This is a genomic window from Pelomonas sp. KK5 (genome assembly GCF_001984095.1).
Lineage (GTDB): Bacteria > Pseudomonadota > Gammaproteobacteria > Burkholderiales > Burkholderiaceae_C > KK5.
This window is the reverse complement of sequence record NZ_LYVQ01000014.1, coordinates 1-48,711: the sequence shown is the minus strand read 5'-3', so window position 1 is coordinate 48,711 and position 48,711 is coordinate 1. Positions and strand designations below refer to the sequence as shown.

General features: G+C 69.2%; 41 protein-coding genes and 1 tRNA gene. 24 read left to right on the top strand and 18 right to left on the bottom strand.

Annotation, left to right across the window (positions count from 1 at the left end):
- The first annotated feature begins 50 nt into the window (after window positions 1-50).
- From B0W88_RS03520 to B0W88_RS03500, 5 genes are read left to right on the top strand one after another with little or no spacing between them, the layout of a single operon-like run.
- A complete protein-coding gene (locus B0W88_RS03520) occupies window positions 51-1,184 on the top strand; it encodes a lactonase family protein (RefSeq protein WP_083748549.1) in 1,134 nt (377 codons plus the stop codon).
- Complete coding sequence (locus tag B0W88_RS03515) at window positions 1,181-3,094, top strand: PD40 domain-containing protein (RefSeq protein WP_077033264.1); 1,914 nt, start codon at window positions 1,181-1,183, stop codon at window positions 3,092-3,094. Before B0W88_RS03520 ends, B0W88_RS03515 begins: the two co-directional genes overlap by 4 nt.
- Window positions 3,095-3,103: 9 nt before the next feature.
- Window positions 3,104-4,642: a methyl-accepting chemotaxis protein gene (locus B0W88_RS35160; protein WP_077033263.1), complete on the top strand. Its 1,539-nt coding sequence runs from the start codon at window positions 3,104-3,106 to the stop codon at window positions 4,640-4,642.
- 31 nt (window positions 4,643-4,673) lie between these two features.
- The gene (locus B0W88_RS03505; protein WP_077033262.1) at window positions 4,674-5,093 is read left to right on the top strand and encodes a YeeE/YedE family protein; all 420 of its coding nucleotides are present in this window, start codon (window positions 4,674-4,676) and stop codon (window positions 5,091-5,093) included.
- A complete protein-coding gene (locus tag B0W88_RS03500) occupies window positions 5,090-5,521 on the top strand; it encodes a DUF6691 family protein (protein ID WP_077033261.1) in 432 nt (143 codons plus the stop codon). Before B0W88_RS03505 ends, B0W88_RS03500 begins: the two co-directional genes overlap by 4 nt.
- On the opposite strand, the gene B0W88_RS03495 is transcribed toward B0W88_RS03500, so the two are convergent.
- From B0W88_RS03495 to B0W88_RS32825, 3 genes are read right to left on the bottom strand one after another with little or no spacing between them, the layout of a single operon-like run.
- A complete protein-coding gene (locus B0W88_RS03495; RefSeq protein ID WP_077033260.1) occupies window positions 5,490-6,752 on the bottom strand; it encodes an MFS transporter in 1,263 nt (420 codons plus the stop codon). The two genes, B0W88_RS03500 and B0W88_RS03495, sit on opposite strands and share 32 nt — an antisense overlap.
- Entirely contained in the window at window positions 6,749-8,209 is a 1,461-nt protein-coding gene (locus B0W88_RS03490; protein ID WP_198937763.1) for a S10 family peptidase, read from the bottom strand. The genes B0W88_RS03495 and B0W88_RS03490 overlap by 4 nt, the downstream gene beginning before the upstream one ends.
- Window positions 8,206-8,712 (bottom strand): MarR family winged helix-turn-helix transcriptional regulator, encoded by a 507-nt coding sequence (locus B0W88_RS32825; protein ID WP_077033259.1) that lies wholly within the window; start codon window positions 8,710-8,712, stop codon window positions 8,206-8,208. The genes B0W88_RS03490 and B0W88_RS32825 overlap by 4 nt, the downstream gene beginning before the upstream one ends.
- Window positions 8,713-8,797: 85 nt before the next feature.
- Here B0W88_RS32825 and B0W88_RS03480 point away from each other — a divergent pair, with 85 nt between their 5' ends.
- The 11 genes from B0W88_RS03480 (at window position 8,798) to B0W88_RS03430 (ending at window position 24,217) form a co-directional block, all read left to right on the top strand.
- Window positions 8,798-9,994, top strand: coding sequence for a mandelate racemase/muconate lactonizing enzyme family protein (locus B0W88_RS03480; protein WP_077033272.1), 1,197 nt, complete (start codon window positions 8,798-8,800; stop codon window positions 9,992-9,994).
- A 55-nt stretch (window positions 9,995-10,049) separates the two neighbouring features.
- Complete coding sequence (locus B0W88_RS03475) at window positions 10,050-11,753, top strand: hypothetical protein (protein ID WP_077033258.1); 1,704 nt, start codon at window positions 10,050-10,052, stop codon at window positions 11,751-11,753.
- A 19-nt stretch (window positions 11,754-11,772) separates the two neighbouring features.
- Entirely contained in the window at window positions 11,773-13,011 is a 1,239-nt protein-coding gene (locus B0W88_RS03470; RefSeq protein WP_077033257.1) for an aminotransferase class V-fold PLP-dependent enzyme, read from the top strand.
- 91 nt (window positions 13,012-13,102) lie between these two features.
- A complete protein-coding gene (locus tag B0W88_RS03465) occupies window positions 13,103-15,373 on the top strand; it encodes a TonB-dependent receptor (protein ID WP_083748547.1) in 2,271 nt (756 codons plus the stop codon).
- A 49-nt stretch (window positions 15,374-15,422) separates the two neighbouring features.
- Window positions 15,423-16,229 carry a transcriptional regulator gene (locus tag B0W88_RS03460; protein ID WP_083748546.1) on the top strand — a complete coding sequence of 269 codons (807 nt, stop codon included), beginning with the start codon at window positions 15,423-15,425 and terminating at the stop codon, window positions 16,227-16,229.
- Window positions 16,230-16,316: 87 nt separating this feature from the next.
- Window positions 16,317-16,802, top strand: a complete 486-nt coding sequence (locus B0W88_RS03455) for a RidA family protein (protein ID WP_077033255.1) — start codon at window positions 16,317-16,319, stop codon at window positions 16,800-16,802.
- Window positions 16,795-18,243, top strand: a complete 1,449-nt coding sequence (locus B0W88_RS03450) for a S10 family peptidase (RefSeq protein WP_144006580.1) — start codon at window positions 16,795-16,797, stop codon at window positions 18,241-18,243. Before B0W88_RS03455 ends, B0W88_RS03450 begins: the two co-directional genes overlap by 8 nt.
- Complete coding sequence (locus B0W88_RS03445; RefSeq protein WP_077033254.1) at window positions 18,243-19,367, top strand: aminotransferase class V-fold PLP-dependent enzyme; 1,125 nt, start codon at window positions 18,243-18,245, stop codon at window positions 19,365-19,367. The genes B0W88_RS03450 and B0W88_RS03445 overlap by 1 nt, the downstream gene beginning before the upstream one ends.
- Window positions 19,368-19,376: 9 nt before the next feature.
- A complete protein-coding gene (locus tag B0W88_RS03440) occupies window positions 19,377-20,801 on the top strand; it encodes a hypothetical protein (protein WP_083748545.1) in 1,425 nt (474 codons plus the stop codon).
- A gap of 16 nt (window positions 20,802-20,817) precedes the next feature.
- Entirely contained in the window at window positions 20,818-22,923 is a 2,106-nt protein-coding gene (locus B0W88_RS03435) for an amidohydrolase family protein (RefSeq protein ID WP_198937762.1), read from the top strand.
- Window positions 22,904-24,217 carry an APC family permease gene (locus B0W88_RS03430; RefSeq protein WP_077033251.1) on the top strand — a complete coding sequence of 438 codons (1,314 nt, stop codon included), beginning with the start codon at window positions 22,904-22,906 and terminating at the stop codon, window positions 24,215-24,217. The genes B0W88_RS03435 and B0W88_RS03430 overlap by 20 nt, the downstream gene beginning before the upstream one ends.
- A 21-nt stretch (window positions 24,218-24,238) precedes the next feature.
- Here the strand turns inward: B0W88_RS03430 and B0W88_RS03425 are convergent, their stop codons facing one another.
- The gene (locus B0W88_RS03425; protein WP_077033250.1) at window positions 24,239-24,655 is read right to left on the bottom strand and encodes a hypothetical protein; all 417 of its coding nucleotides are present in this window, start codon (window positions 24,653-24,655) and stop codon (window positions 24,239-24,241) included.
- A 167-nt stretch (window positions 24,656-24,822) separates the two neighbouring features.
- A tRNA-Met gene (locus B0W88_RS03420) sits at window positions 24,823-24,899 on the bottom strand.
- A 124-nt stretch (window positions 24,900-25,023) separates the two neighbouring features.
- Here B0W88_RS03420 and ftsY point away from each other — a divergent pair.
- The gene (gene ftsY / locus B0W88_RS03415; protein WP_077033249.1) at window positions 25,024-26,103 is read left to right on the top strand and encodes a signal recognition particle-docking protein FtsY; all 1,080 of its coding nucleotides are present in this window, start codon (window positions 25,024-25,026) and stop codon (window positions 26,101-26,103) included.
- Between the two features lie 4 nt (window positions 26,104-26,107).
- Here the strand turns inward: ftsY and ffh are convergent, their stop codons facing one another.
- Window positions 26,108-27,499, bottom strand: coding sequence for a signal recognition particle protein (gene ffh, locus B0W88_RS03410; protein ID WP_077033248.1), 1,392 nt, complete (start codon window positions 27,497-27,499; stop codon window positions 26,108-26,110).
- 71 nt (window positions 27,500-27,570) lie between these two features.
- Between ffh and B0W88_RS03405 the strand changes: the two genes are divergently transcribed.
- The 7 genes from B0W88_RS03405 to B0W88_RS03375 all read left to right on the top strand — a co-directional run bounded on the left by B0W88_RS03405 (window position 27,571) and on the right by B0W88_RS03375 (window position 37,584).
- Window positions 27,571-28,368, top strand: a complete 798-nt coding sequence (locus tag B0W88_RS03405) for an inner membrane protein YpjD (protein ID WP_233151611.1) — start codon at window positions 27,571-27,573, stop codon at window positions 28,366-28,368.
- Window positions 28,368-28,640 carry a PP0621 family protein gene (locus B0W88_RS03400; protein ID WP_233151610.1) on the top strand — a complete coding sequence of 91 codons (273 nt, stop codon included), beginning with the start codon at window positions 28,368-28,370 and terminating at the stop codon, window positions 28,638-28,640. The genes B0W88_RS03405 and B0W88_RS03400 overlap by 1 nt, the downstream gene beginning before the upstream one ends.
- Complete coding sequence (locus tag B0W88_RS03395; protein WP_083748544.1) at window positions 28,637-30,445, top strand: PAS domain-containing sensor histidine kinase; 1,809 nt, start codon at window positions 28,637-28,639, stop codon at window positions 30,443-30,445. The genes B0W88_RS03400 and B0W88_RS03395 overlap by 4 nt, the downstream gene beginning before the upstream one ends.
- The gene (locus tag B0W88_RS03390) at window positions 30,442-31,902 is read left to right on the top strand and encodes a sigma-54 dependent transcriptional regulator (protein WP_077033246.1); all 1,461 of its coding nucleotides are present in this window, start codon (window positions 30,442-30,444) and stop codon (window positions 31,900-31,902) included. Before B0W88_RS03395 ends, B0W88_RS03390 begins: the two co-directional genes overlap by 4 nt.
- 540 nt (window positions 31,903-32,442) lie before the next feature.
- The gene (locus B0W88_RS03385; RefSeq protein ID WP_077033245.1) at window positions 32,443-35,352 is read left to right on the top strand and encodes a ribonucleoside-diphosphate reductase subunit alpha; all 2,910 of its coding nucleotides are present in this window, start codon (window positions 32,443-32,445) and stop codon (window positions 35,350-35,352) included.
- Between the two features lie 234 nt (window positions 35,353-35,586).
- Window positions 35,587-36,771 (top strand): ribonucleotide-diphosphate reductase subunit beta, encoded by a 1,185-nt coding sequence (locus tag B0W88_RS03380; protein ID WP_077033244.1) that lies wholly within the window; start codon window positions 35,587-35,589, stop codon window positions 36,769-36,771.
- 237 nt (window positions 36,772-37,008) lie between these two features.
- On the top strand, window positions 37,009-37,584 hold the full coding sequence (locus B0W88_RS03375) for a histone (RefSeq protein WP_077033243.1): 576 nt from the start codon (window positions 37,009-37,011) through the stop codon (window positions 37,582-37,584).
- A gap of 218 nt (window positions 37,585-37,802) precedes the next feature.
- On the opposite strand, the gene B0W88_RS03370 is transcribed toward B0W88_RS03375, so the two are convergent.
- The 12 genes from B0W88_RS03370 to B0W88_RS03315 form a co-directional block, all read right to left on the bottom strand.
- Window positions 37,803-38,951 (bottom strand): zinc-ribbon and DUF3426 domain-containing protein, encoded by a 1,149-nt coding sequence (locus B0W88_RS03370; protein ID WP_077033242.1) that lies wholly within the window; start codon window positions 38,949-38,951, stop codon window positions 37,803-37,805.
- A gap of 60 nt (window positions 38,952-39,011) precedes the next feature.
- The gene (gene prmA / locus B0W88_RS03365; protein ID WP_077033267.1) at window positions 39,012-39,917 is read right to left on the bottom strand and encodes a 50S ribosomal protein L11 methyltransferase; all 906 of its coding nucleotides are present in this window, start codon (window positions 39,915-39,917) and stop codon (window positions 39,012-39,014) included.
- Between the two features lie 10 nt (window positions 39,918-39,927).
- Window positions 39,928-41,277, bottom strand: a complete 1,350-nt coding sequence (gene accC, locus B0W88_RS03360; RefSeq protein ID WP_077033241.1) for an acetyl-CoA carboxylase biotin carboxylase subunit — start codon at window positions 41,275-41,277, stop codon at window positions 39,928-39,930.
- A 13-nt stretch (window positions 41,278-41,290) separates the two neighbouring features.
- Window positions 41,291-41,767, bottom strand: a complete 477-nt coding sequence (gene accB, locus B0W88_RS03355) for an acetyl-CoA carboxylase biotin carboxyl carrier protein (RefSeq protein ID WP_077033240.1) — start codon at window positions 41,765-41,767, stop codon at window positions 41,291-41,293.
- Window positions 41,768-41,841: 74 nt separating this feature from the next.
- On the bottom strand, window positions 41,842-42,291 hold the full coding sequence (aroQ, locus tag B0W88_RS03350; RefSeq protein ID WP_077033239.1) for a type II 3-dehydroquinate dehydratase: 450 nt from the start codon (window positions 42,289-42,291) through the stop codon (window positions 41,842-41,844).
- Window positions 42,292-42,447: 156 nt separating this feature from the next.
- Complete coding sequence (locus B0W88_RS03345) at window positions 42,448-42,975, bottom strand: TlpA disulfide reductase family protein (protein WP_077033238.1); 528 nt, start codon at window positions 42,973-42,975, stop codon at window positions 42,448-42,450.
- Window positions 42,972-43,583, bottom strand: coding sequence for a hypothetical protein (locus tag B0W88_RS03340; RefSeq protein WP_233151609.1), 612 nt, complete (start codon window positions 43,581-43,583; stop codon window positions 42,972-42,974). Before B0W88_RS03340 ends, B0W88_RS03345 begins: the two co-directional genes overlap by 4 nt.
- On the bottom strand, window positions 43,583-44,311 hold the full coding sequence (gene mtgA / locus B0W88_RS03335; RefSeq protein ID WP_077033237.1) for a monofunctional biosynthetic peptidoglycan transglycosylase: 729 nt from the start codon (window positions 44,309-44,311) through the stop codon (window positions 43,583-43,585). Before mtgA ends, B0W88_RS03340 begins: the two co-directional genes overlap by 1 nt.
- A complete protein-coding gene (aroE, locus tag B0W88_RS03330) occupies window positions 44,308-45,174 on the bottom strand; it encodes a shikimate dehydrogenase (protein WP_077033236.1) in 867 nt (288 codons plus the stop codon). The genes mtgA and aroE overlap by 4 nt, the downstream gene beginning before the upstream one ends.
- A complete protein-coding gene (locus B0W88_RS03325; protein ID WP_077033235.1) occupies window positions 45,171-46,034 on the bottom strand; it encodes a TonB family protein in 864 nt (287 codons plus the stop codon). Before B0W88_RS03325 ends, aroE begins: the two co-directional genes overlap by 4 nt.
- Before the next feature lies 1 nt (window position 46,035).
- On the bottom strand, window positions 46,036-48,075 hold the full coding sequence (locus tag B0W88_RS03320; protein WP_077033234.1) for a ribonuclease catalytic domain-containing protein: 2,040 nt from the start codon (window positions 48,073-48,075) through the stop codon (window positions 46,036-46,038).
- A 26-nt stretch (window positions 48,076-48,101) separates the two neighbouring features.
- Window positions 48,102-48,686 carry a YqiA/YcfP family alpha/beta fold hydrolase gene (locus B0W88_RS03315; RefSeq protein WP_077033233.1) on the bottom strand — a complete coding sequence of 195 codons (585 nt, stop codon included), beginning with the start codon at window positions 48,684-48,686 and terminating at the stop codon, window positions 48,102-48,104.
- Between the last annotated feature and the right edge of the window lie 25 nt (window positions 48,687-48,711).

The window sequence follows — 48,711 nt, the reverse complement described above, 5'->3', positions numbered from 1 at the left end:
CTATTCTTCGGTGCAAGAAAAGAAGAAGACATAACACCGGAGACAAGCGGATGAGGATGTTCTGGATGGCGGCCTTGCTGCTGTCGTTGGGTGCCTGCGCGACGCGCGAGGACGTGCCTGTGGCCTGCGGCAAGGCGTTCGCGTTCATCGGCAGCGACGGCCCGCAATTGCGCAAGCTCGATTTCGACGGCTGCAGCGGCCAACTGAGCGCTTCGCTGCCGGTGGCGGATGTGCCCAAGTCGCGCTGGCTGGTGGCGCATCCGACGCTGGCGCGGGTCTACGTGGCCGAGGATGGCAGCGGCAAGGACGGCAGCGTCGCGGCCTTCGCGCTCGATCGCAGGACCGGCGCGCTGAGCCCGATCAACACGGCGAACGCGGGCGGCGGCGGCACCACCTTCCTGGCGCTGGACAAGCCCTCGTCCACGCTGCTGGCCGCCAATTTCACCAGCGGCTCCGCGGCCTCGCTAACGATCAAACCCGACGGCAGCCTGGGCGCGACGCCAGCCTCGACGATCAAGGCCACCGGCTCCGGCCCGCACCGCCGCCAGGCCGGCCCGCACGCCCACGGCATCAGCATCGACCCGAGCGGCCGCTACGCGCTGGTGGCCGACATGGGCGCCGATCGCGTCTTCGTCTACGGCTTCGACCGAGCCACGCATGCGCTGAGCGCAAGCGGTGACACGGCCTTCGCCACGCCGCCCGGCAGCGGGCCGCGCCGCGCGGTGTTCGGCGCCTCGGGCCGCTTCGTCTACGTACTCAACGAGCTGAGCGCCGAGGTGATGGTGCTGCGCTGGGATGCGCCGACGCTGTCTCCCGTGCAGACGCTGGCGATCTCCAGCGAGGGCTTCAAGGGCGCCCGCAGCGCCGCCGAGATCGCCGTCAGCCGCGATGGGCGCTTCGTCTATATCGCCGATCGCGGCGAGGCCACGCTGCTGGTCTATGCGGTGAATCAAGGTACCGGCGAGCTGAGCCTGCTGCAGCGCCTGCCCGCCGGCGGCGACGGCCCCTGGGCCTTCGACATCTCGCCCGAGGGCCGCTGGCTGCTGCTGGCGAACTTCCGCAGCAACCGCGTGAACCTGTTCGCCATCGACCCGGCCTCGGGCCGCCTCGGCGACACCGGCCAGTCCGTCGAGACGCCCGGCCCGGTCAGCGTGACCTTTGTGACGATGAAGCAAGAGCAATGAAGATGACCCTCGATCGCAGATCCTTTCTCGGCGCCGCCGCGGCACTGGCCCTCGCGCCCACCGTCAAGGCAGCAAATGCCGCCGCCAAGCAGGGCCCGCTGCTGCTCAACCGCATCGGCCCCTCGGCCTCGCAGATCTACATCGCCAATGCAGACGGCACGAACGAGCGCAAGCTGATCGACAGCGGCACGCTGGACCTCAACGCCTCCTTCTCGGCCGACGGCCAGTGGATCGTCTTCACCTCCGAGCGCGACGGTCTGGGCAACGCCAACATCTACCGCGCCCGCGTGGACGGCACGCAGGCCGAACGCCTCGTCGATTCGCCGAACGTCGATGACGCCGGCGTCCTCTCGCCGGACGGCGGCAAGCTCGCCTTCGTCAGCACCCGCGACGGCCTGCGCACCAATATCTGGGTCAAGGACCTGAAGAGCGGCGCGCTGAAGAACCTCACCGGCGTGGCCGGGGTCCAGGGCGACCCGATGCTGCCCGACGGCTTCTTCCGCCCGTCCTGGTCGCCCGACGGCCAGTGGCTCGCCTTCTCCTCCGACCGCAACACGGAATGGAAAGGCCACCACAACGGCGCCGGCTGGGAACACACGCAGGAGCTGTCCATCTACGTCATCCGAGCGGACGGCACGGGCTTCCGCCGGGTGAGCACGCGCAAGGACTACTGCCAGGGCTCGCCCAAGTGGTCGCAGGACGGCAAGCGCATCGTGTTCTACGAGACGCTGTCCGAGTACACCTACTGGGTGCTTCGCCCGGACCTGTTGCCGCAGATCACCTCGCAGATCGTCTCGGTGGATGTCGCCACGGGCGAGCGCGTCGAGCACACCAGCGGCCCCGGCTTCAAGATCAGCCCGCAGTACGTCGGCGCCGAGGAGATCGCCTACCGCCGCAAGGGCGGCGCCGGCGAGGGCCTGTATTCGACAGCGGCAGGCAAGGCGGTAGTGAAGATCCCCGGCCTGCGCACGCCGAGCTGGTCGCCGGACGGCAAGCAGGTGATCTACGAGAAGTTCACCTGGCGCGGCTGGAAGCAGAACCAGCCGCTGTTCAGCTGGGACGCCGATCGCGAGTACCGCTACACCGACGTGTGGCCCGCCTTCGCCCGCACCGACGGCATGATGGTGCTGACCGCCAAGGGCGACGACTCCTCGGTGGACATCATGCGGCCCGACGGCTCCGAGCGCAGGCGCGTTTTCGACGTCACGAAGCAGGGCGGCCTGGACATGGGCCTGGTCAAGCGCGGCCTGGCCGGCGCCTTCTTCCCGGTCTGGTCGCCCGATGGCGAATGGATCGTCTTCGGCCTCGGCAGCTGGTTCACCGAGCGCGGCAAGGGCGGCGCGAAGCTGATGCGCGTGCGCCGCGACGGCACCGGCGCCGAGGCGCTGACCGACGACTCGGTCTTCAACGCCGGCTTCCCGAGCTTCTCGGCCGATGGGAAACAGGTCGTGTTCCGCTCCTGGTTCGGCGAAGGCACGGACTACAGCAAGATGGGCCTTCGCATCCTCGACCTGGAGACGCGCAAGATCCGCGAGCTGACCCACGGCTACGACAACCTGCCGATCTGGTCGCCCGACGGCAGCCGCATCATGTTCACCCGCGGGGAGAAGATCCCAAACAGCATCTGGTCCAACTTCGACATCTGGACGATCAAGCCGGATGGCACGGACCTCAAGCGCCTGACCACGCACCCGGCCAGCGACGGCCACGCGGTCTGGACGCCCGACGGCAGGCAGATCCTGTTCAACAGCGCGCGCAACGGCTACCGCGACGAGGCGCCGCACTACGACATGACCTTCCAGCCCTACGGCCAGCTCTGGGTGATGAACGCCGACGGCAGCGGCCAGCGGCAGATCACCGACAGCCTCTGGGAAGACTCGACTCCTCAGTACGTGCCGAGCGGTCGCTGAGTAACGACGATGGGCATCGCAAGAAGACTGCAGCTCGCCTGCGGGCTGCTCTCGCTCGCGCTCGCCGGCGTGGCGCTGTTCGCCTGGCACAGCCTGGGCCAGGTGGGCGCGCTGGCGCAGCGCACCGAGGCGCTGCGCGTGCCGCAGCTGCAGCGCATCTCCTCCACCGAGCTGGAAGTGACCAAGGTGCTGCTGCTGCTGAGGCATTCGATGCTGGCGCGCACGGCCAAGGAGCTGGACCGCTCGCTGGCCGGCATCGAGGAGAAGCGTGGCCAGGTGCGGCAGATGATGGCGGACTTCGGCGCGGGCCTGGCGTCTGACGCTGAACGTCAGCGTTATGCCTCGGTGCCGGCGCTGCTGGACACCTTCTTCGCGGTGGCCGAGGACGACATCCGGCTGATCCGAGAGGGCCGGCGCGACGAGGCTTTTACCTACCTGGTCGACAAGACGGTGCCGGCGCGGACCGAGCTGCTGAACGCGTTGCGCGACACGGTGGCGGCCCAGCAGGGCGGTCTGCGCGAGGACCTGACCGAGCTGGCCGCGCAGGCGCGCCGCACGCTGGTCGTGCTGGCCGTGCTGGTGTGCGCGTCGATCGCCGGGCTGGCCGCCTGCTCCTGGTGGGTGGCGCGGGCCTTGCGGCAGCGGGTGGCGCAATCGCGCCGCGTGGCCGAGCGGGTGCGCGATGGCGACCTGACGCAGGATGCGCGAGACGAAGATTCACGCCAGGACGAGTTCTCCCCGCTGCTGCTCGCGCTGGACGAGATGCGCGCCTCGCTCGCCGGCCTGGTCGCCCAGGTGCGAGGCAACTCCGCCAGCGTCGCCCACGCCAGTGCCGAGATCGCCCAGGGCAACCAGGATCTCAGCCAGCGCACCGAGATGCAGGCCGGCGCGCTGCAGCAGACCGCGGCGACGATGGACGAACTGGGCGCCACCGTCCGGCATAACGCCGAATCCGCACGGCAGGCGCGCGAGCTGGCGCAGCAGGCGTCGCAGGTGGCCGCCGCGGGCGGCGCGGTGGTCGGCGAGGTGGTGCAGACGATGCGCGGCATCGACGCCGGCTCGAAGAAGATCGCCGACATCATCGCGGTGGTCGACGGCATCGCCTTCCAGACCAACATCCTCGCGCTCAATGCGGCGGTGGAGGCCGCGCGGGCCGGCGAGCAGGGCCGCGGCTTCGCGGTCGTCGCCGGCGAGGTGAGGGCGCTCGCGCAGCGCAGCGCCGCCGCGGCCCGCGAGATCAGCGCGCTGATCACCGCCAGCGTGCAGCAGATCGAGCGCGGCAGCGGCCTGGTGGCGCGCGCCGGCGGCACGATGGACGAGATCGTCGATGCGATCGGCCGCGTCGAGCACATCGTCTCGGAGATCAGCAGCGCCAGCGCCGCGCAGAGCAGCGGCGTGGGCGAAGTGGCCGGCGCGGTCTCGCGCATCGACGACGCCACGCAGCAGAACGCGGCGCTGGTCGAGCAGAGCGCGGCGGCGGCCGAGAGCCTGAAGCAGCAGGCGGTGCAGCTGGTGCAGGCGGTGGCCGTCTTCAAGCTGGTGGGATGATCCGGCCATCGAGCACGGACGACCCACCACCATGACCCTGGACTGGACCCACTTCACCCCCTGGACCTCATTGGCCGGCGGCCTGCTGATCGGTCTCGCCGCCGCGGCCTTCGCGCTGCTGCTGGGCCGCATCGCCGGCATCAGCGGCATCGTCGGCGGCCTGCTGCGGCCGGCGCGCGGTGACATCGGCTGGCGCCTGGCCTTCGTGGCGGGGCTGATCGCGGCACCGCTGGCCTGGCGCCTGTTCGCCGCCGTGCCCCGGCCGCAGGTCGAGGCCTCGCCGCTGGCCCTGATCGCCGCCGGCCTGCTGGTCGGCTTCGGCACGCGCTACGGCTCCGGATGCACCAGCGGGCATGGCGTCTGCGGCCTGTCACGGCTGTCCCCGCGTTCCCTGCTCGCGACTCTGGCCTTCATGGGCGCGGGCTTCCTCACCGTCGGGGTGCTGCGGTGAGAGCGGCAGCCTCCTTCGCGATCGGCCTGCTGTTCGGCCTCGGCCTGCTGCTCAGTGGCATGAGCAACCCGGCCAAGGTGCTGGGCTTCCTGGACCTGGCCGGCGCCTGGGATCCCTCGCTGGCCCTCGTGATGGCGGGGGCGATCGCCGTGGGCCTGCCGTCGTTCGCGCTGGCGCGGCGCCGGCAGCGGGCGTGGCTGGGCGACAAGATGCAGTTGCCGGCCGGCAGGGCGATCGACCGCCCGCTGGTCGTCGGCAGCCTGCTGTTCGGCATCGGCTGGGGCATCGCCGGCTTCTGCCCGGGGCCCGCGCTGGTGGCGCTGGGCATCGGCGTGCCCCAGGGCCTGGTGTTCGTGCTGGCCATGCTGGCCGGCATGGGCCTGCACGAAGTGCTGTTCAGGCCGAGGCCTCCTGCCGCTCAGCATTGAGGCTGTCCTTGCGCAGGACCTGCGCTGCCGCGGCGAAGCAGGCCGCGGCGGCGGCCGCCGCGGGCACCAGTACCCACAGCGAAGCCTGCAGCGCCAGCGCGCCGCGCGCCGCGAAGACCGAGTCGTTCAGCGTGCCCACCAGCAGCGGGCCGGCGCCCAGGCCCAGGCTGGCGACCAGCACATGCAGCGCGCAGACCTGCGAGCGCAGCGCGGCCGGCGCGGTGCACTGGTAGATGGCGTAGATCGGCCCCAGCGTCGCGGACAACAGGCCCATCGCCAGGCCCAGCGCGGCGAAGGCCGGCGCCGGCTCGTGCGCCGTCAGGAACACCGCGAAGGCCGGGCACAGCAGCAGCGCCGCGGCGGCCGGCAGCCCTGCCTGCCAGCGCTCGTCGCGGCGCGCCAGCCGCGCGGCCAGCCAGCCTCCCGCCACCGCGCCGCCGACGCCGGCCACGCCCTTGACCAGGCCCAGTGTGTAGCCGATGGTGGAAAGGTCGAGCCGCTGGACCCGCGCAAAGTAGCTGGGCGACCAGGCGATCAGGGCCATCAGGATCATGCCGATGAAGGCGCTGCCGGCCAGCGTCAGCAGGATGGCCCGCTGCTTCAGCACGAAGGCCGCGGAGGCCAGCACCGAAGGCATCGCAGCCGCCGAAGCATCGGCACGGCGCTCGCGCAGCGTCGCCATGATCACCAGCCCGAGCAGCAGGCCCGGCGCGCCGGCCGCGAAGAAGGCCACGCGCCAGCCGTACAGGTGGGCGATGTAGCCGCCCAGCGCCAGGCCCAGCGAGGTGCCCAGCGAACTGCCTGCGTTGACGATGCCCAGGATGAAGGGCCGCCGGGCCTTCGGATAGCGGTCGCCCACCAGGGCCACCGCGGGCGCGGTGCCCGCGGCCTCGCCGATGCCCACGCCGACCCGCGCCAGCAACAGCGGCGCGAAGGCGGCGGCCAGGCCGCAGGCCACCGTGGCCGCACTCCACACGAGCATGCCGGCGCCGACGACGCGCGGCCGGCCGATGCGGTCCGCCAGCCGCGCCAGCGGGATGCCCAGCGCCGCATAGACCAGCGCGAAGCCGAAGCCCAGCAGCCAGCCGATGTCGGTGTCGCTGAGCTTCAGCTCCGCCTTCATCGGCACGATCAGCACCGAGAGGATCGAGCGGTCCAGGTAGTTCAGCGTCATCGCGCCGAAGATCAGCGCCGCGCACCAGGCGGGCGCTTCGGTCAGCCGCGGCTTCATGGCGCCGCGGCGTCCAGCATCGCGCGCACGTCCTGCATCAGCTGCCGGTGGCTGCGCTCGATCGAGTAGGACATGTGGCCGCCCTCGTAGTAGTGGACGCTGAGCCGGTCGGCCGGCCAGCCGGACTGGGCGATCGCCTGCTCGGCCGCGCCGACGGTGGTCAGCGTGTCCGCATAGCCGTTGCCGATCACCAGCCGCATTCGCGGGTTGCGCTGCATCGCCTCGCGCATCCAGGCCATGAAGGGCCAGTCGTCGAAGGGCGCGCTGCCGCCCCACTGCCAGTCGCTGAAGGACTTGACGGCGGAGTCGGTGACGTAGGGGGCGTCAAGCGTGAGGGCCAGGTCTTGCCTGGCGTAGCCGTCGAAGGCGCGGTGGGCGGCCTGGAACAGCAGTTCCGAGCCGTCCGGCAGCGGGCCCGGCGTCTTGCTTGCCGGGGCGGTGTAGCGGCCGTCGTACATGCCCAGCACCAGGCCCTGGTCGGCCAGCAGTTCGGCGCGGTAGCGCATCTTGGAGACGCGCAGGTCGGCGGCTTCGAAGCGGGCCGCGGGGAGGCCGGTCAGCGCTTCGAGCCGGCGCGCCAGCCGCGCCTGCTCGGCGGGCGGCAGCGCGGCGCCCAGGAACAGCGCCGGCAGGTACTCGTCGCGGGCGAAGCGGCGCACCTCGTCGAGGAAATTCTCGAAGCGCCGGCCTTCCTCGTGCTTCACCTTGCCGTGGTACCAGCCGAGCGCGGCCAGCGTCGGCAGCGAGACCACGTAGCTCATGATGTTGGCCGGCCGCTGCACGGTCTCCACGATATTGAGTCCCTGGCCCAGCAGGAACACGCCGTCGAAGCGGATCTGCGGGGCGGTCAGCGCCAGGCGCCGCGCGGTGGCGGCGGCGCGCACGGTGCCGTAGCTCTCGCCGAACAGGAACTTGGGCGAGGCGCTGCGCCCGTGGGCGGCGGACCAGCGGGCGATGAACTCGGTGAGTTCCTTCGCGTCGGCATCCACCGAGAAGAAGTCCTGCGCACGGGACGGCGCCGTGGCGCGGCTGTAGCCGGTGCCGATCGGGTCGAAGAAGACCAGGTCGGCGCGGTCCAGCACGGTGTCGGTGTTGTCCACCAGCGGGAAGTTCGCCGGGTCGGCGCGCAGGTCGTCGGGCACGGCGATGCGCTTCGGCCCGAAGGCCAGCATGTGCAGGTAGACCGAGGGCACGATGGGCCCGCCGTTGAACAGGAAGATCACCGGGCGGGAGGCGGGATCGGCGGCACCTTCGGCGATGTACGAGGTGGAGACGACCTGGCCGGAAGGCCCGCCGTCGGGCAGCGCCACGGGCGTGCGTTCGACCAGCGCCGCGTAGCGCACGTGCACGCCGCCGAAGCGGCCTTCATGCATCGTGCGGCTCAGCGTTGCGGGATCGGCCGCGGCAGCTGAGCCTGCGGCGAGGCACAGGACGAGGATGAAGCGTCGCAAGCTCATGGGGCACCCGCCGCTTCGGCCAGCGCCCGCAGCTTCGTCAGCGCGCCGAACAGGCCCTTGCGTTCGGACGCCGACAGCGCCAGCAGCAGTTCGGACTGCAGCTTGCGCGTGGCCTCGAAGGCCTGGGCGTGCAGGCGCCGGCCCTTGGCGGTCAGCGCCACCAGCTGGCGCTGGCGGTGCTGCGGATCGGCCTCGCGGCTCACCAGGCCGCGCTCGACCAGCGCCTCCAGCACGCGGCTGATCTGCGCCTTGTCCATCCAGGTGCGGCTGGCGATCTCGCCGGCGACGCTGCGGCCGTTCTCGTGCAGGAAGGCCAGCAGCCGCCATTCGGGCACGCTCAAGTGCAGCGTCTCCAGCACCGGCTTGGTCACGTGGCGCTGGATCAGCGTGCCGGTGCCGACCAGCAGCACGCTGGGGAAATCGCCCATGGCGAGCGTGGCGCCGTCGGGCGTCGGCTCGCGCCAGCTGTCGGGCAGCGAGGTGTCGGGGTTCGTGGTCTTCATGCGGTCCAGTAGATCACATGAACCGATGATCATGCAACGGTATTTACCGTTGACATTGCAACGGTTGTGGCGCAGCATGCGGCGCATGAAGATTGCAAGCGTCGAACAGTTCCATGTGGATGGCGGGCTCAAGCCGCTGGGCTTCCTGAAGATCACCGCCGCGTGCGGGCAGGCCGGCTGGTCGGAGTACAGCGAGATCCTCGGCGGCGCGGGCGTCGGCGCGGTCATCGCGCGGCTGGCGGAGGGCCTCGTGGGCAGCGATCCGCGCGACACCGCGCGCCTCGCCCAGCGTCTGGAGGCGCAGACGCGCAGCGCCGCCGGCGGGCTCAATGCCCAGGCCGCCGCCGCGATCGAGAACGCCTGCCTGGACCTGAAGGCACGCGCGTATGGCGTGCCGGTTGCCGAGTTGTTCGGCGGCGCCGTGCGCGATCGGCTGGCCTGCTACTGGTCGCACTTCGGCATGTACAGGGTGCAGGGTGCCGCGGCGCTGGGCGTGCCGCCGCTGCGCAGCCTCGACGACCTGGCCGCGCTGGCCGGCCAGGCGGCCTCGCGCGGCTTCCGGGCGCTGAAGACCAATGTGATGCTGTTCAATGACGGCGATGCGCCGCCGCGTCTCTACATGCCCGGCTTCGGCCGCGGCGCCGGCGGGCCGGGGCTGAACCTCGACGACGCGCTGCTCGAGGCGATCGAGCGGCAGATGGTGGCGTTGCGCGCCGCCGTGGGCCCGGGCTTCGGCTTGGCGCTGGACCTCAACTGCAATTTCAGGCCCGCCGGCGTGCGGCGCATCGCGCAGGCGCTGGAGCCGGAGCGGCTGATGTGGCTGGAGACGGACCTGCCCGATCCCGCGGCGCTGGCGATGGTCCGGCAGTCGAGCTGCACGCCGATCGCCTCGCTGGAGACGATGCTGCAGCGGCGCGGCGCGCTGCCCTATCTGGCCGCGCAGGCGGTCGACTTCGCCATCGTGGACGTGATGTGGGCGGGCATGGGCGAGTCGGTGCGGCTGGCGGCGCTGGCCGGCGCCTTCGACGTCAGCATCAACACCCATGTCTTCAGCAGCCCGCTGGCCACCGCGATGGCGGCGCAGCTCGCTGCCGTCACGCCGAACTTCCATCTGATGGAGCTGGACGTGGACGTGCCGGAGCCGGTGCGCCGCCTGTTCCGCCAGCAACTGGAAGTGGTCGATGGGCAACTGCTGGTGCCCGCCGGTCCGGGCTGGGGCATTGCCCCCGACGAAGCCGCGCTGCGGGTGAACCCCAGTACGGCCGAGGCCGCCTTGGCCTAACATATTCAACAGTTGGTTGAATCATCAACGTACCGTTGTGAAGGTTGAAAAGACGATGCAAGGCAAGAGTTGGCTTCTGGGCGCGGCGACGGCATGCGGCCTGTCGTGGGCGATCTCCGTATCGGCGGCGCAGCCTCCGGCGCTGGACGTGGTGCTGAAACCGCTGGCCGAGGACGGCAAGGTGGTACGGCTCGAGGTGGATCTGCGCATCGAGGCGCCGCAGGTGGAAGCCGGCAACACTTTGTTGAAGGCGCCGGTGGTGCTGGTCGGCACGCCGATGGCCGGCTACGGCGCGGCCAGCATCCGCGCCAGCGATGCGCAGGGCGAACTGCCGCTGAAGGTCGTCGACGAGGCACCGACGCCCACCGGCACCTACCGCCGCTGGACCGCCGCCCGCGCGACGCACGGCGACGTGCGCGTGCACTACGGCACCGCGCCGCGCGCCGTCGATGCGTCGACGCGCAACGGCCCGCTGTTCGACCTGCGCGCCGAGGCCGGCGGCATCGTCGGCTCGGGCAACTACTTCTATGCGCTGCCGGACACGAAGACGCCCTATGCCGTCTCGCTCAAGTGGGACCTCAGCGGCGCGCCGACCGGCTGGCGCGGCGTCTGGAGCCTGGGCGAGGGCGAGCAGCATGCGGTGGTGCCGGCCGAGGTGCTGAGCTTCAGTTTCTATGCCGCCGGCCCGGTGAACAGCTACCCGCCCGCGCGCGACACCAACTTCGCGCTGTACTGGCTGGCCAAGCCGCCCTTCGACACCGCGGCGCTGGCGCAGGACACGCAGAAGCTCTACGGCTTCATGTCACGCTTCTTCGATGACGCGAGCGCGCCGTACCGCGTGTTCGTACGCGGCAATCCGTATCCGGCCGGTGGCGGCACCGCGCTGGCCAAGTCCTTCATGTTCGGCTACGGCCCCGGCGGCGAGACCGCCAGCGGCGGCGACGTGCAGATGCTGCTGGCCCACGAGATGGCGCACAACTGGCCCAAGTTCAATGCCGACGAGGACCACGCGCTGACCGCCTGGTACAGCGAGGGCACGGCCGAGTATTACTCCGCGGTGCTGGCGCTGCGCTCCGGCGCGATCAGCCTGGAGAAGTTCCAGAAGGTGGTCGGCGAGATGGTCAAGGGCTACTACACCAACCCCTTCCTGACGCTGTCCAACCAGGAGGCCGGCAAGATCTTCTGGAAAGACCCGCGCGCCCAGCGCGTGCCCTACGGTCGCGGCCTGGTCTACTTCCTGCGGCTGGACGCGATGATCCGTGCGAAGACCGGCGGCGCCAAGCGGCTGGACGACCTGGTGCTGGAGGTGCAGCGCCGCCAGAAGGCTGGCGAGGTGGTGGGCCTGGTGCAGTGGCGCGAGATGGTCGGCGGTGTGCTGGGCGAGGCAGGCACGAAGGACTTCGACGCGATGATCGCCGGTCAACGCATGACGCTCAAATCCGACGTCATGGGCCCGTGCTTCAAGGTGTCCGAGGTGAAGGAGCAACCGTTCGAGCTGGGTTTCGATGAGATGAGTCTCGGCGTGGTGAGCAAGCTGCGCAAGGACTCCGCGGCGGCCAAGGCGGGCGTGGAGGACGGCGACAGGATCGTCGCCATGACCAAGCTGGCCGCGGCGCGCGACGAAGGCCTGGACATGAGCCTGACGCTGCAGCGCGGCGAGAAGCAGCTGAAGGTGGTCTACCCGCCGCGCGCCGCCGCGGTGGACAGCGCGCGCATCGAGCGCGTGCCCGCGGTGGCCGGGTCGGCCTGCCGCATCTGAAGAAGACGAAGGAGCCGACGTGAATCGCAGAGACGTTCTTCGCCTGGCCGGGGCCGCGGCCTCGGTGCCGGCGGCATCGGCAGCCGGCGCCGCGTCGGCGGGCTTCCCGGACCGCGAGGCCTTCTTCTTCCCGGCCGATCTCTGCTATCTCGACTCGGGCACGATGCATCCGGTCAGCCGCGGCGCCAGGGCCGCGCTGGACCAGTACATGTCCTACCGCACGGTGGCGAAGGGCCGCGCGCCGGAGTCCGGCTTCGACGACGACGAGGTGCGCGCCAAGTTCGCGCGACTCATCAACGCCGACCCCGCCGAGATCGCCTACGTGCAGAGCACCACGGCCGGCGAGAACCTGATCCTGCAGGCGCTGGGCCTGCCCGCGCGCGGCGCCCATGTGGTGACCGACACGCTGCACTTCTTCGGCTCGCTGCCCACCTATGGCGAACTGGCCCGCAACGGCGTCGAGGTGACGTGGATCAAGGCCACCAAGGACGGCCGCATCCTGCTCGACGACATCGAGCGCGCCGTGCGCAAGGGCACGCGGCTGGTGGCGCTGTCGCAGGTGTCCACGATCAACGGCTTCGAGCATGACCTCAAGCGCGTCTGCGAGATCGCCCATGCCAAAGGCGCGCTGGTCTACGCGGACATCGTCCACGCGGCCGGCTGCGTGCCGGTGGACGTGCGCGCCACCGGCGTCGACTTCGCCGCCTGCTCCGGCTACAAGTGGCTGCAGGGCGACTTCGGCCTGGGCTTCCTCTACGTGCGCCGCGACCGGCAGGCGCTGCTGCGGCCGCCGCAGCTCGGCTACTACGGCCTCTCGGCCTTCACGCCGCACTACCTGCCGTATGACCCACCGGCTGACCCGCCCGGTGAACAGGTGGTCGACTACGCCCGCCGCGACGACGCGCAGGGCCTGTTCGGCATCGGCACCTATTCGCACACCGGCCTGGCCCTGTTGAACCATTCGCTGGACTACATCCAGCGGCTCACCGTGCCTGCGATCCAGGCCCATGCGCAGGCGCTGACCACGCGCCTCAAGGACGAACTGCCGCGGCGGGGCCACGAGCTGCTGACGCCGCAGGACGCGCGCACGCCGATGGTGGCCTGCACGCTGAAGGACGCGCGCAAGCGCCTGGCCGGCCCGCTGAAGGAGGCGGGCGTGCGCATCACGCTGAGCGCCAACCGTTTCCGCGTGTCGGTGTCCGTCTTCAACGGCATGGACGATATCGAGCGCCTGCTGGCCGCCTTGCCGCGCGCCTGATCCGGGGCAACCCCAGTACCGCTTCAACAGCGCCACGCCTACAATTCAACAAATGGTTGAGTTATAAACAAAACGTTCTGAAAGGTCTCCGATGAAAACCTCTCTCCCGAACCTGAACTTGCCGCGACTGTCGCCGATCGGCCAGGCCGCCCGGCTGCTGGCCTGCGGCGCGCTGACCGGCCTGCTGCTGCCGCAAGCCGCCGTCGCGGCCGACGAGGCGGCCCAGCTCGACACGGTGGTGGTGACTGCGCAGAAGCGCTCCGAGAGCATCAAGGAAGTGCCCATGTCGGTCGAGGTGGTCGACCCCGAGAAGCTGAGCAGCCAGGGCATGGTCAAGCTGGCCGACTTCTACACGCAGGTGCCGGGCCTGACCTTCGTGCAGAGCGCGATGAGCGGCGGCATCATGATGCGCGGCATCGGCACCACCACCGGCATCACCACGCGCCCGACCGCCGGCTTCGTCGTCGACGACGTGGCCTACGGCTCGGCCACCAATTCCGGCGTCGTGCCCGACCTGGACCCGTCCGACCTGCGCCAGATCGAGGTGCTGCGCGGGCCGCAGGGCACGCTCTACGGCGCCAGCAGCATGGGCGGCCTGGTCAAGTATGTGCTGACCGATGCGGACACGAAGCGCGCCACGCGCCGCGTCGAGATCGGTGCCTCGGACACCGACCACGGCGGCCAGGGCTACACCGCGCGCTTCGCGCTGAACCAACCGCTGGGCGAGAACGTCGCGGTGCGCATCAGCGGCTTCAAGCGCCGGGACCCGGGCTATATCAAGAACGTCAACGATCCGTCCGAGGATGGCGACGCCATCGTCGAGGGCGGCCGCATCGCCGCGATCTGGAAGATCAGCGACCGCGTCACGCTGAAGCTGTCCTCGATCCTCCAGGACACCAAGGCGGTGTCCAGCAATTCCCAGGACGTCAACTACGCGTTGCAGCCGATCGGCACCGACTACACCCACACCCGCGCCGTCGGCAACGACGACTTCCACGGCCGCAGCGGCATCACGACGCTGAAGCTGGGCGTGGACCTCGGCTTCGCGCAGCTGGACTCGATCACCGGCTACAACGACCACGTGCAGCACGCCCACCAGGACGTGTCCTACACCGCCATCGGCTCGGCCGCCTTCGGCATCAACATGGCGCTGGGCCTGGGCCTGCAGAGCCCCGGCGCGGTGATCGACAACCGCTTCGACAGCACGACCACGACGCAGGAAGTGCGCCTCTCGTCCAAGGACGGCGACGGCTCCAACCTGCAGTGGCTGCTGGGTGGCTACTACAGCCAGGAGAAGTCGCACACGGTGCAGAACTTCTACCTGGCCGAGAAGAAGGTCTACAAGGTCGTCACCGAGCCGGGGCTGCTGGCCAACGACACGCGCGGCACCTACACCTCCAAGGCCGTCTTCGGCGACGCCAGCTACAAGTTCACGCCGCAGTTCGACGTGCAGGTCGGCCTGCGCCGCGCCGAAGGCCGCAACAGCTCGCACAGCGATGCCGGCGGCATCCTCGCCGACCCGATCACCTCCGACGACAGCAATACCGACAAGGTCACGACCTACCTGTTCTCGCCGCGCTACAAGGTGTCGAAGAACCTGATGACCTACTTCCGCGCGGCCTCCGGCTTCCGCCCCGGCGGCAGCAACGGCGCGATCCCGGGCGCCACCTGGCCGCTCACCTACAAGTCCGACAAGCTCAACAGCTACGAGCTGGGCGCCAAGACCACGCTGCAGGACTGGGGCCTCAGCATCGACGCGGCGCTGTTCCGCATCGACTGGTCCGACATCCAGCTGATCCAGAAAGACCTGACCTTCGGCTCCAGCTACACGATCAACGGCAGCAAGGCGCGCAGCGACGGCCTGGAACTCAGCGGCACCTGGCTGCCCAGCAGCGACTGGCGCGTGACGCTGGCCTATGCCTACAACGACGCCAAGCTGACCCAGGACATCCCCGGCTTCATCCAGGGCTCCACCGCCTACGGCCGCAGCGGCGACGCGCTGCCCTATTCCGCGAAGAACACGCTGGCGCTGTCGGGCACGCGCTACTTCTCCTTCGGCGGCAGCTACGAGGGCTTCGCCGGCCTGAACTTCAACTACGTGGGCGGGCGGCTGATGGAGTTCGAGCAGTCGAGCACGCTGCCGCGCATCAGCCTGCCCAGCTACGAGACCTACGGGCTCAACGCCGGCGTCACGGGCAGCAACTGGACGCTGACGCTGTACGCCCGCAACCTCACCGACGTGAAGGGCTACACCAACGCGAGCCGGCGCGCCGCCTCGGTCAGCAGCGGCACAGCGGCCACGCTGGGCGCCGCGCTGATCCAGCCGCGCACGGTCGGCTTCACGCTGGCCTGGAATCTGTAAGCGAGTTCGGTCATAGTTGAGCGCCGCCACAAACTGTTGAATCGAACCCATGGCCAAGAAGGAAAGCAGCGTCGACACCGTCAAGCCCAAGTGGCGCCCCCGCAAGGGCGCGCTGCCGGAGGCCGTGGCCAAGGAGCGGGCCACGCTGTTCGCGGCGCTGCGCCCGATCGTGGAGATGCTGGGCGTGATGGTCGGGCCCAACGTGGAAGTGCTGCTGCACGACATGACGAATCCCGAGCATTCGATCCTGGCCATCGCCAACGGCCACATCTCCAACCGCGACGTCGGCGGGTCGATCATCTCCGGCCCGCGCGATGACGTCGGTTTCTACGAGGCGCAGCGCCAGCTCTCGATCAAGGGCGAGGGCCTGCACTCGGTGATGCTGAACTACCCGACGGTGACCGACGGCGGCCTGCGGCTGCGCTCGTCCACGGTGCTGTTCCGCGACTCGCTGGGCGAGCCCTACGCGGCGCTGTGCCTGAACGCGGACATGACGATGTTCGAGGCGACGCACGCCTGGCTGGAAGGCTTCCTGATGCGCTCGCAGGCCAAGCCGGCACACCCGGCCCAGCCGCAGCCCGAGATGGACACGCTGATGCAGGAGATCATCAGCGACGCGGTGCGCCGCCTGGGCAAGCCGGTATCGATGATGAACAAGGACGAGAAGACGCAGGCGGTGCAGGCGATGCTGCGGCGCGGCCTGTTCATCGTGAAGGGCGGTGTCGAGCTGGCGGCCCAGGCGCTGGGCGTCACCCGCTTCACGATCTACAACTACATGGAAGTGCTGCGCCAGCGCGGTGACACCGACGAGGCCTCCTTCCCGAAGAACATGACGCGCGGCTCGAAGCGCGCCTGAACGCCGGGCTGTCCCTCAAGGGGCAGCCTCCATCTGATATTCAACAAACTGTTTACAAAGACTTCGTTTGTTCAAACCGGCAGGACCATGGCATTGATCGAACAGCGCCTCGCGCAACTCGGACTGAAGCTCCCGGCTCAGATCCAGCCCCCGGAAGGCGTGAGCCTGCCCTTCGCCTTCGTGCAGGTGCAGGGCAGCCGCGTGCTCTTCTCCGGCCACGGCCCGCTCGACGACGACGGCGCCGTGGCGCAGCCGCTGGGCAAGGTCGGCTCGGAGCTGACCATCGAGCAGGGCTACCGCGCGGCCGAGCTGACCGGCCTGGCCATCCTCGCCAGCCTGCAGCGCGCTTTAGGCGACCTGGACCGCATCAAGGCCTGGACGCGCATCTTCGGCATGGTCAATTCCGCGCCGGGTTTTCATCAGCAGCCGGCGGTGATCAACGGCTTCTCGCAGCTGATCCTGGAGCTGTACGGTCCCGAGCAGGGCCGCCACACCCGCAGCGCGGTGGGCATGGCGGAGCTGCCGTTCAACATCCCGGTGGAGATCGAAGGGGAGGTGATGCTCTATGCGTAAGCCGCTGATCGTCGTCGGCCTTGCCCTGGCGCTCGGCGCGCCGGCACGGGCCGAGCTGCTCAAGGAGAGCGCGCACGAGCTGACCATCCAGGGTCAGGTCGTGCCCTACCGCGCGCTGGTCGAGCGCACCCGCGTGGCGCTGGAGAACGGGCCCGCCGCCGACATCGTGTCGACCGCCTACCTCGCTGGCGGCAACAATGCCGCGGCCGAGCGGCCCCTCATCTTCATCTTCAACGGTGGCCCGATCACCGCCTCGGCCTACCTGCACCTGCTGGCCTTCGGCCCCAAGCGCCTGGCCATCCCCGACGACCTCGCCGCCGACCCGGCCCAGTTCAAGGTGGTGGACAACGGCGAGACGGTGCTCGACGCCGCCGACCTCGTCTTCTACGACCCGGCCGGCACCGGCCACAGCCGCGCGGCCGAGGGAAGCCGCGTCGAGGACTTCTTCACCGTCGAGCGCGATGCGCGCGAGCTCAGCGAGTTCGTCGCGCGCTGGTCCGAGGCCCATGGCCGCTCGGCCTCGCCCAAGTACCTGTTCGGCGAGAGCTACGGCACGATCCGCGCCGCCGTCGCCGCGCGCCAGTTGGTCGAGCACAAGCCGCAGCCGGTGCGGCTGGACGGCGTGCTGCTGATGGGCCAGGCGCTGAACATCATCGAGACGGTGAACCGGCCGGCCAATGTGATGTCCTACGTCGTCTCGCTGCCCACGCTGGCGGCGCTCGGCTGGTATCACGGCAAGGTGGCGCCGGCGGGCCGCACGTTCGAGGCCTTCCTCGACGAGGTGCGCGCCTTCTCGACCCACGAGTACCTGCCCGCGCTGCTGAAGGGCCAGCTGATCGACAAGGCCGAGCTGGCCCGCGTTTCCGCCCGCCTGGAGGCGCTGACCGGCCTGCCCGCGAAGCGCTACGAGGCGCTGAACCTGCGCGTCTCCAAGCCGCGCTTCCGCATGGAGCTGCTGGCCGACAAGGGCCTGGTGCTGGGCGCCAACGACGGGCGCTACACCGCCAAGGCCGGCAAGCCCGGTGAGGACGCCTCGGGCGTGATCCTGCCGCGGCTGTACGAGGCCTTTGCCGACTATCAGAAGCGCGAACTCGGCCTGCCCGCCACGCTGGGCGCCTATGAGACCGATTCGCCGGTGAAGAACGGCCTGGACGGCTGGAACTGGGGCAATGCCCAGCCCTTCGGCGACTGGCCCTATATGGAAGACCTGCGCGTGGCGATGCAGAAGGCGCCGGCGCTGCGCGTCTTCGTCGGCACCGGCTATCACGACACGCTGACGACCGTCGGCGCGGCCGAGCAGGCGCTGGCCCAGAGCGGCTGGCCGCGCGAGCGCGTGACGATGCGCACCTACCAGGGCGGCCACATGGCCTACACGATCGAAGCGAGCCTCGTGGCGCTGATGCGCGACGTGCGGGCGATGCTGGCGGCCGGAGCACGCTGATGGATGCGGCCCGCGACCAATTCGATCTGGCCGGCGCCTGCTTCCTGAATGCCGCCTTCATGCATCCGCTGCCCAGGGCGGCCGCCGCCGCGCTGGGCGCCTACGCGAGCGCGAGGCAGGGCCTGCCCGTCAACACGCAGGCGGCGCGCGACCGGGCGCTGAGCCTGTTCGCCACGATGGTCGGCGCCGACGCCGACGAACTCGCCTGGGTGCCCAGCACGACGGCCGGCGAGAACATGGTCGTCAGCGCCCTGGGCCTGCGCCAGGCCGGGCGTATCGTCACCGACGAGCTGCACTTCGAGGGCTCGCTCTACCTCTACCAGGCCCTGGCCGCGCAGGGCCGGCTGGTCAGCATCGTGCCGCAGCGCGAGGGCGCGGTGACGCTGGAGGACATGGGCGACGCCATCGCCCCGGGCACGACGCTGGTGGCCGTGTCGCTGGTGTCCGCCCAGAACGGTTTCCAGCACGACCTGAAGCGCCTCTGCGAGATCGCCCACGCCCAGGGCGCGCTGGTCTTCGCGGACATCATCCAGGCGGCCGGCGCCACGCCGATCGACCTGCACGACAGCGGCGTCGACTTCGCCTGCTGCGCCAGCTACAAGTGGCTGATGGGCGACTTCGGCGCCGGTTTTCTCTACGCGAGCCGCCGCGCCCAGAAGGCGCTGAAGCCGATGCAGCAGAGCTACCGGCAGCTGCAGGCTTTTGCCACCCATCACTTCCCCTTCGAGACGCCGGCCACCGACGCGCTGAGCTACCGCAAGCGGGAAGGGGCGGGCGCGCTGTTCGAGCTGGGCACGCTGAGCAATTCGGCGGCGATCGCGATGTGCGAGTCACTGCCGCTGCTGCTGGACCTCGGCATCGAGCGCATCGAGGCGCACCGCCAGCCGATGCTGGAGCTGCTGCAGCGCGAGCTGACGCCGGCGCGCGGCTTCACGCCGCTGACGCCGAGGGGGAACCGTTCGGCGCTGGTCGCCTTCGCGGCCGAGAACGCGCAGCAGCGTTTTGCCGGGCCGCTGGCCGAGGCGGGCGTCCACATCCAGCTCCATCCGCACCGGCTGCGCATTTCCCCCTCCATCTACAACGACATGGCGGACATCGAACGCCTGCTCGATGTCCTCCGCTAGGGCCTCCACATGAACCTTGTCATCCGACGAATGGCGCTCGCCTGCGCCGCCTCGCTGTGCTGCCTCGTTGCCGCTGCGGCCGACCCATCGTGGCTGCAAGCCCCGGTGATCGCGCAGCAGCAGGGCTATACCTCGACCTTCTTCGAGCTGCCGCTGCCCGACGCCACCGCCCCGGTCGCGACGATCTCGGCGACGATGTACACGAAGCCTCCAGCGGCCGGCAAGGCGGCACGCCCGCTGCTGTTCCTGTTCAACGGCGGGCCCGGCGCCTCGTCCACGCCGCTGCATCTGAACGGCCTCGGCCCCAAGCGCTATGTGGACAAGCAGCTCCAGCCGAACCCCTTCACCGTGCTGGACACGATGGACCTGGTCTTCATCGACCCGGTGGGCACCGGCTTCAGCCAGGTGCTGGAAGCGGGCAAGAGCCGCTACTGGGCGACCGAGGCCGATGCCCGCGCCGCCGCCGCGCTGATCCGCCACATCGTCAAGGCGACGCAGCGCGAGGGCGCGCCGGTCTACGTCGGCGGGCAGAGCTATGGCGGCTACCGGCTGGCCACGCTGATGAAGTTCACCGCCGAGCTGCCGCCGCTGAGCGGCATCGTCTTCATCTCGCCGATGCTGGACGCCACGCTGATGGCCGATGCACCGGGCAACGAGCTGGTGCACGGCGCGGAGCTGCCCTCGATGGCCGTGGCCGCCTGGCAGCACGGCAAGGGCGACCGCGCGGTTCAGGGCGAGACGGTGCAGCAGGTGTTCGAGCGGGCGACGGCCTTTGCGCGCGACGAGTACGTGCCGGCGCTGCTGGAGGGCGCGAAGCTGCCTGCTGATCGCCAGAAGACCATCGCCGCGCGCCTGTCCGCGCTGCTGGGCCTGCCGGTCGACGAGATCGTCAGGCAGCGCCTGCGGCCGGGCAGCGAGGACTTCCTGACCCATGTGCTGGGCCAGGACGGCAAGCGCCTCGGGCGGCTGGACACGCGGGTCATCGGCTCCTCGGCGCCGCCGCCGGCTGGCAAGCCGACCAACGATCCTTCGCTGGTCGTCACCGCACCGGTGGCCAATCAGCTGACTCCTACCGAGGCCTACTTCCGCAACGAGCTGAACGTGCCGATCACGCGCAAGTACGTGCCGCTGTCCTTCACCGTCAACGGCGGCTGGAACTTCTTCGATGCATCGCCGACGCAGGAGGCCTTCTACCTGAACGCCACCCGCCACGTGGCGACGGCGATGGCGGCGAACCCGCAGCTGCGTGTGCTCTACGTCGGTGGCTACTACGACATGGCCACGCCGGTGGGTGCGGCCACCTATGCGCTGGAGCATGCGGGCCTGCCGATGGAGCGGGTGCGCATGCAGGTGCTGCCCGGCGCTCACTCGCCCTATGACGACGATGCCAACCTCGCGCGCTTCACCGCGGCGCTGCGCGAGTTCGTGCGCTGAACGGAGTCCGATGAACATGTTCGTTATGAGATCCCTTGCCGCCGCGTTGCTGCTCGCCGGCGCCGCGGCCCATGCCGCCACGACCACCGAACGCCTTGTCGTCGTCGCCAACGGCGAGAAGGTCGGCAGCATCGTCGCCACGACCGAGGGCCGTTCGGTCGCCGTGGACTATGCAGTCAACGACAACGGCCGCGGCCCGAAGCAGCACGTCACGCTGACGCTGGGTGCCAACGAGGTGCCGCTCGCTTGGACCGTGCAGGGCACCTCGCTGATGGGCGGCGCCGTCAACGAGAGCTTCCAGTGGCAGGCCGGCAAGGCCGTCTGGAAGAGCCAGGCCGATGCCGGCGAGGTGGCCGCGCCCCAGGCGCCGCTGTACGTGCTGAACGACGACAGCCCCTGGGCGCTGGGCGTCTACGCGCGGGCGCTGCTGAAGCGCAAGGACCATTCGATCGCGCTGCTGCCCTCGGGCACGATGAAGCTCATCGAGGTGGGCAAGCGCCGCGTGGGGCAGGGCGCCCAGGCGGTGGACCTGAAGCTCTACCGGCTCGAAGGCATCCAGCTGAGCCCGTCCTATGTGTTCCTCGACGGCAAGGGCCGGCTGTTCGCCGCGCCCGGTGGCTTCGGCATCACCGTGCGCGAAGGTTATGAAGCGCAGGCGGCCGAGCTGAAGCGCGCCGTCGGCGAGGCCGACCAGCTGCGCGCCGGCGAACTGCAGGCCCGGCTCGCGCATCGCTACGACGCGCCGGTGCGCCTGCGGCACGTGAAGGTGTTCGACCCGCGCACGGGCCAGGTCGGGCCGCTGTCGACCGTGGTCGTCATGCGCGACCGCATCACCGGCATCCTGCCCGACGAGCAGGACGGCGCCGCCGCGGCAGACCAGGTCGTCATCGACGGCCAGGGCGGCGTGCTGGTGCCGGGCCTGCACGACATGCACTCGCACACCAGCCTGAACTCGGGCCTGTTCTATCTCGCCGCCGGCGTCACTGCCACGCGAGACATGGGCAACGACAACGCCTTCCTGCAGTGGCTGCTGCCGCGCATCGAGGCCGGTACCCTGGCCGGGCCGCGCATCACGCCCAACGGCCTGCTGGAAGGCCGCAGCCCCTTCTCGCTGCGCATCGGCGCGATCCCCGAATCGCTGGAGGACGCGCAGCGCTGGGTCGACTGGTATGCCGACCGCGGCTACTTCCAGATCAAGATCTACAACTCGATGAACCCCGACTGGGTGCGGCCGATCGTCGAGATGGCGAAGCGCCGCGGCATGGGCGTCACCGGCCACGTGCCGGCCTTCGACACGCCCGATCGCGTCATCGCCGACGGCTACGGCGAGCTGACCCACCTGAACCAGCTGGTGCTCGGCTGGCTGCTGAAGGACGGCGAGGACACCCGCACCGCGCTGCGCCTGACCGCGCTGGCCCGCGCCGCGACGCTGGACCTGAATTCCGCGCCGGTGCAGAAGACGGTGCAGGCGATGGTCGACGGCAAGATCCCGCTCGACCCGACCATCGTCGTCATCGAGCGGCTGATGCTGAGCCGCGCCGGCAAGCTGCCGCCCGGCGACGTGGACACGCTGGACCACCTCCCGATCGGCATCCAGCGCTACCGCAAGCGTACCTTCGTGCCGTTGAAGGGCGAGGCCGACGACAAGGCCTACTTTGCTGCCTTCGACAAGCTGCTGGACACGCTGCGCCTGCTGCACGCCCGCGGCATCCAGCTGCTGCCCGGCACCGACGACGAGACCGGCTTCACGGTCCACCGCGAGCTGGAGCTGTACACGAAGGCCGGCTACACGCCCGCCGAGGCGCTGCGCGCCGGCACGCTGGACGCGGCCGAGTACCTGAAGCAGGGCCAGCGCCGCGGCACGATCGAGCGCGGCAAGGATGCCGACTTCTTTCTCGTCGCCGACGACCCGACCCGGGACATCCGCGCGATCAAGAAGGCGCGGCTGGTGTTCAAGGGCGGCGCTGTCTACCAGCCGAGCGAGATCTACGAGGCGCTGAGCATCAAGCCGTTCGCATCGACGCCGCCGATCAGCGTGCCGGCCGCCACGACGAGCGCCGCTCACGGCCAGGGCGGCGGTGCCTTCTTCTCCGAACATGACGATGAACCCCATCTCGACTGAGGCGGCCGAGTCCGCGCGGCTGGAGCCGCGGGTGGGGTTGCTGGGCGTGGTGATGTTCGGCGCGGGCACGGCGATCGGCGTCTCGATCTTATCGGTGCTGGGGCCGGCGGCGAAGGTGGCGGGCTCCGGCCTGCTGGTCGCCATGGTGCTGGCGGCGCTGCCGATGCTGCCCTTCGCGCTGGTGTATGCCTACCTGAGTTCGGCGCTGCCCAAGTCGGGCGCGTCCTACGAGTGGCCGGCGAGGTTCGTGCACCCGCTGTTCGGCTTCATGATCGCGTGGCTGCGCATCCTCGGCAGCGTCGGCGTCATCGTGACGCTGGCGACGGTGCTGGTGAACTACCTGCGGATGGTCTGGCCGGTGCCGGAGCTGGCGACCAAGGCCGTCGTCATCACCGCGCTGTTCGGCATCAACCTGCTCGGCATCCGCGTGGCCGCCCAGGCCCAGACCGTCATGATGGTCTTCCTGCTGGCGGCGATGGGCCTGTTCTGCGTCACCGGCGTCGGCAAGGTGGATCTGGCGCAACTGGGCGATCCCTTGGCCGCCGGCTGGCCCGCCGTGCTGGCCGCGGTGCCGCTGATGATCACGCTGTTCCTCGGCATCGAGTCGGCGACCGAGATCGGCGAGGAGGTGCGCGATGCCAGGAAGACCATTCCGCGCGGCATCGCGCTGGCGGTGGCGCTGACCGCTTGCGTCTATGCCTGCGTGGCCACCGTGGCCCTGGGGCTGATCGGGCCCGCCGCGCTGGGTGCCAGCGCCGCGCCGCTGCTGGAGGCCGCGCGCGGGCCGCTGGGGCAACTCGCCGAGCCGCTGATCGTCGGCGCCGCCGTCTTCGCGGTGCTGAAGACGCTGAACGCGCTGGTGATGATCTTCTCGCGCTACCTGTTCGCGATGGGGCGTGGCGGCGTGCTGCCGGCGCCGCTGGGCCGGCTGCATCCGGTGAAGAACAGCCCGACGGTGGCGCTCGCGGTCGCCTGGCTGGCTTCGATGGCGGGCCTGCTGCTGCCGTCGAACCTGGTCTTCCTGCTGCTCGCGGTGAACATCCCGACGATGCTCAAGTACCTCGGCTCCTGCCTGGCGGCGATCCGGCTGGTCAAGCACCATCCCGAGCTGCATCGCAGCGCGCAGCTGGGCTTGTCCGCGACGAGCGTGCGCATCGCCGGCTGGATCGGCATCGTGGCCGCCGCGGCGATCATCGTCGCGGGGCTGAAGGCGGATGCGCGGCCGTATCTGCTGGTCGTCGGCTGGGGTGTGGTGGGGCTGGGGTACTGGTTCGCGCGAAGGCGCTCGCGTTGAGTTGAGGGCCCTGCCGCTCACTCAAGGGTTCGAGAACTTGCCCTTCAGCGTCAGCGTGAATTCCTTGCTGCCGAAGTCCACCTCGCCCCACAGCTTCATGTCCTTGCCGATGTCCAGGCCGGACTCCTTGTCGACGAGGTCGGCGTACCACTTGGAGAGCCCGCGCGCGTCCTTGGGCGCCACGGTGCAGTCCTTGAGCATCTTGTTGACCCGGGACTCGAAGCCGTCCGCCTCCTTGAGGTAGACGTCGTTCAGCTTTTTCAGGCTGAGGTCGATCGCCTTCATGCGCTTGTCGTCGGGCGCGTCGGCCTTCATCAGGTCGGCCATCTCGAGTCGCAAGGCCAGGGCCTCGACCAGGTGCGGCTTGGTCTTGGTCCGGAATTTCGACAGTTCCAGCTTGAAGTCCTTGCGGAATAGCGGTTCGTCGCTGTCAGGCATGGTGGCACCTCGCAGGTCTGCGGCATCGGGAAGTCCGATGGCGCTGGCCTTCCGTTATAGCGCGCGAGGGGCGTGGGAGCAGCCGTCCGTGTGAGGACGAAGGCGCGCTGCGCGGTGCGGAAATGAAAAAGCCTTGCAGGTCGTTGACCTGCAAGGCTTTCATGTTTTGGTGGCGCTTCAGGGATTCGAACCCCGGACCTGCGGATTATGATTCCGTCGCTCTAACCGGCTGAGCTAAAGCGCCTTCGTAAGCCCGCTATTCTAGCCAGCTTTTGGGAGACAATGCAAGCATTCTTCGAAATTCTTTTCGGAGCGGCTCGCAGCCTCGATTGTCGGGGCCTTCTCGACCCCACTCGGCGCCTCCATCGATGTTCAGTTTTTTCAAGAAGAAGTTCGGCGGCGGCTCCGCTGCTGCGCCCGCCCCGGCCCCCGAGGCCGCACCGCTCGTCGCTCCCGCGCAAGAACTGACCCCACCGGCGGCACCGCTTGAAGTCGCCGTTATGCCGGTGCCGGTGCCGGCGCCTGTGGCGGCCGAACCGGCACCCGCGCCTCGCAAGAGCTGGATGGACAAGCTCCGCGCCGGCCTGCGCAAGACCGGCTCCAGCATCGCCCAGGTGTTCACCGGCACGCAGATCGACGATGCGCTGTACGAGGAACTGGAAGCCGCGCTGCTGATGGCCGATGCCGGCGTGAAGGCGACCGAGTTCCTGCTGGAAGACCTGAAGCGCCGGGTCAAGGACAGCAAGGCCACCGATCCCGCACAGGTGCGCGGCCTGCTGGCCGATGCGCTGACCGAACTGCTGCAGCCGCTGGAGAAGTCGCTGGCGGTGGGCGAGGCCGCGCCGACGGTGATGATGGTGGTGGGCGTCAACGGCGCCGGCAAGACGACCAGCATCGGCAAGCTGACCCGCCACCTGGCCGAGGCCGACCAGTCCGTGCTGCTGGCCGCGGCCGACACCTTCCGCGCGGCAGCCCGCGAGCAGCTCAATGTCTGGGCCGATCGCAGCTCGGTGGAGATCATCAGCCAGGAGGGCGGCGACCCCTCGGCGGTCAGCTTCGATGCGGTCAGCGCCGGTCGCGCGCGCGGCAAGGACGTGGTGATCGCCGACACCGCCGGGCGCCTGCCGACGCAGCTCCACCTGATGGAAGAGCTGAAGAAGATCAAGCGCGTGATTGGCAAGGCCCAGGAGGGCGCGCCGCACGAGGTGCTGCTGGTGGTGGACGGCAACACCGGGCAGAACGCGCTGACCCAGGTCAAGGCCTTCGACGACGCGCTGGGCCTGACGGGGCTGATCGTCACCAAGCTCGACGGCACGGCCAAGGGCGGCGTGCTGGCGGCGATCGCGCGCGAGCGCGCGGTGCCGGTCTATTTCATCGGCGTGGGCGAGAAGCTGGAAGACCTGCAGACCTTCAGCGCCCGCGAGTTCGCGCAGGCGCTGCTGGAATAACGAGTTACTTCATGCCCGGCGGCATCATGCCGCCGAGGCCCTTCATCCCGCCCAGCTTCTTCATCATCTTCATCATCCCGCCGCCGGACATCTTCTTCATCATGCCGGCCATCTGGTCGTACTGGTTCAGCACGCGGTTGACGTCCTGCACCTGAACGCCGGCGCCCTGGGCGATGCGCTTCTTGCGGCTGGCCTTGCTCTTGCCGTCCAGCAGCAGCTTGGGGTTGGCGCGCTCCTTGGCGGTCATCGAGCTGAGGATGCCTTCCATGCGCTTCATGTCGCGCTCGGCCTTGTCCATGTCGGCCGCGCCGGCCTTGGCGCTCATCTGTGCGGGCAGCTTGTCCATCAGGCTGGAGAGGCCGCCCATCTTCTTCATCTGCGAGATCTGGGCGAGGAAGTCGTTCAGGTCGAAGCTGGTGCCGCTCTTGAGCTTGTCGGCCAGCTTCTGCGCGGCGGCGATGTCCACGCCCTTGGTCACTTCCTCGACCAGCGCGACGATGTCGCCCATGCCCAGCACGCGGCCCGCATGGCGCTCGGCGTCGAAGACCTCGAGCCCGTCGATCTTCTCGGACACGCCGGCGAACTTGATCGGTGCGCCGGTGATCTGGCGCACCGACAACGCGGCGCCGCCGCGCGAGTCGCCGTCGAGCTTGGTGAGGATCACGCCGGTCAGCGGCAGCGCCTCCTTGAAGGCCTTGGCGGTGTTGATCGCGTCCTGGCCCTGCATCGCGTCGACGACGAACAGCGTCTCCACCGGCTTCAGCACCGCATGCAGGTCGCGGATCTCGGCCATCAGCGCCTCGTCGATCGCCAGGCGGCCGGCGGTGTCGACCAGCAGCACGTCGAAGTAGTGCTTGCGGGCGTAGTCGATCGCGGCCAGCGCGATGTCGTGCGGCTTCTGGTCCGGTGTGGACGGGAACCATTCGCCGCCGGCCTGCTTGGTGACCGTCTTCAGCTGCTCGATGGCGGCGGGGCGATAGACGTCGGCGGAGACCGTCAGCACCTTCTTCTTGCGCTTCTCGATCAGGTGCTTGGTCAGCTTGGCGGTGGTGGTCGTCTTGCCGGCGCCCTGCAGGCCGGCCATCAGGATCACGGCGGGCGGCTGGGCGGCGAGGTTGATGTCGGCCACGCCTTCGCCCATCGTGGCGGCGAGTTCCTTGTGGACGACCGAGACCAGCACCTGGCCCGGGTTCAGCGAGCCGACCACCTCCTGGCCCAGCGCCTTTTCCTTCACGCGGGCGATGAAGTCGCGCACGACCGGCAGCGCCACGTCCGCTTCCAGCAGGGCCATGCGCACCTCGCGCAGCATGTCCTGGACATTCGATTCGGTGATGCGGGCCTGGCCGCGCATCGTCTTCACGAGCTGGCTCAGGCGGTCGGTCAGATTGGAGGCCATCGAGGGTGCGCCGCCTGGCGAGGCGGGTGCGCAAAAGTACACTGTGGACCATGATTTTATCTGGGGCATCGATGGAGACCTCGGGCCAGGTCCTGATCGCCGTGAGCGCATTGGCCGCGCTGGCCTATCTCGGCGCGGCGCTGAACGCCGGGCGCGAGCGCCTGCAGTGGCTGCTGCCGCTCGCCTGGCTGGTGCATGCGGTGGCGCTGACGATCGACATTGCCGGCATCGGCCTGCCCACACCGGGCGCTCGCTTCGGCTTCGCGCCGGCGCTGTCGGCCACCCTGTGGCTGGTGCTGGCCGTCTACATGATCGAGAGCCGGCTGCTGCCGCTGCCCAGCGCGCGGCGCGTGCTGGCCGGGCTGGCGCTGCTCGCGGTGCTGGTGGCGGTGGCCTTCCCCGGCGAGAGCCGGCCGCTGGCGGGATCCCCCTGGGCGCCGCTGCACTGGGTGCTGGGCCTGGCGTCCTACGGCCTGTTCGGCGTGGCGGTCCTGCATGCGGTGATGCTCAATCGCGCCGAGCGGCAGCTGCGCGGGCACAAGCCGTCGAATCCCGGCGTTAGCCCCGGCCTGCCGCTGCTGCGCCTGGAGCGCCTGACCTTCCAGTTCGTGGCCGCCGGCGTCATCGTGCTCTCGCTGGCCATCCTGCTCGGCTGGTGGTTCACGCCGCACTGGCGCTGGGACCACAAGAACCTGCTGGCCGTGCTCGGCTGGATCGTGCTGAGCGGCCTGCTGGCCGGCCGGCGCGCCTTCGGCTGGCGCGGCCGGCTGGCGACGCGCTGGCTCTACCTCGGTGCGGTGCTGCTGCTGCTGTCCTATGCGGGCTCGCGCTTCGTGCTCGAAGTGATCCTGCAGCGGCCGATCGTCTGATGATGATGAAGTACCTGCTGCTCTTCATCGTGCTGGGCCTGGTGTTCTTCATGCTGGGTGCGCGACAGCGCGGCGGCGGCGAAGCGCAGGCCCGCCGGGATACGCCCCCGCCGCCCCCGGCGCCACCCAGGCCCAAGGCCATCGTCAGTTGCGCCCAGTGCGGCCTGCACCTGCCGCAGGACGAGGCGCTGCCCGGCCGCGGCGGCGTGTTCTGCGGCGCGGCCCATCGCGCGGCCTACGAGGCGGCGCACGGCGGATCGTCCTCGTCATGAGCGACTCCGCGCAATCCTGGTTCGGCCCGGGCCAGGATGCGGACGCGGTCGACGAGTCGATCCTCGAGCCCCAGGCCGGGGAGGCGCCGAGCTCCGGCCTGCTGGACACCCAGCTTTTCTTCCAGCAGGAGCGCCGGCGCAATGAGCGCACGCCCGAGGACAGCGCCTTCGTTCGCCTGTTCCGCGCCTTCCTGCTGGCCCGTGCGGCGCTGGGCGTGGCGCTGGTGTTCGCGCTGCTGGTGGCCGGCCGGTTCGGTGCGCCGGCGCCGCGCTGGAACGTGGTGCTGGTGATCGGCTATGCGGTGCAAGCCCTGACCCTGTGGCTGTTCCCGCGCCTGCAGCGCGGCACCACGGTGCGGACGCTGGCGCGGGTGTCGAGCCCGCAGTGGTGGGCCAGCATCGGGCTGGACCTGATCGTGTTCGGCGTGCTGCATGCGCTGGGGCAGGGCGCCAGCATCAACTACGGCGCCCTGTTCGTGCTGCCGGTGCTGATGGCCGGCGTGCTGACGCCGCGGCTGCTGGCGCTGGCCACCGCGGCGATGGCGGCGCTGCTGATGCTGGGCGTGGCGGGCTGGTCGGTGCTGGGCGGCGCCGACGTCGGCCTGCGCATGACGGAGGCGGGCCTGGTCGGCGCCGGCTTCTTCGTCATCAGCCTGCTGGCCAACGAGATGGCCACGCGCTTGCGGCGCGAGGAGCGGGCCGCCCGCGGCAGCCTCGAATATGCGCGCCAGCAGGCGCAGCTGAACCGGCTGGTGATCGAGGAGATGCAGGAGGGCGTGCTGGTGGTGGACCGCCGCGGCCGCGTGCGCGCGGCCAACCCGGCGGCGCGCAGCCTGCTGTCCGACTGCGACGAGCCGGTGCGCCCGGCGCCGTTCCAGCTGCGCGGCGTGCCGGCCTGGCAGCCGCTGGTCGGCGCCGTCGAGCAGGCCTTTGCCGCCGGCGCCTGGCCCGAGGGCGGGCGCGACGTGACCCTGCTGATTGGCGCCGGCCAGCAGCGTGCGCTGCGCCTGCGCATGCGCTTCACCCGCCGGCGCGCCGCGGGCAAGACGACCGAGGACGTCTGCCTGCTCTTCATCGAGGACAAGCGGCGCGTCCAGCAGCGCAGCCAGCAGGAGCGGCTGGCTGCGATGGGCCGGGTGTCGGTGGGCATCGCGCACGAGTTCCGCAACCCGCTGGCCGCGATCGCCCAGGCCAATGCCCTGCTGGCCGAGGACGTGGCCGAGGAGCCGCGTGCGCAGCAGCTGACCCGCATGGTGGCCAGCAATGTCGAGCGGCTCAAGCGCATCGTCGACGACGTGACGGAGCTGGCGCCGGGCCAGGCGCCGGAGTCGATGCCGGTCGAGGCGAGCGAGCTGGTCGCCGGCACCTGCCTGGACTGGGCGCGCACGAATGGCCTGCCGCCGGGCCCCGACGATCCGCTGGTCTGCAGCGTGCCGCTGCAGCCGCTGGTCGTGAGCTTCGAGACCGAGCACCTGCGCCGCGTGCTGGTCAACCTGCTGGACAACGCGCTGCGCCATGCCGACAAGGGCGCGGGCACCGTGCAGGTCACGCTGGCCACGGCCGAGGGCGAGCCCGGCTGGGCGCGGTTGCTCGTCTTCAACGCCGGGCCGCCGATCCCGCCCGAGGTGGAGCGCCACCTGTTCGAGCCCTTCTTCTCCACCCGCAGCCGTGGCTCGGGCCTGGGCTTGTACATTTGCCGGGAACTCTGCGAGCGCCACGGCGCGCGCCTTGAGCACCGCCGCGCCGCGCGCGGCAACGAATTCGTCCTGACGCTGCGCCTGTTCCCCAACCCGATCACCCCATGAGCCCAGCCCCCGGATTCAGCCTGCTCGTCGTCGACGACGAGCCGGACCTGCGCACCCTCTATGAATTGACGCTGCTGCGCGAAGGCTACGAGCTGGAGACGGCCGGCAGCGTCGGCGAGGCGCTGGACCGCCTGGCCGCGCGTGCCTACAGCGCCGTCATCACCGACATGCGCCTGCCCGATGGCTCGGGCCTGGACATCCTGAACTGGCTGGAGGGGCAGGGGCGGCGCGAGAAGGCGCTGGTGATCACCGCTTTCGGTTCGGCCGAGGGGGCGGTGGAGGCGCTGAAGGCGGGTGCGTACGACTACCTGACCAAGCCGGTGGATCTGCGGCAGTTCCGCCTGGTCGTGGCCACCGCGCTGGGCCGTGCGCCGGCCGCGCAGGCGCCGGCCGTAACGCCCAAACCGAGCGGCTCCTCGTCGAAGCCGGCTGCGTCCACGCCCGCCCTGGCCCGCCTGGCTGGCCGCTCGGCCGCGATGGAGCAGGTCCGCTCGCTGATCGAGAAGGTCGCCCGCAGCATGGCCCCGGTGCTGCTGCAGGGCGAGTCCGGCACCGGCAAGGAGCTGGTGGCGCGCGCCATCCACGACTGCAGCGCGCGGCAGCGCCAGCGCTTCGTCGCCGTCAACTGCGGCGCCATCCCCGAGCAGCTGCTGGAGGCCGAGTTCTTCGGTTACCGCAAGGGCGCCTTCACCGGCGCGGCCGAGGACCGCGAGGGCTTCTTCCAGGCGGCCGACGGCGGCACGCTGTTCCTCGACGAGATCGGCGACCTGCCGCTGGCCATGCAGAGCAAGCTGCTGCGCGCGATCCAGGAGCGCTCGGTGCGGCCGGTGGGTGCGGTGGCGGAGACGCCGGTCAACGTGCGCTTCCTCAGCGCCACCCACAAGGACCTGGGCGCCGAGGTGGCCGCGGGCCGCTTCCGCCAGGACCTGTTCTATCGCCTCAACGTGATCCAGATCCGCGTGCCGCCGCTGCGCGAGCGCATCGAGGACGTGCCGCTGATCGCCGAGCGGGTGCTGGAGCGCATCGCCACCGACGCCGGCGTCTCGCCGGTGCCGCGGCTGACGCCGGCCGCCCAGTCGCAGCTGGCCCGCTATGCCTTCCCCGGCAATGTGCGCGAGCTGGAGAACCTGCTGCACCGGGCGCTGGCGCTGTCGGGCGGCGAACTGATCGACGAGGCGGACCTGGACCTGCCCGAGACGCTGCTGGACGACTCCCAGTTCGCCACGCTGGACGCGCCGGAGCCGGCCCTGCCGCCGGCCGAGCCCGGCGCCGAGGCGCCGGCGGAACTGCCCGCTGATCTTGCGAGTTATCTGGACGAGGTCGAGCGCGCCATCCTGCTGCGGGCGCTGGAACTGCATCGCTTCAACCGCACCGCCGCCGGCGCCAGCCTGGGCCTGTCGCTGCGGCAGATCCGCTACCGCATGGCACGGCTGAACATCGCCGCGGGCGAGGGCTGAACGACGCCGTCGAGACTCAGCGTTAGCGATCTCAGGTGTTTCCCCGGTTGCAGAATGGCGACCCAGCGACAGGGTGAACAGCGTGCAGCGGGCAAGACCTGACCCGAGTCGGCCTCAGAGCGAGATTTGGCGCGGCCTGGCGGGCGATTTGCCTCGCTGATGCAGGCCTGGTGCGGGTTCGCGCCGCGGCATCCAGAAGGCATCGGGAAAACGGGCCGCCCGGCCGCGTTTCCATTAACTTTCTGCAACATCCGCGTCACGCTCATGGACGCTATGGCTAGTGCTTGAAGGTGCCCGATGCCACATATATAGTGTCCTCATGCTATCCTTCAGCCCTGGCAAAGAAGTGCTGCAAGACCATTGCCCCCGGTCCACTCCGTCGGACCTTTCGGACCACCGTCTTGCAGCCTGCCCGAGCAGGGAAGCAGTGCTCCCAGCGAATCGCAACAAACCCACGAAATGACGCCCGCCCGAGGCGCGCCTGACGCGCCCAGGGCAGCGCTTTTTCTGCTGACCTTTCAGACCGAACGAGGAATCTTCATGCAACAAGCAAGCGCTGTCGCTCAAACCGGACCCGAAGGTGCGGTGCGGGCCGTGCCGGCCGGCACGGCCAACGCCGCCGCATCCGCCTACCAGGCGTACCAGATCATCCGCCGCAACGGCGCGGTGGTCTCGTTCGAGCCCAGCAAGATCGCGGTTGCCCTGATGAAAGCCTTCCTAGCCGTGCACGGCACCAGCGGCGCGGCCTCGGCCAGCGTGCGCGAGACGGTGGACGGCCTGACCGAGAACGTCGTGCGCGCGCTGCTGCGCTCGCGCCCGGCCGGCGGCACCTTCCACATCGAGGACATCCAGGACCAGGTCGAGCTGGGCCTGATGCGCGGCGGCCACCACGAAGTGGCGCGCGCCTACGTGCTGTACCGCGAGCGCCGCTCGCAGGAGCGCGGCCACCAGCGCGAAGTCGCCGCCCCGGCCGAGACCAGCGGCTTGATGGTCGTCGACAAGGGCCAGCGCGTGCCGCTGGACGTGGCCCACCTGAAGAGCCTGATCGTCTCCGCCTGCGAGAACCTGGGCGCCGACGTCAAGCCCGAGCCGATCTTCACCGAGACCCAGCGCAACCTGTACGACGGCGTCGCCATCGACGAGGTCTACAAGGCCTCCATCCTGGCCGCCCGCACGCTGATCGAGAAGGATCCGGGCTACAGCCGCGCCACCGCCCGCCTGCTGCTGCACACGATCCGCCGCGAGATCATCGGCGGCGAGGTGACGCAGGCCGAGATGCACTCGCGCTACGCCGAATACTTCCCGACCTATATCAAGAAGGGCATCAAGGCCGAACTGCTGGACGAGAAGCTGGGCCAGTACGACATGGCCAAGCTGGGCGCCGCGCTGAAGGCCGACCGCGACCTGCAGTTCGACTACCTCGGCCTGCAGACCCTGTACGACCGCTACTTCCTGCACGTGGACGACGTCCGCATCGAGATGCCGCAGGCCTTCTTCATGCGCGTGGCCATGGGCCTGGCGCTGAACGAGATCGACCGCGAAGCCCGCGCGATCGAGTTCTACGAAGTGCTGTCCACCTTCGACTTCATGTCCAGCACGCCGACGCTGTTCAACAGCGGCACGCGCCGCTCGCAGCTCTCGTCCTGCTACCTGACGACGGTCTCCGACGACCTCGACGGCATCTACGAGGCGCTGAAGGAAAACGCGCTGCTGAGCAAGTTCGCCGGTGGCCTGGGCAACGACTGGACCCCGGTGCGCGCGCTTGGCTCGCACATCAAGGGCACCAACGGCAAGTCGCAAGGCGTCGTTCCGTTCCTGAAGGTGGTCAATGACACCGCCGTGGCTGTGAACCAGGGCGGCAAGCGCAAGGGCGCCGTCTGCGCCTACCTGGAGAGCTGGCACCTGGACATCGAGGAGTTCCTGGAGCTGCGCAAGAACACCGGCGACGACCGCCGCCGCACGCACGACATGAACACCGCGAACTGGATTCCCGACCTGTTCATGCGCCGCGTGATCGAGGGCGGCGACTGGACGCTGTTCAGCCCCTCCACCTGCCCGGACCTGCACGACCTGATCGGCTCCGCCTTCGACAAGGCCTACACCGAATACGAGGCCAAGGCCGACCGCGGCGAGATCAAGCTGTTCAAGCGCATGCCGGCCAAGGACCTGTGGCGCAAGATGCTCTCGATGCTGTTCGAGACGGGCCACCCCTGGATCACCTTCAAGGACGCCTGCAACGTGCGCTCGCCGCAGCAGCACGTCGGCGTCGTGCACTCGTCCAACCTGTGCACCGAGATCACGCTGAACACCAATGACAACGAGATCGCGGTCTGCAACCTCGGCTCGGTGAACCTGGTCCAGCACCTGAAGGACGGCGCGATCGACCAGGAGAAGCTGCGCAAGACGGTCGCCACCGCGATGCGCATGCTCGACAACGTCATCGACATCAACTACTACGCCGTCAAGAAGGCCCGCGACTCGAACCTGCGCCACCGCCCGGTCGGCCTGGGCATCATGGGCTTCCAGGACGCGCTGTACGCACTGCGCACGCCCTACGCCTCGCAAGAGGCCGTGGAGTTCGCCGACCGCTCGATGGAAGCCGTCTGCTACTACGCCTACCTCGCCTCGACCGAGCTGGCGCAGGAACGCGGCCGCTACTCGTCGTACCGCGGCTCGCTGTGGGACCGCGGCATCTTGCCGATCGACTCGCTGGACCTGCTGGCCCAGGAGCGCGGCGGCTATGTGGACGTGGACCGCAGCACCTCGCTGGACTGGGACGCGCTGCGCGCCCGCATCGCCGAGCACGGCATGCGCAACAGCAACTGCGTGGCCATCGCCCCGACCGCGACGATCTCCAACATCATCGGCGTGGACGCCTCGATCGAGCCCTGCTTCGGCAACCTCTCGGTCAAGTCGAACCTGTCGGGCGAGTTCACGGTCATCAACGAATCGCTGGTCCGCGACCTGAAGAAGCTGGGCCTGTGGGACGACGTGATGGTCATGGACCTGAAGCACTTCGACGGCTCGCTGCGCCGCATCGACCGCGTGCCCGAAGAGCTGAAGACGCTGTACGCAACCGCCTTCGAAGTCGACACGCAGTGGCTGATCGAAGCCGCCGCGCGCCGCCAGAAGTGGATCGACCAGGCGCAGAGCCTGAACATCTACATGGCCGGCGCCTCGGGCAAGAAGCTCGACGAGACCTACAAGCTCGCCTGGCTGCGCGGCCTGAAGACGACCTACTACCTGCGCACCACCAGCGCGTCGAGCGTGGAGAAGAGCACGGTGACGAAGTCGGGCCAGCTCAATGCGGTGTCTTCGGGTGCGGGTTCTTCGATGCTGTCGGCGCCCGTCGCTGCGGTCGAAGCGGCTCCTGCGGTCGATGAAGCGTTGCCTGCGACCGACATGAAGTTCTGCTCGATCGACAACCCGGACTGCGAGGCCTGCCAGTAAAAGCCTAACGGTCAAATCACTGGGACTCAAACGCGTCGGCGCGAGAGATCCCAGTGTTCATCGGCTCAAACGCCGATGCATGAGTTTTCGAGTCAGGCGAACTCATCCATCGGCGACTGCTCACCGAGGCCTTCTTCCCGATGCGGTCGGGCAACGCGCAAGCGGCGTTGATGTCAAGAAGTCCTTGGTGTTTCAACACAACACTCTGATAATTCAAAGCATAGGAAGTCCACCATGTTGGTCTGGGAAGAAGAAACGAAACCGTCCTCGAACGCAGCAGCGCAACAAGCCCACGCTTCGTTCGGCAATGCCTCCCCGTCGCTCGCGATGCACGCAGCGACCGCGACCCAGCCGACTCCTTCTTCGACTGCTTCCCCCGCCGCTTCTGCGACCCCTTCGTCGGCCCGCGTGAAGGCCGCCGACAAGCGCATCATCAACGGTCAGACCGACGTCAACCAGCTGGTGCCCTTCAAGTACAAGTGGGCCTGGGAGAAGTACCTCGCCACCTGCGCCAACCACTGGATGCCGCAGGAAGTGAACATGAGCCGCGACATCGCGCTCTGGAAGGATCCCAACGGCCTGACCGAAGACGAGCGCCGCATCATCAAGCGCAACCTCGGCTTCTTCGTCACCGCCGACTCGCTGGCCGCCAACAACATCGTGCTGGGCACCTACCGCCACATCACGGCGCCCGAGGCTCGCCAGTTCCTGCTGCGCCAGGCCTTCGAGGAAGCGATCCACACGCACGCCTACCAGTACATCGTGGAGTCGCTGGGCCTCGACGAGAGCGAGATCTTCAACGCCTACCACGAGGTCAAGTCGATCCGCGACAAGGACGAGTTCCTGATCCCCTTCATCGAGGCGATCATGGACCCGAACTTCGTCACCGGCACCACGGCCAACGACCAGACGCTGCTGAAGTCGCTGATCGTCTTCGCCTGCCTGATGGAAGGCCTGTTCTTCTACGTCGGCTTTACGCAGATCCTGGCGATGGGCCGCCAGAACAAGATGACGGGTGCTGCCGAGCAGTACCAGTACATCCTGCGCGACGAGTCCATGCACTGCAACTTCGGCATCGACCTGATCAACCAGATCAAGCTCGAGAACCCGCAGCTCTGGACCGCCGAGTTCAAGGCCGAGATCAAGGCCCTGTTCCTGAAGGCCGTCGAGCTCGAGTACCGCTATGCCGAGGACACGATGCCGCGCGGCGTGCTGGGCCTGAACGCCTCGATGTTCAAGGGCTACCTGCGCTACATCGCCAACCGCCGCGCCACCCAGATCGGCCTGGAGGAACTCTTCCCGAACGAAGAGAACCCCTTCCCCTGGATGAGCGAAATGATTGACCTGAAGAAGGAACGCAACTTCTTCGAGACCCGCGTCATCGAATACCAGACCGGTGGCGCACTGAGCTGGGATTGAGCAGGCTCGGCGGTTGCCGAGACGGTTCACTCCCTTTTGTTTAGAGAGAAGAGATCAAGATAAAGATTGACGAGCCGAACGACTGATTGCCATAGAAGCATTGGCGTTCAGGCTCGCACCCCGATTCATCGCATCGGAGCACTCCTCCTGGGTGACATTCGAGCGATGAATAACCGCAAGGCAGCAGATCGATCGGCTGCGTGCGGTGCTTTTTCCACTTGATCAAGGAGAACTGAAATGGCAACTGCAAAGAAGGCCGCTCCGGCCAAGAAGGCCGCCCCGGCGAAGAAGGCTCCGGCCGCCAAGAAGGCCGCCGCTCCGGCGAAGAAGGCCGCTCCGGCCAAGAAGGCAGCCCCCGCCAAGAAGGCCGCTCCGGCCAAGAAGGCGGCTCCGGCTAAGAAGGCCGCTCCGGCGAAGAAGGCGGCACCGGCCAAGAAGGCGGCTCCGGCGAAGAAGGCGGCACCGGCCAAGAAGGCGGCTCCGGCGAAGAAGGCTGCTCCGGCCAAGAAGGCGGCACCGGCCAAGAAGGCCGCTCCGGCGAAGAAGGCTGCACCGGCCAAGAAGGCCGCTGCTCCTGCCAAGAAGGCCGCCCCGGCGAAGAAGGCTGCTGCGCCGAAGAAGGCCGCCGCTCCCAAGGCTGCTGCCCCCAAGGCTCCGGCCAAGAAGGCTGCTGCGAAGAAGGCTGCTGCGCCGAAGGCCGCCGCGGCCCCTGCGCCTGCCCCGGCTGCCAAGCCTGCCGCTGCTGCCCCGGCTGCCAAGACGGCGCTGAGCCCGCAGGCTGCCTGGCCCTTCCCGACCGGCAACAAGCCCTGAGCCTCACGGCTCAATCAAAGCCCCGCTTCGGCGGGGCTTTTTTGCGCCCACCGCGCCCAAGAAACAAGACATCCCGCAAGGAAATGCCGTTCGGGCTGAGCCTGTCGAAGCCCTGGGTCGTGCATGTCGATCACCCCCCTTCGACAGGCTCAGGAGAGCCCCTTCGACAAGCTCAGGGCGAACGGTCGCTGTTGGGGCCGCGCGCGGGCCTTGGGTGCTCAGGGGTGGAAGATCTCGATGCTGTAGCCGGCCACGCGCTGGTCGCCGGTGCTCAGCAGCAACTGCAGCGGCATCTCGCTGTTCGCCACCATTGATGGTCTGCCGCCCTTGAATTCTGTCGGGGCCAGGGTCTTGCGGGTGACGGTGGCGCCGCTGGCGTCGGTGAGGCTCAACTCGATCCAGGGCGTGGCCACTTCCAGGCCCGACTTGTTGCGCAGGCTGACGCTCAGCTGGTACTGGTTGTTGGGTCCCGCCTGGTTCAGCGCGCTGGCCTCGACGCCGACCACGTCGATGCGCCGCCAGGGTTGCAACTCGCAGCCGGCGGTCTGGCAGAAGGACTGCATCGCCGGCCTCGAGGTCGGATAGACGGCAACGATCGCGTTGTGGAACTGGAGGGCGAACTGGCCCGCCAGCACAGCCAGCAGCAGCAGCGCGCAGCAGGCGAGCGCGATGCGCACGCGCGGCTGGCGCCAGCGCTCGCTGCGTTGCGCGCGGCGCATGAACTCGGGGATCGGCGGCGCATCGGACGTGGCGTCCTTCGCCTTCGATTTCTTGCTGCGCTTCTTGTCCGTCGCGGGCGGTTCGGCCGCCGGCTCGGCGGCGATCGGCGCGGCCTCGGCGGCTGCGGCCAGGCCGGGAGCCAGCACGGTGTCGGTCCCGTAGTCGTCCAGCGCCGACATCATCGGCGGCGCCACCGGCTCCGGTGCGGGAGCGGCACTTTCGATCGCCTCCTGCTGGGCTTCCTCGACCCACTCGGGTTCCATCCGCGAGGCGAGTGCCTCCTCGACCGGGGCATCTTCCTCTTCTTCCTCATGGAAACGATGCGGCTCCGGCTCGGCGACGAACTCGGGCGGCGGCGGAGCGAGCGGAGGAGGCGCGGGCGGTGGTGGCGCGGACAGCGGGGTCGGCGCCGAGGTCCAGACCGGCGCCGGCGGCGGTGGTGGCGGCGGCATGACGACCGGCGCGGGCGCGGCGCCCATCGCCGGCCACGGCGGCGGCGCCTCGCGGTCGATGTCGAACAGCTGCTCGCGGGCGTCGAACACCTCGGCGCAGCGGCCGCAGCGGACCCATCCTTCCGACACGCGCAGCTGATCCTGCACCACCCGGAAGATGGTGCCGCAGGCGGTGCAGCGGGTGGCGAGACTCATGGTGGCGGCATCATGCCATGTTCACCATGAGTCCTAGAGGGTCATGCCTTGCCCTAACGCTCAAACCGAGCTGACTGCGGGGCGCGAGGCCGTCATCAGGATCCAGCCGTCCTCGCGGTCGCTGACCTCGAGCTGGACCCACGGCGCATAGGCCGCCTTCAGCTCGTCTTCCTGTCGCTCCAGGATGCCGGCCAGCACCAGGCTCGCGCCCGGCGCCAGATGCGCGCACAGCAGCGGCGCCAGCAGGCGCAGCGGCGTGGCGAGGATGTTGGCCAGCACCAGCGGGTACTCGCCGCTCGCGCCGTCGGGCAGCGCGGCGCGGATGGCAGCGCCGACCTTGTTCGCCTCGGCATTGGCGACCGTCGCCGTGACGGCGGCCGGGTCGATATCCACCGCGTCGATGTTCTTCGCGCCGAACAGCGCGGTGCCGATCGCCAGGATGCCCGAGCCGCAGCCATAGTCGAGCACGCGATTCCACGGCTGGGCGTTATTGGCGATCCAGCGCAGGCACATGCGGGTGGTCGGATGCGTGCCGGTGCCGAAGGCCAGGCCCGGGTCCAGCTGCATCACCTGCTTCGCCTGTTCCGGAGCTTCATGCCACGAGGGCACGATCCAGAACTCCGGTGTGATCTCCACCGGCTTGAACTGCGACTGCGTCAGCCGCACCCAGTCCTGCTCCTCGACCGCCTGGATCGCCTGCACATGCACGTCCGCCGCCCAGTCCTGGGCGAGGATCAGCGTCGCCGCCTCGGTCGCCTCGGCCTCGGTCGGGAACAGCGCGCGGACGACCGAGCGCTGCCAGCCGGCCTTGGGCGCCGGCATGCCGGGCTCGCCGAACAGCGCGTGCTCGGCGTCGGTATCGGCGTCCGCATCCTCGACGGAGACGGACAAGGCCTCGACCTCCATCAGCGCATCGCTGACGGTTTCGACCTCGTCCTCGCTGCAGATCAGCAGCAGTTCGTGCAGGTAGGCCATTTCAGCGCTTGTGCTGGGCCATCCAGCCCTCGAGGTAATGGATCGACGTGCCGCCTTCGACGAACTTCGCGTCCACCATCAGCTCGCGATGCAGCGGGACATTGGTCTGGATGCCTTCGATCACGGTCTCCGACAGCGCGATCCGCATGCGGGCCAGCGCCTGCTCGCGGGTGTCGCCGTGGCAGATGATCTTGCCGATCATCGAGTCGTAGTGCGGGGGCACGAAGTAGTTCGTGTAGGCATGCGAGTCCACGCGCACGCCGGGGCCGCCCGGGGCGTGCCAGGTCGTGATGCGGCCGGGCGAGGGCACGAACTTGACCGGGTCTTCCGCGTTGATCCGGCACTCGATCGCATGGCCGCGCATCTCGATGTTCCGCTGCGTGAACGGCAGCTTCTCGCCGGCGGCGATGCGGATCTGCATCTGCACGATGTCGATGCCGGTGACCATCTCGGTGACCGGATGCTCCACCTGCACGCGGGTGTTCATCTCGATGAAGTAGAACTCGCCGTTCTCGTAGAGGAACTCGAAGGTGCCGGCGCCGCGGTAGCCCATCTTGCGGCAGGCGGCGGCGCAGCGGTCGCCGACCTTCTCGATCGTGCGGCGCGGGATGCCCGGAGCCGGCGCTTCCTCGATGATCTTCTGGTGGCGGCGCTGCATCGAGCAGTCGCGCTCGCCGAGCCAGACGGCGTTCTTGTGGCCGTCGGCCAGCACCTGGATCTCCACATGGCGCGGGTTCTCGAGGAACTTCTCCATGTAGACCTCGGGGTTGCCGAAGGCCGCGCCCGCTTCGGTGCGGGTCATCTGCACCGCGTTGACCAGGGCCGCTTCGGTGTGAACGACGCGCATGCCGCGCCCGCCGCCGCCGCCGGCGGCCTTGATGATCACCGGGTAGCCGACCTGGCGGGCGATACGGATGATCTCCTTCGGATCGTCCGGCAGCGCACCTTCCGAACCAGGCACGCAAGGCACGCCGGCCTTGATCATCGCCTGCTTGGCCGACACCTTGTCGCCCATCATCCGGATGTTCTCCGAGGTGGGGCCGATGAAGGTGAAGCCGCTGCGCTCGACGCGCTCGGCGAAGTCGGCGTTCTCGCTGAGGAAGCCGTAGCCGGGGTGGATGGCTTCGGCGTCGGTCACCTCGGCGGTGGCGATGATCGCCGGCATGCTGAGGTAGCTCTTGATCGAGGGCGCGGGGCCGATGCAGACGGCCTCGTCGGCCAGCTTGACGTACTTGGCGTCGCGGTCGGCCTCGGAGTAGACGACGACGGACTTGATGCCCATCTCGCGGCAGGCGCGCTGGATCCGCAGGGCGATCTCCCCGCGATTGGCAATGAGGATCTTCTTGAACATCGAGAAGACCTTCTTATTCGATGATGAACAGCGGCTGGCCGAACTCGACCGGCTGGCCGTTCTCGCACAGGATCTTGGTGATCGTGCCGGTCTTGTCGGAGTCGATCTCGTTCATGATCTTCATCGCTTCGATGATGCAGATCGGCTCGCCTTCCTTGATCTGGCCGCCGACTTCGGCGAAGGGCTTGGCGTTCGGGCTGGAGGCACGATAGAAGGTGCCGACCATCGGCGAGGTCACCACATGGCCGGTCTCGACCGGCGCGGCGACGGGCGCCGCGGTGGCGGCCACCGGGGTGGCGGCCACGGCCGGAGCGGCGGGCGCCGCGGCAGGGGCCGGCATGGCCATCATCTGCACGCCGGCCGGCAATGTGGCCACGCTACCGTCGGACTTGACGATGCGGACCTTGCCGTCGGCCTCGGTGATTTCAAGTTCAGAGATGTTCGACTCCGAGACGAGGTCGATCAGTGTCTTGAGCTTGCGCAGATCCATGGAATTCTCCAGCGATTGAATTAGTTGCTTTGCTTGTCGGTCGGCAGCCGTCCGGCCTGTCCGTCCGTGGCGTCTCAGGCCCTGTCGGCCTGCTGAAGCCGCGCCAGCGCGAATGTCAGGGCAAGTTGGTAGCCCTGTGCGCCCAGCCCGCAGATCACGCCTTCGGCGATGGCCGAGAGATAGCTGTGATGCCGGAACGCTTCGCGCTTGTGGATGTTGGACAAGTGGACTTCGACGAAGGGGATGGCCACCGCCGCCAGCGCATCCCGGATCGCCACGCTGGTGTGCGTGTAGGCGGCCGGATTGATGACGATGAAGCGGCAACCCTCGTGCGCGGCGGCCTGGATGCGGTCCACCAGTGCGCCTTCGTGGTTGCTTTGATAGCTTTCCAGCGTGACTCCGGCTTTGGCGGCCATCTCGGCGAGATCTGCGTCGATCTGCGCCAAAGTCATGGAACCATAGACGCCTGGCTCGCGGGTGCCGAGCAGGTTCAGATTGGGTCCGTGGAGTACGAGAATTTGCATTCAGGGTGCTCGGGAGGCCGTGGCCTCCGAAGCGGGAAAGCGGAAAAGGCTGGACTTTACGCTTTTTAGACCCTGATCGTGATAATTGCCAAGAAATTTATCGCTTGACCTTTTCCGGGTTCTGCCCATCCCCCAAAAGTAGGGGGAGCCGGAAACTCAAGTGTACTTCTTGCCCAGATCGCGCAGTTCTTCGAGCTCGGTGCTGCCCAGTTTCTTCCAGATCAGCTCGCCGCCGGCGTCGAAGGCGACGCTGAAGGGCAGGCCGCCCTGGGTGTTGCCGAGCCGGCGGGCGAGGTCGGTGCCGGTCAGGCCGGCCAGGGCGATGCGCAGGTCCACCGGCAGCTTTTTCAGGAAGCCCTGGATCGCCTCCTTGGAGTCGACGGCCAGGGCCAGCACCTGCCAGGCCGGCGTTTCGTGCGCGAACTGGTTGACGGCCGGCAGTTCCTTGACGCAGGGCGCGCACCAGCTGGCCCAGAAGTTCAGCAGCAGCGGCTTGCCGCGCAGGCTGGCGGTCTCGAGCTGGCTGCCGTCCAGCATCTCGAAGCGGGTGGCCCAGAAGGCCTGGGCCTCGCCGGACAGCGTGGCGGCGTCACGGTGCTCCTGGCGCCAGGCCAGCGTGGCTCCGATCGCGGCGGCGCCGACGCCGGCAGCGATCAGCAGGTTGCGGCGGGTGGTGTTCGTCATTCTTGCTCATCCATCGTCGTCATCAGTTTGCGCAGGGCCGCCAGGTCGCCCCGTTCGCTGCGGCCGCGGGCGTCGGGCTTGAGCGCGCCGCGCAGGTCGTCGAAATCCAGGATGCTCAGGTGCAGCGTGACCAGTTCGCCCAGCGCGCTGCTGGGCGTGGCGAGCGTCAGCACGTCCGCCTCGCGGCCGCGCGGGCCGCTGGTGGCACCGACGTCGTAGTCCACGCGATTGTTGATCAGCGCGATCTCGGCCGCCTTGGCGTCATCGCAGAACAGCTGCAGGTGCACGGCCGACAGCCGGGTGGCCGTGCCGCGCCAGACGGCGCCGGTCAGGTGCGGGCGGAACTCGGCCAGGCGCTCCATCCACAGGGCGGCCACCTCGCGCAGTGCGCGCAGCTCGCCGGGCTGGGTGTCGGCGCAGAACAGGGCCAGGTAGTCGCGCACCTCGTCTTCCAGCTCGTCGTTGCCGGGCAGGGCAGTGCGGCGCGGCAGGCCCAGGGTCTTCACCGCGCGCTGCTTGGCGGGGCCGTACTCCAGCCCTTCCTCGACCACCAGCCGGGCGGCAGTGGCGGCGATCTCGCGGCCGGTGCGGTCTTCTTCGTCCATCATCATGGCAACTCCACGGCGTTCATCCGCGCTGCCACCACGCCGGTGCGCCCCAGCAGGTAGGGCGAGGCCGGCCGCTTCTCGAAGCGCTTGGGCGCCGGCAGCATCACCGCCAGCCGTGCGGCCTGGGTGACCGAGAGGTTGCGGGCGTCGGTGCGGAAGTAGTGTCGCGCGGCGGCCTGGGCGCCGAACACGCCTTCGCCCCATTCCACATTGTTCAGGTAGATATCCAGGATGCGCTGCTTGCTCAGCAGTGCTTCCAGCATCAGCGTGATCGCCAGCTCCTGGCCCTTGCGCAGCAGGTTGCGCTCGCCGCTGAGAAAAAGGTTCTTGGCCAGCTGCTGGGTGATCGTCGAGCCGCCGGCGATCTTGATCGCGACCGGCCTGGCCTTCGGCGCGGCGACGGCGCGCTGCTCGGCGCGGGCCTGGGCCTTCTGGTTCTTCTCCCAGGCCTTCTCCATCGCGTCCCAGTCGACACCGCCGTGGTCGGCGAAGGTCGAGTCCTCGCTGGCGATGACGGCGCGCTTGAGCGTGTTGGGCAGCGGCTCCACCCAGTCCTGGCTCCACAGCACCTGGTGCTGCTCGGTGGCCAGCCGCCAGATCTCCGAGCGCTGGAAGCTGGTGGACTGCGGCGCCAGCACGTTCATCAGCGCGATGCGCGCCGCGAAGTAGAGCTGCAGGCACAGCAGCGACAGCAGCAGCAGCGCCAGCAGGCGCAGGGCCGGCTTCATGATTTGGCGTCGACCTCGGCGCGCAGGGCGGACAGCACTGCGGCGGTCTGCGGAGCGACACCCCGCCAGACGGCGAACGCTTCGGCCGCCTGCTCGACCAGCATGCCCAGGCCGTCGCGGCCGACGGCGCCGTGCTCCCGCGCCCAGGCGAGGAAGGGCGCGGCGGCGGGGCCGTACATCATGTCCAGCGCCAGCGCGCCCGGGGCCAGCACGGCGGGGGCGACCGGCACGCCGGAGCCGGCGAGGCTGGCGCTGGTGCCGTTGACCAGCACGTCGAAGCCGGCCGGGCAGTCGGCCAGTGCGCAGGCGGAGAGTGCCACGCCGTGCTCGCGCGCCCAGGCCGCATGGGATTCGACCAGCGCCTGCGCCTTGTCGGCCGTGCGGTTGGCCAGCACCAGCTGGGCGGGCCGCGCGGCGATCAGGCTGCCCAGCACGCCGGCCGAGGCGCCGCCGGCGCCCAGCAGCAGCACCCGCTTTCCCGCCAGCGGCAGGCCGGCATTGGCCTCGATGTCACGCACCAGGCCGGCGCCGTCGGTGTTGTCGCCGTACCAGCCGCCCTCGGTGGTGTCGTCGAAGCGCAGCGTGTTGACGGCACCGGCCAGCCGGGCGCGCGGGCTCAGCCGCGCGGCCAGCGCGTGGGCCTCGAACTTGAAGGGCACGGTGACGTTGCAGCCGCCCGCGCCGCTTGCCGCGAAGGCGCGGATCGTGGCGGCGAAATCGTCCAGCGGGCAGAGCAGGCGCTCGTAGTGGATCGACTGGCCGGTCTGCGCCGCGAAGGCCGCATGGATCTGCGGGGAGCGGCTGTGCGCCACCGGGTTGCCGGCGACGGCATAACGAGTTACTTCGACGGGCTTTGCTGTCATTGCTGTTGTCCGGAGGTCAGGCGGGTCTGCACGCCGTCCTCGCGGGTGAATCGGAATCGGGAGGTGATCACCAGCACCTCGGCGCCGCGGCGCATCGCGGCGGTGAAGGGGCCGAACGGCGAGGCCGCCTGCACGATGGCGACCGCGCGGCGGTCCAGGTTGGCATTGCCCGAGGGGGCGATGATCTCGGTCTCGATCACCCGGCCGCGCTGGTCCACGTGGATGTTCATCGTCAGCTCGCCATAGAGCTTGCGGCCATTGTGCTCGGGGAAGTCGCGGGTGCCGCGCTCCTCGACCTTGTGGCGCAGCGCGTCGTAGTACTGGGCGTAGACCACCTCGCGGGTGGCCGGGCTCAGGTAGCGCTTGCGCGGCCGGGCGTTCTCCTCGTTGACGCGCTTTTCGATCTCGGCGAGCAACTGCACCAGCGCGCGGCGCTTCTCGGCGATCTCGCGCGCGTTGGGCGCACCACTGTCGCGCTGCGGGTCGGGCGGCGGCAGCAGGGCCACGTCGCGGCGAAGCTGGGCCAGCAGCTGCTGTTGCTGCTGCTGCAGCTCGGCGATCTGGGCGTGCTGCTCCTCGGCGGCTTCGCCCACCTCAAGCAGCTTGGACGGCGGCAGCGGCGAAGTGGCGCGGCCGCGCTCGGCGTCGCCGCCGCCGGCCAGGTTGGCCTGGGCCAGCGCCTGGGCCTTGACCGGCGCCTCGTCCGAGCGGGTGTTGACCAGCACCACCTCCAGCGGCGTGTCCTCGAAGATCCGGTTGAAGCGCTCCGGGTCGACGATGCGCAGCGTCCCCACGGCGCCGTGTGCGCCCAGCGAGATCAGCAGCGCGAGCTGGAGGGTGCTGAGCCGACGCGACGCCATTTCAGTTGGAGACGGCCTCGGTGGTGGATGCAGCGGGTTCCGCGTCGTTGACGTCGATGGCGAGCGTCAGCGGGCCGGCGGTCGGCTCTTCGTCTTCCTCGTCTTCGGCGGTGACGTCAGCGGCGGCCACTTCATCGATCCGCTCGACCAGGTTGGCATGCAGGTCCAGCGTCATCTCGTCCGTCCCGGTGATGCGCACCCGCACATGGGCGCCGCGCGGCAGGCTCTCGCAGCCCAGCGCCCGGAACACCAGCGGCAGCTCGTCGGCGCGGACCAGGCCGTCCTTCATCACGGTGGCGGTCAATTCCCTGATCTCGTTCTGCACCACATAGCGCAGGGTCCAGAAACGCTCGATGCCGTTCTGGAAGCCGTTGTATTCGCCGTAGGCCGAATCGAAGCCCGAGATGATCGAGAACAGCGCCGCATCCTTGGGCTTGAAGGGCGCGGCCAGTGCGGCGGTGCGGCCGTGGCGCGCGGCGGCGATGATCTGCCACTGGTTGACCAGGTCCACATAGCGGCGCAGCGGCGAGGTGGCCCAGGTGTACTGCGCCACGCCCATGCCGGCATGCGGCAGCGCCTTGGTGCCCATGCGCACCTTGATGCCGGGCGCCAGGCTGGCCTGGCTGCGGTAGATGCCGGGCAGGCCGAGTTCGCTGAGCCAGCCGCCCCAGCTCGAGTTGGCCAGGATCATCGCCTCGGCCACGATCAGGTCCAGCGGCGCGCCGCGCACGCGGGTGCTGATGCTCACCGTCTCGCTGCCGTCGGGCTCCTTGCTGCGATCGCCGTCGAGGCGGAAGTTGTAGTCCGGCCGGTTGAAGGTCTCGGGCTTGCCGCGCACCACCTCGCGCTTGGCCTTCAGATCCTTCGCGAGGCGGAAGCAGAAGGCCAGCTCGGCGGCGAACTCATAACCCGCAGATTCAGCGGGGCCGGTCAGCGTGGCCTCGGTGATGACGGCGTCCAGCTTGTCGTGGCGCAGGTTGCTCTTGATGGAAACCCGCTCCAGCTTCGTCTCGCTGGCCTTGATCTCAAGCGTGGCCTCGTCCAGCGAGAAGTAGATGGAGACGGCTGGGCAGTCGCGACCCTCGATCAGCGTGTAGGTCTGCACCACCTCGTCCGGCAGCATCGTCAGCTTCCAGCCGGGCATGTAGACGGTGGAGAGCCGGTCGCGCGCTACCTTGTCCACGGCCGAATCGGGCTGGATCGCCAGGCCCGGCGCGGCGATGTGCACGCCGAACACGACCGTGCCAGTGCCCAGGCCCTGGACCGACAGCGCGTCGTCGATCTCGGTCGTCTGGGAATCGTCGATCGAGAAGGCCTGCGCGGCCGACAGCGGCAGATCGTCCTTGATCTGCGGGGCGCTCAGTGCCGGGAAGCCGGTGCCCTTCGGGAAGTTCTCGAACAGGAAACGCTTCCAGTGGAACTGATAGGGGCTCGTGATCGCGCCGGCGGACTGCAGCAGCTCCAGCGGCGCCTTGTGGGCGCGGCGCGTGGCCTCGACCACGGCCTTGTATTCGGGGCCGTTCTTGTCGGGCTTGAACAGGATCTTGTAGATCTGGTCGCGGATCGGCTGCGGGCAGGCGCCGCCGGCCAGCTCCTCCGCCCAGGCTTCGATCTGCAGGGCCTGCTGCCGCTTGCGCTCGATGCCCAGCAGGGCGGCCTTGACCGTCTCCTCCGGCGCCTTCTTGAACTGCCCCTTGCCCATGCGGCGGAAGTAGTGCGGCGCCTCGAACAGGCGGAACAGCGCCGCGGCCTGCTGGGTCACGCCGGCCTTGGCGTCGAAATAGTCGCGCGCCAGGTCGGCGAAGCCGAACTCGTTCTCGGGCGCGAACTCCCAGGCCAGGTCCAGGTCGATCTCCTGCGACAGGCGCTGGCCCTCGGCCAGCAGCTCGGCCGGCGCGGGCTTGTCGAACTTGAGCAGCACATTGGCCGCCTTCACCTTCACGCGCTTGCCGGAGTCCAGCTCGATCTGCATCGAGCTTTCGGCCTCGGACATCACGCGGCCGGCGAGAAACTTGCCGGCTTCATCAAACAATGCGTACATGGCCGCGATTGTCGCCGCAACGCGGGTCAGGCCAGGTCGAGGAAATCCACCAGGGCGGGCAAGTGGTCCTCGAAGTCGCTCAGGCCGTGGTCGCTGCCTTCGAGCAGGCGCACCGTGCCGGCGGCATAGCGGCCGTTCATCTCGCGCCAGTCCAGCACCTCGTCGCCCTTGGCGATCACGGCGAAATAGCGCTCCGGCCGGCTCAGCTCGCCCGGGGACAGCGCCCGCAGTTCGTCCACGAACTCGGGCCGGAAGAAGAAGTGCTCGCTCGGATCCTGCCAGCAGGTCTGCTCGCCGATGTAGTTCGCCAGGTCGCGCGCCGGGTCCACCGCCGGGTTCAGCAGCGCCGCGCGGCAGCCCAGGCGCTCGGCCATCACGGTGGCGTAGAAGCCGCCCAGCGAGCTGCCGATCACGGCCATGCCGTCGCGGGGCCAGGTCTTGACCAGCGCGCTGACGAGTGCGATCGCCTCGGCCGGCGAAGGCGGCAGCTGCGGCGCGGCGAACACCATGTCCGGCCGGTGATCCCGCGCCCATTCGGCCATGCGCAGCGCCTTGGCCGAGCGGGGCGAGGAGCGGAAACCGTGCAGGTAGAGCAGGTGGGTCGTGCGCATGCGGCCAGTGTAGAGTCCCCTGATG

Coding starts and splice junctions, on each gene's coding strand:
- B0W88_RS35160 (WP_077033263.1), top strand. CDS start 3,104: ATGGGCATCGCAAGAAGACTGCAGCTCGCCTGCGGGCTGCTCTCGCTC.
- B0W88_RS03505 (WP_077033262.1), top strand. CDS start 4,674: ATGACCCTGGACTGGACCCACTTCACCCCCTGGACCTCATTGGCCGGC.
- B0W88_RS03340 (WP_233151609.1), bottom strand. CDS start 43,583: ATGATGGACGAAGAAGACCGCACCGGCCGCGAGATCGCCGCCACTGCC.
- accC (WP_077033241.1), bottom strand. CDS start 41,277: ATGTTCAAGAAGATCCTCATTGCCAATCGCGGGGAGATCGCCCTGCGG.
- B0W88_RS03325 (WP_077033235.1), bottom strand. CDS start 46,034: ATGGCGTCGCGTCGGCTCAGCACCCTCCAGCTCGCGCTGCTGATCTCG.
- B0W88_RS03375 (WP_077033243.1), top strand. CDS start 37,009: ATGGCAACTGCAAAGAAGGCCGCTCCGGCCAAGAAGGCCGCCCCGGCG.
- B0W88_RS03320 (WP_077033234.1), bottom strand. CDS start 48,075: ATGTACGCATTGTTTGATGAAGCCGGCAAGTTTCTCGCCGGCCGCGTG.
- B0W88_RS03435 (WP_198937762.1), top strand. CDS start 20,818: ATGTTCGTTATGAGATCCCTTGCCGCCGCGTTGCTGCTCGCCGGCGCC.
- B0W88_RS03370 (WP_077033242.1), bottom strand. CDS start 38,951: ATGAGTCTCGCCACCCGCTGCACCGCCTGCGGCACCATCTTCCGGGTG.
- B0W88_RS03400 (WP_233151610.1), top strand. CDS start 28,368: ATGATGATGAAGTACCTGCTGCTCTTCATCGTGCTGGGCCTGGTGTTC.
- B0W88_RS03430 (WP_077033251.1), top strand. CDS start 22,904: ATGAACCCCATCTCGACTGAGGCGGCCGAGTCCGCGCGGCTGGAGCCG.
- B0W88_RS03475 (WP_077033258.1), top strand. CDS start 10,050: ATGCAAGGCAAGAGTTGGCTTCTGGGCGCGGCGACGGCATGCGGCCTG.
- B0W88_RS03515 (WP_077033264.1), top strand. CDS start 1,181: ATGAAGATGACCCTCGATCGCAGATCCTTTCTCGGCGCCGCCGCGGCA.
- accB (WP_077033240.1), bottom strand. CDS start 41,767: ATGGATCTGCGCAAGCTCAAGACACTGATCGACCTCGTCTCGGAGTCG.
- B0W88_RS03395 (WP_083748544.1), top strand. CDS start 28,637: ATGAGCGACTCCGCGCAATCCTGGTTCGGCCCGGGCCAGGATGCGGAC.
- aroE (WP_077033236.1), bottom strand. CDS start 45,174: ATGACAGCAAAGCCCGTCGAAGTAACTCGTTATGCCGTCGCCGGCAAC.
- B0W88_RS03380 (WP_077033244.1), top strand. CDS start 35,587: ATGTTGGTCTGGGAAGAAGAAACGAAACCGTCCTCGAACGCAGCAGCG.
- B0W88_RS03450 (WP_144006580.1), top strand. CDS start 16,795: ATGCGTAAGCCGCTGATCGTCGTCGGCCTTGCCCTGGCGCTCGGCGCG.
- B0W88_RS03425 (WP_077033250.1), bottom strand. CDS start 24,655: ATGCCTGACAGCGACGAACCGCTATTCCGCAAGGACTTCAAGCTGGAA.
- B0W88_RS03490 (WP_198937763.1), bottom strand. CDS start 8,209: ATGAGCTTGCGACGCTTCATCCTCGTCCTGTGCCTCGCCGCAGGCTCA.
- B0W88_RS03495 (WP_077033260.1), bottom strand. CDS start 6,752: ATGAAGCCGCGGCTGACCGAAGCGCCCGCCTGGTGCGCGGCGCTGATC.
- B0W88_RS03315 (WP_077033233.1), bottom strand. CDS start 48,686: ATGCGCACGACCCACCTGCTCTACCTGCACGGTTTCCGCTCCTCGCCC.
- B0W88_RS32825 (WP_077033259.1), bottom strand. CDS start 8,712: ATGAAGACCACGAACCCCGACACCTCGCTGCCCGACAGCTGGCGCGAG.
- B0W88_RS03390 (WP_077033246.1), top strand. CDS start 30,442: ATGAGCCCAGCCCCCGGATTCAGCCTGCTCGTCGTCGACGACGAGCCG.
- B0W88_RS03460 (WP_083748546.1), top strand. CDS start 15,423: ATGGCCAAGAAGGAAAGCAGCGTCGACACCGTCAAGCCCAAGTGGCGC.
- mtgA (WP_077033237.1), bottom strand. CDS start 44,311: ATGAAGCCGGCCCTGCGCCTGCTGGCGCTGCTGCTGCTGTCGCTGCTG.
- B0W88_RS03465 (WP_083748547.1), top strand. CDS start 13,103: ATGAAAACCTCTCTCCCGAACCTGAACTTGCCGCGACTGTCGCCGATC.
- aroQ (WP_077033239.1), bottom strand. CDS start 42,291: ATGCAAATTCTCGTACTCCACGGACCCAATCTGAACCTGCTCGGCACC.
- B0W88_RS03405 (WP_233151611.1), top strand. CDS start 27,571: ATGGAGACCTCGGGCCAGGTCCTGATCGCCGTGAGCGCATTGGCCGCG.
- ffh (WP_077033248.1), bottom strand. CDS start 27,499: ATGGCCTCCAATCTGACCGACCGCCTGAGCCAGCTCGTGAAGACGATG.
- B0W88_RS03440 (WP_083748545.1), top strand. CDS start 19,377: ATGAACCTTGTCATCCGACGAATGGCGCTCGCCTGCGCCGCCTCGCTG.
- ftsY (WP_077033249.1), top strand. CDS start 25,024: ATGTTCAGTTTTTTCAAGAAGAAGTTCGGCGGCGGCTCCGCTGCTGCG.
- B0W88_RS03345 (WP_077033238.1), bottom strand. CDS start 42,975: ATGACGAACACCACCCGCCGCAACCTGCTGATCGCTGCCGGCGTCGGC.
- B0W88_RS03480 (WP_077033272.1), top strand. CDS start 8,798: ATGAAGATTGCAAGCGTCGAACAGTTCCATGTGGATGGCGGGCTCAAG.
- B0W88_RS03455 (WP_077033255.1), top strand. CDS start 16,317: ATGGCATTGATCGAACAGCGCCTCGCGCAACTCGGACTGAAGCTCCCG.
- B0W88_RS03385 (WP_077033245.1), top strand. CDS start 32,443: ATGCAACAAGCAAGCGCTGTCGCTCAAACCGGACCCGAAGGTGCGGTG.
- B0W88_RS03445 (WP_077033254.1), top strand. CDS start 18,243: ATGGATGCGGCCCGCGACCAATTCGATCTGGCCGGCGCCTGCTTCCTG.
- B0W88_RS03520 (WP_083748549.1), top strand. CDS start 51: ATGAGGATGTTCTGGATGGCGGCCTTGCTGCTGTCGTTGGGTGCCTGC.